Here is a 57,671-nt window from a genome sequence, read left to right as displayed (position 1 = left end):
CTCCATAATAACGTTTTTGTCATCATTAGGATCTTTCGGTATAAGTAAAATGTGTAAACGCTCTGATAAGTTTTCTGCCTGCTCTTCTAACTCAGAAATCTCTTCCTTTACCATGTCACGCATGTCGGCATCTAACTTATCTTCTAACATTGCTTTCGCATCATCTAACTGCTCTTTCACTTGCTTGTATTCGCGGTATGCTTCTACCGTTTCGTGCATATCCGATTGTTCTTTCGAATACTCACGAAGCTTTTTCGTATCATTAATTACTTCCGGATCACTCAAAAGTTCCGTTAATTTATCGTATCGTGCTTCCACAGATTGTAAACGATCAAACACGTGCACTCACCTCTATTATAAAAATATACAGAAAAATACCTGCATAATACCTTTGACTAAAAATACTACAACATTCTAATTATAGTATAGGCAACACTCTACGTCAAAAGCAAATAATTGGTGACTTAGGCTGATTACATTTTCACTTGCGCCGATAAAACCTAATTTCCGCTGATAAACAACACTTTCGCCGATTGAGTCACAGATGTCGCCGATAGGATCGCTGTTTTCGCCGATAAACATTGATTTTTCGCCGATACTTTGCCCATTTTCGCCGATAAAACATAAATTTTCGCTGATAATCCAAATTAGCCTTTCAAAAAGTATATAAAATAATAAAAACCCCTTCTATTTTGCTCCATGAAGGGGTTAAACTACTCTATTCTCTATTCTCAATCGTCAAAATAACATGATAACGCGGAATAGCCCTAGCAAAATCACGCTTCAATTTTTGCTCTACCTTTTTCTTTTCCTCTTTGCTCAACTTTTTATTCGCGTATGCTGTTGTGCGGATCGTATTACCAGTTATATACACAGGTCCAGGCTCTAAATCACTATGAACTTCAATAATCTCTTGCACTTTATCTTGGTCATCCCCATAATCTGGACGATTCTCCGTTAAATCAATAAAATTGGGATTTTGATTCGTATTAAATCGCTCCGACTCTAAATTGCGCTCATAAAACCTACCACCCTCGCCCGACATGAGTCGCTGGCCATTCAAATCTTCCGCCTGATTGATTCTATTTTCCTGCACACACCCAGTTAATACGAAAAAAGAGCATACAGCCACAAACAGAATTGTACGATACATTTCGTACCACCTCCTGTTCATAGCGTATCCTCTTTTTTCAGAAAAAAAGCTCGTAAAATTTAGGAAAAATACTAACGCTCTTTTCGGTTAGCATCCACTATCGGTCCTAACCTTCCCCTGCCCTATTTGGTAGAGATTATTTAGACGTAGCCACCTGGCCAACTCTTGCTGTTACAGCATTTGGAACTTTGTGATGATGTCGGCAACGTGGCTCGTATGATTCAGATGCCCCTACTAAAATAATTGGATCATCGTAGTTGGCTGGCTCGCCATTGATTAAACGCTGCGTGCGGCTGGCGGGTGATCCGCAGACGGCACAAACAGCCTGAAGCTTTGTCACCAATTCGGCTACTGCCAAAAGTTCCGGCATTTTTCCAAAAGGTTCGCCTCGGAAATCTTGGTCTAACCCTGCAACAATGACTCTATAACCTTTGTCGGCTAGTTGTTGTACAACTTCTACGATGTTTTCGTCGAAGAACTGTACTTCGTCAATCCCGATTACTTCTGTATCCGGTGCAGCACTTTCGAGGATTGCTTGTGAAGATCGAACTGGTGTAGCTAATATGGAAGTGCCGTTATGTGATACGACTGCTTCGTCGCTGTAACGGTTATCGATTTCTGGTTTGAATACTTGTAAAGGTTGTTTTGCAAATTGAGCACGGCGCATGCGGCGAATTAATTCTTCGGATTTTCCTGAAAACATACTTCCGCAAATTACTTCGACCCAGCCGGCTTGCTTCATAACGTACATGTACGGCCTCTCCCCTCTTTAATTAGTGGCTAGTGGTTAGTGATTAGTGGTTAGGACGGGAAAGCCCATTAACCTAACCACTAATCACTAACCACTAGTATCTCTTGTAAAAGAAAAAAACAGGCAAGTTTTGAAATAACCTTGCCTGTTTCTGTTTTATTACTTAAGGCCGTATTTTTTGTTGAAACGCTCAACACGTCCGTCAGCTGCAGCATGCTTCTGACGTCCAGTGTAGAATGGGTGAGAATCAGAAGAGATCTCAACTTTAATTAACGGGTAAGTAGTACCGTCTTCCCACTCAACAGTCTCATTAGTTCTCATAGTAGAACCAGTGATGAACTGGAAGTTAGTGTTGATGTCCATAAATACAACTTTACGGTATTCTGGATGAATTCCTGCTTTCATTATTGTCATCTCCTTTATGCCCTGATTCTTTCGAAACAGAGTTAATATCACAAAATGATACCAAGGGAACTTGACCACCTTCGACATCATTTATTCTTTAAAAACACACTGATGAAATTATATCAAGGTTATCTCGGTTTTGCAAGATAAGAAAAAATAGTTTAGGCCTTTATTTCGTTGGGAATTTCTCCCTAGCTTATCTTCTCGTCTTTTGTTCTTCGTCTAGCATATCGAAAAATTCTTTATTTGATTTTGTTTGGCGCAATCTGCGTAGCAGTTTTTCGGCGAAGTCAGGCGAATCTGACATCGTTTTACGAATTGCCCATAATTTGTCTAGGTGTTCTTTTGGTATTAATAACTCTTCTTTACGAGTACCAGAGCGACGAATATCAATCGCTGGGAAGATACGACGCTCTGCAAGAGAACGATCAAGGTGTAATTCCATGTTACCAGTACCTTTGAATTCCTCATAAATAACGTCATCCATACGCGAGCCTGTATCAATTAATGCAGTTGCTAAAATTGTTAAGCTTCCGCCTTCTTCAATATTACGGGCTGCTCCGAAGAAACGTTTAGGTCGGTGGAACGCAGCCGGATCGATACCACCAGATAAAGTACGTCCGCTCGGTGGAATAACTAAGTTATACGCACGAGCTAAACGAGTGATACTATCCATTAAAATGATAACATCACGTTTATGTTCAACTAGACGCATTGCGCGTTCTAATACTAGCTCGGCCACTTTAATATGGTTTTCAGGTACTTCATCAAATGTAGAACTTACCACATCACCTGCAACAGAACGTTCGATATCTGTTACTTCCTCTGGACGCTCATCAATTAAAAGTATGATTAGTTCTGCTTCTGGATGATTGGTCGTAATGCTATTGGCAATTTCTTTAATAAGCATTGTTTTACCAGCTTTAGGTGGCGCAACAACAAGTCCACGTTGACCAAAACCAACTGGCGCAATTAAATCCATGATTCTTGTAGAAAGACTTTTTGTCGTTGTTTCCATCAAAATTTTACGGTCTGGATACAAAGGTGTTAAACCAGGAAAGTGAACGCGTTCTTTTGCTGTTTCTGGATCTTCCCCGTTTACAGCTTCCACGTGCAATAGGCCGTAGTAACGCTCATTTTCTTTTGGAGGACGAACTTTACCTGATACTTTATCACCGTTTCTTAAATCAAATCGACGAATTTGCGATGCTGAAATGTAGATGTCTTCCGAGCTTGGAGAGTAGTTGATAGGTCTAAGGAAACCGAAACCTTCTGATTGGATGATTTCTAGTACACCTTCCATAAATAATAGCCCATCTTGTTCTGCTTGTGCTTTTAAGATAGCAAAGATTAGCTCTTTTTTTGTTAATTTGCTATAGTAGGAAATTTTTAGTTGTTTTGCTAGTTCGTAAAGTTCTTTTAGCTTTAAATTTTCAAGTTTTGCAATTGTTAAATCCATGGATCTATACACCACTCAATCTTTTATTTTGGCTGTGTTAAAGTTCGCTGTTGATTTCCGTGCAAGGCTTCGCTTTCCGCGGGCGGTAAAAAGGAAGGTTATTTTCACTATCGTGAAAAAACCTACTCCTCGGCGCAAGCGCCTGTGGGGTCTCCCGCTCCCCGCTTTTCCCGCAGGAGTCTCAGCCTTGCACGGAAATCGACAGCTAATAGTATTTATTTATCAACAATAAACTTTAACATAGCTTTTATTTTAAAAATCATGTCATTGTTTCTTCATTTAGCTTTCACACTACGGTATAAAACCGTTGATGTTCGCTACAGTTGCTCGCTTTTTGCGGGCGGTAAAAAGGAAGGTTATGTGAAAAAACCTACTCCTCGACGCATTCACGTCTGTGGGGTCTCCCGTCTCCTGCTCTTCCCGCAGGAGTCTCCCAACTGTAGCGAACATCAACTCTATTTTGGCATTATAAATGTTGTCCAAGTTTCATACTTCAATTAACTGTTATATAAACTAATACATCATTTGAAAGGACCTCGATTAAGCTCAACAAGTATGTAGGAAGGCTGTCGTGTTGAAGAAGTTTGAAGAAACTTTAGACAAAGATTATTTTTTGGCATACGAAAAATAAAATTTTCATATTGCAAAAAATAATAGGATGAAGCTTGTACAATTGTTGTTTGTGCCAGGTTATTTTTGTAACGGAAGGCATTTGTAGTTAGTAGAAGAGTTTAGATGAATATTCTTTATTAAAAGCAAAGTATTCTTTATTTTACCCACAATTCACTCGTTTAAGCAATAGTTTTTTGTTGACTTTCCCTAGCGAGAAATGACAAATTGCGTAAGGGAAAATGAATTTTTCACTTTATACTATAGATTTCGAAGGCTAGTAGCAGTTTTGGACGGCTAAGAGGTTATTCTATAGATACTATATCATCTTTCAACTAGAATTGCAAACATATGTTCTATTTAGCTTCACCTTTATTTTTATACCCATTATGAAGGAAGATTAAACATCGAAAAAGCCGTAAGCAATTGCTTACGGCTTCATTACTAGATTTGGCTTTTTCTTAATGTTATGTTGTCCATCAATGAAACGAACTGTTCCGCTTTTCGCACGCATAACGACAGAGTGAGTCGTTGCATTTGTACCTTTAAATTGAACACCGCGTAATAGCTCTCCGTCTGTTACACCAGTTGCTGCGAAGATTGCGTCGTCCCCGCGTACAAGGTCTTCCATGCGAAGAACTGCATTTACGTCTTCGATGCCCATTTTTCGGCAACGCTCTAATTCTTCTTCATTTTGTGGTAAAAGGCGTCCTTGAATTTCTCCGCCTAAACACTTTAATGCTACTGCTGCGATAACTCCTTCAGGCGCTCCCCCTGAACCGAATAGTATATCAACGCCAGTCGTATCGAATGCAGTATTGATCGCTGCTGCAACATCGCCATCGTCGATAAGCTTAATTCGTGCTCCAGCTTCGCGAAGTTCAGAAATGATTTTTTCATGACGTGGGCGGTTTAATATAACTGCTACTACGTCTTCGATGTCTTTATTTTTCGCTTCTGCTACTGCTTTTAAGTTGTCTAGTACTGATGCATTTAAGTCAATTTTCCCTACTGCTTCTGGGCCAACTGCAATTTTGTCCATATACATATCAGGAGCATGTAAAAGGTTGCCGTTGTCTGCAACAGCTAAAACTGCTAGCGCGTTCCAACCACCTGAAGCAACGATACTTGTCCCTTCTAGTGGGTCAACTGCTACGTCAAGGCGCGGTCCAAAACCAGTTCCTAGTTTCTCTCCAATATAAAGCATTGGTGCTTCATCCATTTCTCCTTCACCAATAACTACTGTCCCTTTCATAGGGATTGTATCAAAAACGTCACGCATTGCTGAAGTTGCAGCGTCATCCGCTTTTTCCTTGTCTCCTCTACCCATCCAACGTGCAGAAGATAATGCCGCCGCCTCTGTTACACGAATTAGTTCCATTGATAAACTTCTTTCCATTTTGCCTTCCCCCAGTACCTATGTAATATGTTTAAATTAATGTGATATACTATTGATACATATAGTATAACATAGTCAGTCGGATCATGGGGATTTTTTTGATTTATGTAAATCAATTTCATCATTTATGTTCGTTAATGAAAAACGAATATTTTAGTGTAATACAAATTAATATGTTCGTTTAATAAGGTGTTTAAAAACGAATAGGTTTACTATTCGTTTTTCGTTTAGTAATTGTACATTATGAAACTCACTCATGTAAAAAAGAACCCAACTTGGTTGAGTTCTTTACGTAATTTATGAATTTTGCATTTGTTCTATTTCTTCTTCTGATAGGTCTTCTCGCCATAAAGTAGCGCCTAGTCCTTTTAGCTTTTCTTCTAAATGGCTATAGCCACGGTCAATATGTTCTAAGCCTGTAACTTCTGTAATACCGTCTGCCATTAATCCAGCAATAACAAGTGAAGCACCAGCGCGCAGATCACTTGCTTTCACTTTTGCTCCTTGAAGTTGGACAGGTCCGTTTACGATCGCTGATCTGCCTTCCACTTTGATCTGAGCATTCATGCGGCGTAGTTCGTCTACGTGCTTGAAGCGTGCGGAATAAATGGTATCTGTGACGATGCTTGTCCCAGTTGCTTTTGTAAGCAGGGCAGTCATCGGCTGTTGTAAGTCTGTTGGGAAGCCTGGGTGAACTAATGTTTTCACGTCAATTGCTTTTAGTACGTCTCCAGGAACGACTAACAATTGGTCTTGATGGTTATTCACATCAATTCGTACGCCCATTTCTCGTAGTTTTGCAATGACAGGCTCTAAGTGAGTTGGAATAACGTTGTCGATAATCATTTCTTTACCAACTGCTGCGGCCATAATCATGTATGTACCCGCTTCAATTCGGTCAGGGATGATTGTATGACGACATCCGTGTAGCTTGTCGACTCCATCAATACGAATGACGTCTGTTCCAGCACCTTTAATTTTCGCACCCATGCTTGTTAATAAGGTTGCTACATCAATAATCTCTGGCTCTTTTGCGGCATTTTCAATAATGGTTCTGCCTTTTGCTCGAACCGCTGCTAGCATGATATTGATTGTTGCACCAACGCTTACTACGTCTAAGTAGATGCGGGCTCCTCTTAGTTCGTCGGCACGCAGGTAGATGGCACCTTGCTCGTTTGTCACTTGAGCACCTAGCGCTTCAAATCCTTTAATATGTTGGTCAATCGGTCTTGGGCCAAGATGGCATCCACCAGGAAGGCCTACTACCGCTTTTTTAAATCTTCCGAGCATTGCACCCATTAGATAGTAGGAAGCACGAAGTTTTTTTACTTTTCCATTCGGTAAAGGCATGGCTATCATATTTTCAGGATTCACTGTCATGGAGCCATCTTCAGTTAGTGTGACAGTTCCTCCGATTTCTTCTAAAAGGCTGCCTAAAATATTTACGTCTGATATTTGTGGTAAACCATCGATCATAACAGGTGATTCTGCTAAAATTGTTGCAGGAATGAGGGCAACTGCACTATTTTTTGCACCGCTTACTCGAACCGTCCCGCTTAATTTTGTGCCACCAATAATTTTTAATTTTTCCATATTAAATCTCCCTTCTAGGGTGAGCTTATATTATAGCTAATGAATTTATGATGAATTGTTTGCTTTTTCGTTTCGTGCACAAAGTATGTATTCATTATTATACACATTTTTTGGCAATTATAAAATAATCAATAGTTCGTGCTTGTTTAGGAAAACACGCTACTTGAGTCCGTTTCACAATGTATGGCTACTGGATGAAAAACGAATTAAAACATATAGATTAATTTTATAAATAATTATCGTACAAACATTATGCAAAGTGATATGACAAAAATTCGTTTTTCAATAAACGAAACGTAAATGAGTGAGTTTCATAATGTACAATTACTTGATTCAAATATTAAATTAGTCCACTTATTAGTTTACACGATTTTGAGAAAATATAAATGGTAGATGGCCAACTTTTACGAAATTGTAAAATTCAGTGCCTAATTACTATTATTTTCTAGTGCTAATGGAATAATAGTTTGTTTGGTCTTAGTTGGGTTTGGGGATGAACTCTAAGTAAGATGGATATACCGAAAAAGAAGTCGCTGATAAAAGGGGTCATGCGCCGATAATGGCACCGAATCGCTGATTGGGATTAGTCAATCGCCGATTAGATTTACAATTTCGCCGATATAACCTGGATTATCGCCGGTAAAAGTCCCATTTTCGCCGATAAAACCTAAAAAATCCCCGATAAATACAAAATCCAGTCATCCTATCTATCCATTTTTCACGCCAATTACTTCTCGGGGACTCTTCTACGACCGTTTTTTCTTCATTCTGAACGGAATTCGGTGTTAAAAAACTAAAAAAGGAGAAAACGGTTTGCAAAATAGCAAGCCATTTTCTCCTTAAGTTCTCAACCTATTAATTTTTACGGTTATTCCAGTCTTCTAGGAACTTTTCGATGCCTTGGTCTGTTAGTGGGTGGTTGAAAAGTTGCATTAGGACTTTGTATGGAATCGTTGCGATGTGCGCGCCGTTTAGTGCTGCATCTGTTACGTGTTGTGGGTGACGGATAGATGCTGCGATAATTTCTGTTGGTAGGTCATGGATAGTAAATATGTCCGCAATAGTGGAGATTAAGTCCATGCCGTTATGACCAATGTCGTCTAGTCTTCCTAAGAATGGAGAAACGTATGTCGCACCAGCTCTTGCTGCTAGTAAAGCTTGGTTTGCACTGAAAACAAGCGTTACGTTTGTTTTAATATTTAGTTCGGAAAATGCCGCTACAGCTGTTAAGCCGGCTGGTGTCATTGGAACTTTGATTGTGATGTTTGGCGCAATTTTTGCTAGTTCTATTCCTTCTTCGATCATTCCTTCTGCATCAAGTGCGATTACTTCTGCGCTGACGGAACCTTTTACGATTTCTGTAATTTCGCGAAGACGGTCTTCAAATGTTACGCCTTGTTCTTTTACGACTAAGCTTGGATTTGTTGTAACGCCTGAAAGTAGGCCTAGTTTATGTGCTGCTTTTATTTCTTCTAAGTTGGCAGTATCAATGAAAAATTTCATTTTTAAAAACACTCCTTTATGTATCCGTTTACATTAATAGTTTGCACTACGGGTATTTGTTATTTTACCATACACTTTTTGATTTCCCTAAAGAAAAAAAGCAAAACTACTTTTGTTGAAGGAAAGTAGTTTTGCTTTTTCGTTGCGTTGTTGTTTGAGTTTGTTTGTTGAAATGAAATGTTTCAAAATGATGACAGGTGCCAGGCACCTGTCATATTTTGGATTCCTTAAGCTTTGTTTGCAGAGCCGAATTCGCGCATTTTACCTTTTACTGTTTCTTTGATTGCGTCGCGAGCTGGGCCTAAGTATTTACGTGGATCATATTCTTCCGTTTTTGTTGCAAGCACTTCACGCACTGCTTTTGCAGATGCGATTTGGTTTTCTGTGTTTACGTTGATTTTTGCTGTGCCGAAAGAAATCGATTTTTGGATATCATGAGTTGGGATACCAGTTCCGCCGTGAAGTACTAGAGGTACACCAGCGCGGTTGTTGATTTCTTCCATCTCTTTGAATCCTAAGTTTGGCTCACCTTTGTAGGGACCGTGAACAGATCCTAACGCTGGAGCTAGGCAGTCGATACCTGTGCGTTTAACTAATTCTTCACACTCGTTAGGGTCAGCGTAGATTACGCCTTCTGCGATTACATCGTCTTCTTGTCCACCAACTACACCAAGTTCTGCTTCAACAGAAACTCCGTGGAAGTGTGCAAGTTCTACTACTTTTTTAGTTGTTTCGATGTTTTCTTCGAATGGGTGGTGAGAAGCGTCGATCATAACAGATGTGAAACCTGCATGAATTGCTTTTGCACAAGATTCGAAGCTTGAACCGTGGTCTAAGTGAATCGCAACTGGAACTGTTACGTTGTACTCTTCCATTAATGCTTTAACCATTGCTACAACTGTTTTGAATCCACCCATGTAACGAGCAGCACCTTCAGAAACTCCTAGAATTACTGGAGAGTTCTCTTCTTGTGCAGCTTGTAAAATCGCTTGCGTGAACTCTAAGTTGTTTAAATTAAATTGACCTACTGCATAGCCTTCTGCATTAGCTTTTTTTAGCATTTCTGTCATTGAAACTAAAGGCATGGTAAATCCTCCTTTGCAATTTTGCCTGCATGTTGTAAAACTTCAGGCAGGTGTTTTTCGCTTCCTATCCTAAAATATAAGCTTCATTCTATGTTGACCAATTCAAAATGTCGCTATGTATGAGCGAGCTAATATTTGTCGGAATAGTTATCCATTACTTAGCATACCAAACTTCAAAACGAATGAGCAACAAAGAAAATCAGTAATTTAAAGTGTAAGCGGTAACAGTTGGAATGTTTAAATTTTCAGACACAATTGGGGTTTAATAGGATGGGAAGAAGGGTAAATAATGGTAGGGTGTGGGATGTAGCCTACATATGGCCGGGTGGCTAATTTTCTCAAAAGAAAAAACAACCAGACGTAGAACTAGATGCTGGTTAGTAGGATCTAGCACTAAATATGGTTGCTTTTTGGGACATGCCTTAAACGGATTGAGGCATATATTTGCGGACAGCTTCACGAATTTCATCGATATCGAATGGTTTGGCGAAATGCGTGATTGCGCCTAGATCCTTTGATTCTTGGATCATATCGAGTTCGCCGTATGCGGTCATGATAATTACTTGAATGTCTTTGTTAATCGCTTTTAGTCGTTTTAAAATTTCAATGCCATCCATGCCAGGAATTTTCATGTCTAGTAAAACTAAATCAGGTGAATGCTTTTCGACAATGTCTAATGCTTGGTAACCATTTGCTGCTTGGAATGTTTGATAACCTTCTTTACTGAATACTTCGTTTAGCAAGATTCGGATTCCGAATTGGTCATCAACGATTAGTAATTTCCTTTGACTCACCATTAACACACCTCAAATTCTTCGAGTATTTAAGTAACGAAGTTTTCTATGTTGCTGAATTCACTACTCTACATGGGCATTTTAGCTTATACGGACGTCTCATTTTCACACATGTCTCGTCGCATTACAAGATATAGCGCCATCTACCTCTATATTCTACCAATTGGTACTCATTTCCTTCTTATTTTCATTAATATTACATTATTTATTATTTTTTATTAATTTCATAAGCGTTTCGTTTATTGAAAAACGAACCTTTTGGATAATATTAATTTATAGTTCGTATTCGTTTTGTAGTCATATATTATGAAAGGCACTCTCTTACGTGAAATTTGCTATTTTATGACCATTTGATATATTTTGGAGTGAAGTGTTTATTCGGAAATGGAGTGTACTTTTTATGTTGAAGATATTTATGACACAGCTTTCTGGCGTGTTTAAAAAAATTGCCAGTGACGAAGAGTTTGGCCTTGAAGATGGTGCGCGTGTGTTAGCCCAGGCAGTTGTCGGGGATGGGCATGTATATGTTGCTGGGTTTGCAGAGATGAAAGCGGTAGTAGCGGAGGCTGTTTACGGTGCGGAACCGTTGATTGGGGCTAGAGAGTTGGAGGATGTTACTGCTTTAAAGGATGTTGATCGTGTATTGATTGTTAGTAGGTCTAGTACGGATGTGGCGGCTGTGGAGTTGGCTAAACAGTTGCAGGCTCGTGGGATTGGAGCGGTTGGGATATCGACGGTTCCGAAGCGTGTGGATGGTGAGTCGTTGACAGATTTGGTGGACAACCATATAGATTTGCAGTTGTATCAAGGGCTTATTCCGGATGAGGATGGCTCGAGGTTTGGTTATCCGAGTAGCTTAGTGGCGCTTTTTGCTTATCATGGGCTAGCGTTTACGGTCCGGGAGATAGTGCGGGAGTTGGAAGAGGAGTAATTTGTTTGTTTAAATGAAGCAAACTTGCCGTTTTAGGGTAGGTTTGCTTTTTTGTGTTGTATTTTGGGGGAGATGAAGCTGTTTAATAGATTTTAGGGGATGAAGTGTAGGTTTTTTTATATGGAGGTTGGTGTTAAATGGTTTATCGGCGATATTTTGGGTTTTATCGGCGAATTTGCATAGTTTATCGGCGAAAATTCGACTTTTATAGGCGAATTTTCCATTTTATCGGCGGAATTTACACTTTATCGGCTTTTATACACTATAGTTAAGAGGCATTGTCAACCGCACATGTGCGGTTTTTTGTTATTTTTTTATAAAAAATTGCTTTTTAGATAAAGAATTTACCTTTTATTGTCACTTCTACTAATACGCCTTCTTTCATCCGTATTCCATAACTAATATTTGAAGATTACACAACTGCACATGTGCGGTTTTTTGTTATTTTTTTTCAAAATATACAAAAAAAAAACCAATCACCTTTTAAGATGACTGGTTTTCCTTCGCTTTATAATCTTACGCTAACACTTCCGCTTTCTTCAATGAAGCTTGAACGAACTCGCGGAAAAGTGGTTGAGAACGGTTTGGTCTTGATGTGAACTCTGGGTGGAATTGAGATGCTAAGAACCATGGGTGGTCTTTTAACTCAATGATTTCCACTAAACGGCCGTCTGGGCTTGTACCAGAGAAGATGAAACCGTGCTCTTCCATTTGTTGACGGTATTGGTTGTTGAACTCATAACGATGACGGTGACGCTCATAGATTACTTCGTCTTTGTATGCATCGCGAGCTATAGAGCCTTCTGTTAACTTACATGGGTATAATCCTAGACGTAATGTTCCACCTAAATCTTCAATGTCTTTTTGCTCAGGTAGTAAATCGATTACTGGATTTGTAGTTTCTGGATTTAATTCAGATGAATGAGCATCTTTTAATCCTAATACGTTACGCGCATACTCAACAGATGCTAGTTGCATTCCTAAGCAAATACCGAAGAATGGCACTTTATTTTCACGAGCATAGCGAATTGCTTCGATTTTCCCTTCTACTCCACGATCTCCGAAACCACCTGGAACTAAAATTCCATCTGCCTCGCTTAATAATTCTTCTACGTTATCTCCATTCACTTCTTCTGCATTAACCCACTGAATTTTTATATCAGAGTCAAAATCGTAACCTGCATGACGCAGTGCTTCCGCTACAGAAATGTATGCATCTTGTAACTCTACATATTTACCAACAAGGGCAATTTTCGTCACTTTCGATAAGCTACGAACCTTATCCACTAACGCGTTCCACTCGGACATGTTTGCTTCCCCACAAGGAAGGTTTAAATGTTCGCAAACGATTTGGTCCATTTTTTGCTCTTGGTAGGATAAAGGAACGGCGTATAACGTATCTGCATCGATAGACTCGATTACTGCGCGCTCGTCGATATCGCAGAATAAAGCAATTTTGTCTTTCATATCTTGAGAAATTGCATGCTCTGAACGAAGAACGATAATGTTCGGTTGAATACCTAAGCTACGAAGTTCTTTTACGCTATGTTGTGTTGGCTTTGTTTTTAACTCACCAGCAGCGTTTAAGTAAGGAACTAACGTACAGTGAATGTACATAACGCTGTCACGGCCGATGTCGCTTTTAATTTGGCGAATTGCTTCTAAGAATGGTAATGATTCGATGTCCCCAACTGTTCCACCAATTTCCGTAATAACAACATCTGCACCCGTTTCGCGACCAGCACGGAATACACGCTCTTTAATTTCGTTCGTGATGTGTGGGATAACTTGAACTGTTCCGCCTAAATAATCGCCACGACGTTCTTTTTTCAGTACAGTGGAATAAATTTTCCCAGTTGTTACGTTGCTGTACTTGTTTAAGTTAATGTCAATGAAACGTTCGTAGTGACCTAAGTCTAAATCGGTTTCTGCGCCGTCATCTGTTACGAAAACTTCACCATGTTGGTACGGGCTCATCGTACCTGGGTCTACGTTAATGTAAGGATCGAATTTTTGGATTGTTACACTTAACCCTCTATTTTTTAATAAACGGCCTAAAGATGCTGCTGTGATTCCTTTTCCTAGTGAAGATACTACTCCACCTGTTACAAAAATATACTTTGTCATGATGCTCCCCCTCTAATGGATAATTTTTTCGTGCACATACTGTTTCGTGTATGTAAAATAGTTTTTATATAATTTTTGGAGAGGCTATTCAACATGTTTAGCATTCGTTAAAAATGCTGTTGAAATACTATTGTTTTATTAACGCCAAACTCATTTAATAAAAGTCTTTGTTAAACACCGCTGTTGATTTCCGTGCAAGCTTCCGCTTTCCGCGGGCGGGCCGGGAGCCTCCTCGGCGCAAGCGCCTGTGGGGTCTCCCGTTTCCCGCTTCTCCCGCAGGAGTCTATAGCTTGCACTACAATAAACAGCTAATTAGTATTTAAAAACAGTAAATACCTTTTAACAAATCTTTATAAAAAAACAAAAACGCTCCGCCTACTTAAGTGTAGGGGAGCGTATATTTTATACGTTTAAAGTTAGTCCTTTTTTAAGGAGCCCAAAAAAGATTCTACCTAGCTATAGCAAAAAAGTCAAGGAGGTTTTTGAAAACTCTCCAATTAAACTTCTTCTTCCTCATCTAATTCTAGTTCTTCTTCGTCCTCTTCATCAAGGTCAAACTCTTCATCTTCTAAAATCTCAAGTTCATCCTCATCTTCATCGTCATCTAAATCCTCATCTAAATCCGGAGTGTCCACGATTATCTCTTCTTCGTCCTCTTCATAATCGTCAAGGTCGTCGAACTCTAATTCTTCTTCATCCAACTCATCGTACTCTTCCAGATCTAAATCGTCACCATCAGACTTCTTCGCTTTCTTCTTCTTCACCTTCACCTGAGGAGTTGTTTCTTCCTCAATTTGGTCATACGGATACCAAGCACGTAGACCCCATTGGTTTTCCCCAACACAAAGGAATCGACCATCAATATTCAAATCCGTGTAAAACTGGGAAAGATTTGTGCGAAGATCCTTATCCGTAAAACCAGTAAGTTCCTTCATTTCATTTAATAAATCTTGAAATGGCACCGCTTGCTTTACATCACGATCTTTAAGAAGCATAAATGCGATTTCAATTAATGACATTTCTTTTATATCTTCCACCGTTAATTGGTCTAATGTCATGTTTGCACACCCTTTCTATATGTAAAAGAAAATAATTGGTAAAAAGTATATCTCGATGTACTAGTTTCGACAGCTCCTATTGCAAATCCTTGTTGTTTCGCAATAAAATAGGCAGTCGCCTAGCCCTACAAAATCCATACCATTCATTATAAACAAATTCCAATTGTTTAATCCAGTATTAAATCAAGTTTCTAGAAAAAATTGTTTCTCCGGTCCTTTCCCCGTGCCTGCCCCATAATACTATAACAATAGCACACTAGCCAACCATCCTCGTTCAGGGCTAGGAAATATAGCTAGAAAGAAAGCGTTTGTGACAAAAAGCCAATGAAGTTTAACTTGCCTTAAAATTTACTTAAAGTTGAACTTCATAAGGCCGCTGAAGTTCATTTGGCTAATAAATATTATCGTGGTTGAACCTCATAAAGCCGCTGAAGTTCATCTGGCTAATAAAATTTATCGTAGTTGAACTTCATAACCACTATCGAGTTCATTTTCCTTCTCAAGCTTTTTCATTTTGATCTTGATAGCTTCTATCAAGTTCATTTTCCTTCTCAATTTTTTTCATTTTGAACTTAATAACCTCAATCAAGTTCATTTTCTTCTCAAATTTTTCTCATTTTGAACTTGATAACCACTATCAAGTTCATTTTCCTTCTCAACTTTTATCACTTTGAACTTGATAACCTCAATCAAGTTCATTTTCCTTCTCAAGCTTTTTCATTTTAAACTTGATAACCACTATCAAGTTCATTTACCTTCTCAATTTTTTCTCATTTTGAACTTTATACACATTTTTAATATGAAAAACGGCTTGTACAGATTGCCGTATAACAATCGACATCTGTACAAGCCTATTCATTTCATTTACATATTCCTTCTATACTGTCCGCCTACTTCGTAAAGTGCTCCTGTGATTTGTCCAAGGCTTGCGACTTTTACTGTTTCCATTAACTCTTCGAAAATATTTCCGCCGCTAATTGCTGTGTGCTTTAGACGCTTTAACGCTTCTTCTACTTCATCAGCATTGCGAGCTTGGAATTCATTTAAGTTACGGATTTGCGTTTCTTTTTCTTCATCTGTCGAGCGAGCAAGCTCAATGTCGTTTAACTCGTCTTCTGATGGTGGGTTAGGATTTTTATATGTGTTTACACCGATTATTGGTAGTTCACCAGTATGTTTTTTCATTTCGTAGTACATCGACTCGTCTTGAATCTTACCGCGTTGGTATTGCGTTTCCATGGAACCTAACACGCCTCCACGGTCGTTCAAGCGTTCGAACTCTTGTAATACCATTTCTTCTACTAAGTCTGTTAGCTCTTCGACAATGAACGAACCTTGTAGAGGATTTTCATTTTTCGTTAAGCCGTGTTCTTTTGTAATAATCATTTGGATCGCCATTGCGCGACGCACACTCTCTTCTGTTGGCGTTGTAATCGCTTCGTCGTATGCATTTGTATGAAGCGAGTTACAGTTATCTTGCAGCGCCATTAATGCTTGAAGTGTTGTACGAATGTCGTTAAAGTCGATTTCTTGTGCGTGCAAGGAACGACCTGACGTTTGGATATGATACTTGAGCTTTTGGCTACGCTCATTTGCCCCGTATTTATTTTTCATAACAGTTGCCCAAATACGACGTGCCACACGGCCGATTACTGTGTATTCAGGGTCTAGACCGTTGCTAAAGAAGAACGATAAGTTCGGTGCAAAGTCATCAATGTTCATGCCGCGGCTTAAGTAATATTCTACATACGTGAATCCGTTTGATAATGTAAACGCAAGTTGTGTAATTGGGTTTGCCCCAGCTTCTGCGATATGATAGCCGGAAATAGAAACAGAGTAATAGTTACGCACTTTATTTTCAATGAAATATTGTTGAATATCTCCCATCATGCGCAGGGCAAACTCTGTTGAGAAAATACACGTATTTTGGCCTTGGTCTTCTTTTAAAATATCAGCTTGAACGGTACCGCGAACTGTTTGTAATGTGTACATGCGAATCTCTGTATACTCTTCCACTGAAAGCATGCGGCCAAGCTCTTCTTCTTTTTTCTTCACTTGTTGGTCTACTGCTGTATTCATGAACATCGCTAAAATAATTGGGGCTGGACCATTAATCGTCATCGATACAGATGTGCTCGGTGCGCAAAGGTCAAAGCCATCGTATAGCTTTTTCATGTCGTCTAGCGTACAGATGCTTACACCGCTATTTCCTACTTTTCCATAAATGTCCGGGCGGTGTGCAGGGTCTTCTCCGTAAAGAGTTACCGAATCAAATGCCGTACTTAAACGTTTGGCATCGTCATCCTTGCTTAAATAGTGGAAGCGACGGTTTGTGCGCTCAGGCGTTCCTTCCCCAGCGAATTGACGTTTCGGATCTTCGCCTTCGCGTTTGAATGGAAATACGCCCGCTGTATACGGGAATTCACCTGGGACGTTCTCTTTATATACCCAACGTAAAATTTCTCCGTAGTCTACAAACTTCGGTAACACAACTTTTGGAATGTTTAAGCCAGATAAGCTCTTTGTAGTAAGCTTCGTAATGATTTCTTTATCGCGAATCTTTGTTACAAATTGTTCACCAGAATATTTCTCTCTTTTCTCATCCCAAGTAGCTAAAATTTCCTTTGATTCTTTTGTTAGTTTTTCTTCGTATTCACTGCGAATCGATTGTAGAGCAGACACTATTTCTTGTTGAGCTGCTGCCGCTTCCATTGCTCCGTCTAATTGGAACAGTTTACGTGCAATTTCTAACTGCTCCCCTGCGGTTTTATGGTAGTTGCGAACAGTGTCCGAGATTTCACGTAAATAGTAACGGCGATCGTTCGGAATGATGATGTTTTGCTTTTCCACCTCTTTGGAAACTGGCAAACTTGATGTGTAGCTAGAGCCTGTTTTTTCATTGATTTTATTTAAAAGTGCCGCAAATAACGTGTTTGTGCCTAAATCGTTGAACTGGCTAGCGATGGTGCCGAAAACTGGCATTTCGTCTAACTCTTGCTCAAATGCTAAGTGGCTACGTTGGTATTGTTTCTGCACTTGGCGCTTCGCATCTTCAGACCCTTTACGCTCAAATTTGTTAATGACGATTAAATCCGCGTAATCGATCATATCAATTTTTTCTAGCTGAGAAGGCGCACCGAATTCGCTCGTCATCACATACATGGAGATATCGCAAATTTCTGTAATGCCGGCATCTCCTTGGCCGATTCCGCTCGTCTCGACGATTACAAGATCAAATCCAGCTGCTTTTACGACAGCGATAGCGTCTTGAATAGCTAAAGATAGCTCAGAACGAGAACCTCGAGTTGCTAAGGAACGCATGAAAACGCGCGGGTTGAAGATTGCGTTCATGCGAATACGGTCCCCAAGTAGTGCTCCACCTGTTTTTTGTTTGGTTGGGTCAACAGATAGAATGGCTACTTTATTTTCTGGCACTTCGTTTAAGTAGCGGCGGATAAGTTCGTCTGTTAACGAGCTTTTTCCTGCTCCACCTGTACCTGTTATACCTAGTACTGGTACGTTTTGTTGCATTTCTTTTACTTTAGTAAGAACTGCTTGTGCTGTTGCTGCTACTTCTGTGTTTGCTGCGATTTGTGTTTCCGCAAGAGAAATAAGGCGGGCAACAGCTTGATGGTTGTCGACGGATAGGTTTTCAACTTCGTCCGTTACTTTTCCAGCTGGTAGGAAGTCGCATTCTTTGATCATCATGTTGATCATGCCTTGTAAGCCGTGCTCTCTGCCGTCTTCCGGTGAGAAAATGCGGGCAATGCCGTACTCGTGTAGTTCTTTTATTTCTTGGGGAATGATTACCCCGCCGCCTCCACCGTAAATACGGATGTGAGATGCGCCTTTTTCTTTTAATAGGTCATACATGTATTTGAAATATTCTACGTGACCGCCTTGGTACGATGAAATCGCGATTCCTTGAACGTCCTCTTGGATTGCCGCGTTGACGATTTCTTCTACGGAACGGTTATGGCCTAGGTGGATGACCTCTGCCCCGCTTCCTTGTAAAATACGTCGCATAATGTTAATGGATGCATCGTGTCCATCGAAAAGACTTGATGCCGTCACAAAACGGATATGGTGTTTCGGTTGGTACAGTTCCATCTTACTTTTCCTCCCCTTTTGTAAGTCCGTGTAGTAGTAAGTGTAGTTGTATGTCTACGTATTGTTGCAATGTAAATTGTCGTTGCAACACCCAGCGTCGGAAGCCCCACATTTGTCCTTGGACGAAAATGTTGTGAGCAAGTAGTTCAATTTCTTTTTCCGACATGGATGTGCCGTTTTCTTTTACATAATTCCGAACGACTTCTTCAAACATCTTTACCATTTCAATTTCTTTGTTTAGTACATATGGCAAGGCGTCTTTCGAAAGCGATTTTGCCTCTTGGTACATGACGAGTACCTCGTCTTGCATTTCGTCCATTACGAAAAAATAGTACGTTATCGCAGATTTTAAGCTTTCGAGACTACCTTTTTTCGTTTGGAGTTCTTGTTGGAGACGTTCGCCAACTTGGTCATAGATTCGGTCACATACTAGATAGAGAACATCTTCTTTTGTACGAATGTATTCGTACAATGTGCCAATGCTAAATCCCGCTTCTTTGGCGATTTCTCTTGTTGTCGTGCGGTGGAAGCCTTTTTGTTTAAAAAGACTTACCGCACCTTTTATCATTTGATCTCGGCGTTTTTCAATGAGCTTTTCATCTTTAACGGATGCGTGCACTTGCCGTTTTTTCATCACTTTTCTGCCGCCTTATTTTGTCAGCATTCTGGAGATTACTAGACGTTGAATTTCTTGTGTTCCTTCGTAGATTTGTGTGATTTTCGCATCACGCATGTATCGCTCTACTGGATAGTCTTTCGTATAGCCGTATCCGCCGAATACTTGCACCGCTTCTGTTGTTACTTTCATCGCCGTGTCACCTGCTATTAGCTTCGACATCGCCGATTCCTTACCGTATGAAAGTCCTTCTGACTCTCTCCACGCCGCTTGGTATGTTAATAGTCTAGAAGCTTCGATCATCGTTGCCATGTCTGCTAGTTTAAAACTTACGCCTTGTTGCGCTGCGATTGGTTTGCCGAATTGGACACGCTCTTTTGCATATGCGATGGAAGCGTCAAGTGCCCCTTGTGCAATTCCGACAGCTTGTGCAGCAATACCATTTCGGCCACCGTCAAGTGTTGTCATTGCTACTTTAAATCCTTCTCCAACTTCCCCTAGTAAGTTTTCAACAGGGACTTTGCAATCTTCGAACATGATTTCTGTTGTAGGTGATGAACGAATTCCTAGCTTTTGTTCTTTTTTCCCTACGCTAAACCCTGGGAAGTCACTTTCAATGATGAATGCACTTGTACCTTTATGTTTATTAGATGGGTCCGTCACTGCAAATACAACATAGATGTCTGCAATTCCGCCGTTTGTGATAAAAATTTTGGAGCCATTCAGCACGTAATGGTCACCTTCTAGGCGCGCTGTCGTTCTCATTCCACCAGCATCTGATCCAGAGCCTGGTTCTGTTAAGCCGTAAGCCCCAATTTTTGTACCTTGTGCAAGTGGCTTTAAGTATTTTTGTTTTTGCTCTTCTGTACCGTACTTGTAGATTGGCCAGCTAGCAAGTGATGTGTGAGCAGAAAGGGTTACGCCTGTTGATGCACATACACGAGAAAGTTCTTCTACTGCGATACAGTAAGCAAGGTAGTCACTGCCGATTCCGCCGTATTCTTCAGGGAACGGGATACCTGTAAGGCCTAGTTCCGCCATTTTGTGGAAGATTTCCATGTCAAAGCGTTCTTCTTCGTCACGCTCTGCAGCTGTTGGTTCTACTTCGTTTTTTGCAAAATCACGTACCATTTTGCGGATCATTTCGTGTTCTTCTGATAATTGAAAGTTCATATGTGTTACCTCCGTTTTTTTAGGTGTTAGGTGTTAGGCGTTAGTTGGTTAGGTTTTGAGTTGGGCTAACCAACTACCTTCTAACTGTTTTTGTTTTTGTTTTTGGTTTTGGTTTTTGATTTTCGGTTTTTGGTTTTTTGGTTTTCCTAACCAACTAACCACTAACCAACTAATCAACTAATCAAATGCTTCCCAATAACGATTCGTTGGATTTCGCTTGTGCCTTCGTAGATTTCGCATACTTTTGCGTCGCGGAAGTAGCGTTCTACTGGGTAGTCTTTCGTGTAGCCGTAGCCTCCGAACACTTGGATTGCTTCTGTTGTTACTTCCATGGCTGTTTTCGATGCGAAAAGTTTGGCAATGGACGCTTCTTTTCCGCAAGACATGCCATTTTGTCTTAAGTTTGCAGCGCGATAGGTTAATAGTTTGGCAGCTTCAACAGCTGTTGCCATGTCTGCTAGTTTGAAGCCAACTCCTTGTTGAGCGGAGATTGGTTTGCCAAATTGAACGCGTTCTTTTGAATAAGCGATAGCTGCTTCTGTTGCTGCTTCGGCGATTCCTAAAGATTGAGCGGCGATACCGATACGACCTACGTCTAAATTGGCCATCGCAATTTTGAAGCCTTCTCCTTCTTGGCCAAGTAGGTTTTCTGCTGGCACTTTTGCGTCTTCAAACGTTAACTGCACTGTTTTGGAACCGTGAAGGCCCATTTTGTGCTCGTCTTTCCCAATGATGAAGCCTGGCGTGTCTTTTTCTACGATGAATGCTGAAACACCTTTGGAGCCTAGCTCTGGATTGGTGGAAGCAAATACGATGTACGTGTCTGCTTCGCCACCGTTTGTGATGAACACTTTGGCTCCGTTTAAGATGTAATGGTCGCCGTTTTTGACTGCGCGTGTTTTCAGGCTTCCTGCGTCAGAACCTGCACTTGGTTCTGTTAGGGCGAATGCCCCTAAAAATTCGCCAGCTGCTAATTTTGTTACGTATTTTTGTTTTTGTTCTTCTGTTCCGAAGTAAAGGATTGGGTTTGTTCCTACTGATGTGTGGACAGATAGGATAACACCAACTGTTGCGCTTACTTTGGAGATTTCGTTGATCGCGATGATGTAGGATGTGAAGTCCATTCCTGCGCCGCCGTATTGTTCTGGGATCGTGATACCCATTAAGCCTAGTTCTGCCATTTTATTTAAAATGTCGCGTGGGAATGCGCCTGCTTCCATTTGTTCGACGAATGGAGCGATTTCCTCTTGGGCGAAGTCGCGGACCATTTTTCTCATCATTTCTTGTTCTTCGGTAAAACGTAAGTTCATGGTGTGTGCTCCTTTCAAGGTTGCTGGGGGCGTTGGCTCTGTCTCATTGGTGATAAGGACGCTGTGGGCGGTTTAGCTTGAGAACCGAAGAGCGAGCATGCCTCCCTGTTTAGATTAGTATTGGTAGAAGCCTTTGCCAGTTTTTCTTCCAAGCCAGCCAGCTTTTACGTATTTTCTTAAAAGTGGACATGGGCGATATTTGTCGTCGCCGAACCCTTCGTGCAATGTTTCCATGATGTAAAGGCATGTGTCGAGGCCGATGAAGTCAGCGAGTTGGAGTGGTCCCATTGGGTGGTTCATTCCGAGCTTCATGACTTCGTCGACTGCTTCTGGTGTTGCGACGCCTTCGTATACCGTGTAGATTGCTTCGTTAATCATGGGCATCAGGACGCGGTTGGCTACGAAGCCTGGGAAGTCGTTTACTTCCACTGGTACTTTTTGTAGTGTTTTTGTTAAGTCTTCGATGGCTGTGTAAACACTGTCGTCTGTTTGCAAGCCACGGATGATTTCTACTAGTTTCATAACAGGCACTGGGTTCATAAAGTGCATGCCGATTACTTTTTCTGGACGGCTTGTGACTGCTGCGATTTCTGTGATTGGCAAGGATGATGTGTTTGTTGCAAGTATTGCGTGTTCTGGTGCGTGTTGGTCGACTGCTTGGAAAATTTTCTTTTTAATGTCCATGTTCTCGACTGCGGCTTCGATGACGATGTCGACGTTCGCTGCGTCTTCTAGGGCTTGTGTCCACGTTAGGCGTGATAGGGTCGCTTCTTTATCGGTTTCAGCCATACGGCCTTTTTCTACTTGTCGGGATAGGTTTTTCGTGATGATTGCTAGGCCTTTGTCTAGGGATTGTTGTTGAATGTCGTTTACGTATACGTGTAGGCCGGCCATTGCGCAAACTTGTGCGATGCCAGAGCCCATTTGTCCTGCTCCGATGACCATTACTTTTTGGATGTTCATATTTGGTTCCTCCTTGAGTTAATTGGTGTTAAGTGAAGTTTCGTCGCTTCGATTCTTGTTTTAAGTTCGCCGATATTAAGGGTAAATCGCTGATAACATGGGATTTTCGCCGATAACGTGACCCCTTCCGCCGATTGAACCGGGATTTTCGCCGATAAGTTGTTGATTTTCGCCGATTAAACTTAAATATTCGCCGGTAAGTTGCCCATTTTCGCCGATTGAACTGTTAGTTCCAACTATTTCTTGAATGTTTTACATGATTTGCACACATTAGCTGCTTATAAAGTAAGAGAACTATTGAGTTACCCTTTCACTTCCACCATAATTGCGTCGCCTTGACCGCCCCCGCTGCAGATGGAGGCAATTCCGATTCCGCCGCCGCGTCGTTTTAGTTCGTGCACTAACGAAATGATGATTCTTGCGCCACTTGCGCCGATTGGATGGCCTAGTGCGACTGCGCCACCGTTTACGTTTACTTTTTCTAGGTCAATTCCTGCAATTTTTGCGGAAGCTAGCGCTACTGCTGCAAATGCTTCGTTTATTTCAAATAAGTCGATGTCTTCTACTTTTTTACCTGTTTTCTTTAAAAGTTCTTGGATGACAAGTCCTGGTGTTTTTGGGAAGTCTTTCGCTTCTACAGCGATGGATGCGTGACCAACGATTGTTGCTAGTACTTCTTTGCCTTCAGCTGTGGCGCGGTCTTCGCTCATTAAGACTAGTGCTGCTGCGCCGTCGTTTACTCCTGGTGCATTTCCCGCTGTGATTGTTCCGTCGTGGTCGAAAACAGGTTTTAGTTTCGCTAAACGCTCTAAGTTCGTGTCTTTACGTGGTGATTCGTCGTCTTTTACGATGATTGGGTCACCTTTACGTTGTGGAATTTCCACTGGTACGATTTCTTGTGCATATAGACCGTTTTCCATTGCTGCTAATGCTTTTTGGTGGCTTTTGAAAGACCACTCATCCTGTGCCTCGCGCGAGATTTCCATTTCTTTTGCGCAAGAGTTGCCGTACGTTCCCATGTGCACGCCTGTGAAGGTACAAGTTAGGCCGTCATAGATCATTAAGTCTTTCACACTGCCGTCGCCCATTTTGTGGCCCCAGCGAGCTTTTGGTAAAAAATAAGGGGCGTTGCTCATGGACTCCATGCCACCCGCGACGATTACTTCTTCTTCACCAGAACGAATTAGGATGTCTGCTAAAGTTACGGCGCGCATGCCGGATGCACACACTTTATTGATAGTTTCTGTTTTTACGTTCCATGGAAGGCCGGCTTTTCTTGCTGCTTGGCGAGAAGGAATTTGGCCTTGACCGCCTTGTAAAACGGTACCGTAAATTACTTCGCCAACTGAATCAGGTGCAACACCTGCTCTGTTTAATGCTTCTTTAATTGCGATTCCGCCTAGGTCGGAAGCTGTTAATGTACTTAAGCTCCCACCAAATCGACCAACCGGTGTACGTACTCCACTAACGATAACTGTTTTTCCCATCATCTATTCCTCCTTCATATAGTTGTGAACGCTTACAAATTATTTCAAGATCGTTACAGGTGCCAGGCACTTGTAATGGTTTTGTAATATTTGACGACTGAACGCTCGCTCAGTTTTGTGGAAATGCGGAAGGTGCACGTAATGTTACGTACACCACTTCCACTTTATTCATCATCTTAATCTAGTATTCTAGTATTTATTAGGAAGCCTCTTCTTCTTTTTTACCTTCACCGAATATTGCTTTGTCTAGAAGTTCTGCTACATCGTACGTGCCAACTTGCTCTTCGACTTCTTTTGCTTTCGTTCCGTCAGATAGCATCGTTAAGCAGTAAGGACAGCCAGAGCTAATCATGGTCGGTTGTACAGCTAATGCTTGTTCTGTGCGGGCTACGTTTACGCGTGTGCCTGCTGTTTCTTCCATCCACATTAAGCCTCCACCAGCTCCACAACACATTCCTTTTTCGCGGTTACGTTCCATTTCAACAAGCTTCACGCCTGGGATAGCTTTTAAAATTTCACGAGGTGGCTCGTATACTTCATTGTATCTTCCTAAATAACAGGAATCGTGGAACGTGATTGTTTCGTTTACTGCGTGCTTCGGTGCGAGCTTACCAGCTTTCACTAAATCAGCTAACACTTCTGTATGGTGGAATACTTCTGCTTCTAAGCCGAAGTCTGGATACTCATTTTTGAAAATGTTGTATGCATGCGGGTCGATTGTAACGATCTTCTTCACTTCGTTTTTCTCGAATTCCGCGATGTTGTTCGTTGCTAGCTCTTGGAATAAGAACTCATTTCCTAGGCGGCGTGGAGTGTCACCTGAGTTTTTCTCTTTGTTACCTAAAATAGCGAATTTCACGCCTGCTTCGTTTAGTAATTTTGCAAAGCTGATGGCGATTTTTTGTGAGCGATTATCGAATGATCCCATCGCTCCAACCCAGAATAAGTATTCGAAGTCTTCGCCTGCTTTTTTCATTTCTTTTACCGTAGGAATGGATACTTCTGGAGCAGCGTCGCGCCAGTTTTCACGCTCTTTACGGTTTAAGCCCCATGGATTTCCTTGACGCTCAATGTTTGTCATCGCGCGTTGTGCTTCTGGGTCCATTTTTCCTTCTGTTAACACTAAGTAACGACGAAGATCGATAATTTTGTCTACATGTTCGTTCATAACTGGACATTGGTCTTCACAGTTACGGCACGTTGTACATGCCCAAATTTCTTCTTCTGTAATAACATCGCCGATTAGGCTTGGGCTGTAGTCAAGTGTTGCTACACTTTCTTTTGCACCTTGACCTGCAGCAGCTAATGCTAACTGGTTTGCTTTTGTGTTGTTAAATGCGTATGTTGGCACCCATGGTTGTTTGGAAGTAACAGCTGCGCCAGTTTCTGTTAGATGGTCGCGAAGCTTTACAATTAAATCCATTGGCGATAACATTTTGCCTGTACCTGTAGCAGGACACATATTTGTACAACGACCACACTCTACACATGCGTAGAAGTCGATCATCTGGTGTTGTGTGAAGTCTTGAATTTTCCCAACTCCGAAAGATTCTTGTGTTTCGTCTTCGAAGTCAATTTTCGATAATTTCCCAGGATTGTCTAAACGGTGGAAAAATACGTTTGCTGGCCCTGCGATTAAGTGTGCGTGCTTGGATTGTGGTACGTAAACTAAGAAAACGAGTAATAGTAATAAGTGAATCCACCAACCGATGTAGAAAAGGGCGATGGCTGCTGTTGTGTTTATCCAACCAAACAGATAAGCAAACGCAGAGGCAACTGGCTCGCTCCATGTTAAGTCGTGATTGTGCCAAAGGATACCCATTCCGTTTGAGAAAAGAACGGAAAGCATGAGTCCACCGATGAACAGTAGCACTAAACCTGATTTGAAACCGCGCTTAAGGCGTACAAGTTTTTCAATGTAACGTCGATGGAACGCCCAAACTACTGCTACTAAAATCATTAATGTCACGATTTCTTGGAAAAACGTGAATGCCGGGTAGAGTGGACCTAATGGTAGGTGAGCGTTTGGTGCTAGCCCTTTAATGATTAGATCTATTGCTCCTAGCTGTACGAGAATAAACCCGTAGAAAAACATAACATGTATGATTCCGCTTTTTTTGTCTTTTAAAAGTTTCTTTTGTCCAAAAACGTTTACCCATACGTTGTTTAGACGTTCTTTGATTTTGTTATCAAACTCCACTTTCTTTCCGAGCTTGATGTAAGTGATTCTTGTGCGAATTAAGTATACAAACAAGGATGCTGCGTAAGCGGTTACAATAATGAATAAAATCCAGTTTGCAATTAGTAAGTAATTTGACAAGTCCCCTCTGCTCCTTTCGTGTAGCTGTTGTTTTAGTGGTTAGTGATTAGTGATTAGCTGTTTTCGACTGATTATTTTCCTTTATGTTCAAAAAGAAGGTAATTTTCTGAACTTTATCTCTATTCTCATATTATATAATGAATGAGCATTCAGTCAACACATATAGTCAAATTCTTTTTAACGAACAACAATTGTTTCAATCATGTTACGGGTGCCAGGCACTTTTAACATTGCTGTAATATTTAGAGGGTAAGTATTGATTAGTGATTCGAGGAGAAAAGCCGCCTGGTAGTCTATTTTGTATTTATCTAATTGCTAATACATATTTAAAATGGTTAAAGTTTTAATCTGCCCCTGTATCAGTTGTTTTTCCTAATAACTAATCACTAACCACTAATAACTAATCTCTTTTTGGTCAAACTATGAGGAATAGAAATGGAGGTAGCGTTTATGTTCACAATGTTTTTTGGGGTTATTATTGTAATAGGCTTGATCGTGCTTGCTTATTTAATTATTGACTTTAACCTCGGACGTAAAAGGCATTTGGAAACGGTAGCGAAAATAGAATTTCCAAAGCGTTATAGCGATCTGCAACTTTTTACGGATGGTGGCAAGCTTTTCAAAGAGATGTTTAACGACTTACGTTCGGCAAAAGAACATATCCACGCTCTCTTCTATATAGTTCAAGATGACCATATTAGCAAAGAGTTTTTTGACATTTTAAAAGAAAAAGCAAAACAAGGAGTGGAAGTTCGACTTTTACTGGACTGGGTTGGATCGAAAAATGTAAAAAAGCAAGAAATTGAAAAACTAAAACAGAGCGGTGTGGAGTTTTATTATTGTCATATACCGAAAGCCCCGTTCTTTTTTTACACTTTTAACGAGCGAAACCATCGGAAAATAACGGTGGTTGACGGAAACATTGGGTTTGTTGGAGGTTTTAATGTTGGAAAAGAGTATTTAGGACAAGACCCGAAATACGGTGTTTGGCGCGATTATCACTTAAAAATGACAGGAGAAGGTGTGCAAGATTTACAAAAGCAATTTTTAGAAGATTGGCTTGATGATTCAAAAATTGACTTATTAGAAAACACAAAGTACTTTCCTGCATCTGAAAAAGGTAAGACTAGGCATCAAATCGTACCTACGAACGGAGCTTTTTTAACCTCAACGTTCAAACAACTATTAAAATGCGCCCAAAATGAGGTAGTTATTTGCACACCATATTTCGTACCAAGTGATGAACTAATGGAGGAATTGCTGCAAACTCTAGGGCGTGGAGTGAAAGTGAAAATTGTTGTACCCCAAAAAGAAGATCATCCGTTACTAAGGGATGCGGCCTTTAACTACTTTCCTACCTTAATGGAGGCTGGTGCCGAAGTTTACAGATTTTTCTATGGCTTTTTCCATGCGAAGGTCATCATTGTGGACAGTGAGCTATGTGATATTGGAACAGCTAACTTTGATAAACGTAGCCTGCATATTAATCATGAAATCAACTGTATTATTTTTGATAAAGAGTTTGTTCGCCATGTAAGAGAGAAGGTGGACTCAGATTTAGCCACTGCAGAACGATTAACGGAGGAATTTTTACACCAGCGCGGATTATTGGAAAAGAGCAAGCAGCAAGTCGCAAAAGTTTTATCCCCACTTTTATAGCACATTGTTTCTTGCAGGCAAAAAGTGTGGTATGTGAAAATGAACTGGATTTTAACATGGATTTAGGAGATTTTATATGAAAATTCGATTTGGTTTTGTTTCTCAATCTTGGGCATTGTGGGAGGCTTCCCCGTCTAAAACGTTGACATTTACACGATATAAAACGATGAAAAAAGATGATGGCCTTGATAAGTTAAAAGAAGTGACAAGGATCAATTTAGAGAATACGTTACGCATCATTTACTATTGCATCGCGCATGAAATTCAAGTTTTTCGCTTTTCATCATCCCTTGTTCCACTTGCAACACATCCAGAAGTGAAGTGGGATTATCGTTCGACTTTTAAAGATGAATTTAAGGAAATCGGCGACTTAGTGAAAAAATACAATATGCGTACTAGTTTTCATCCAAACCAGTTTACCCTTTTCACGAGCGATAAACCGCACATTACGGAGAATGCCGTGAGCGATTTGGTGTATCATTACGAAATGCTGGAGGCAATGGGTCTTCATAAAAGTGGGACAATGAATATTCATGTTGGTGGGGCTTATGGTAATAAACAAGCAGCTTTAGAACGGTTTTTTGAAAATATTAAGATGATCCCACGAGACGTTTTTGAGCGCATGACGCTAGAGAACGATGATAAAACGTACACAACAGAAGAAACGCTTTCGGTTTGTGAAAAAATTGGCGTGCCTCTCGCTTTTGATTATCATCATGAATTTGCCAACCCGAGTACTGTTTCGTGGGAGGAATTGTTACCGCGTGTATATCGGACTTGGGATAATGTTGGGATTCGACCTAAAGTCCACATTTCATCCCCAATTGATGATAAAAAAATTCGCCATCATTCTGATTATGTGGATTTAGAGTTTGTTAAGCCGTTTTTAAAAGTAGCTGTCGACATTGGAGAAGATATTGACTTTATGATCGAAGCGAAGCGAAAAGACTTATCCGCTCTTCAGCTAGCAGAAGACATCGGTAAAATGCGCGGCTTCAAACGCATCTCCGGCGGGAGTGTTGAATGGTAAAATAAATGTTTCAGGGGTATTACGGGTGCCTGGCACTCGTAATACCCCTGTAATATTGTTGTAATGATTGTTACACGCCCCCGCCTTGTTGCATGAATTGCATGACGAAGGAGTGTAGTTTATATCCTAAGTAGATACCAATAATGCCTACTACTCCGGCAAACGCTGGTGGGGCTGGAATTGGTAGGCGGAATAGCGCAAATAAAAAACCTACAATGAGACCTGTAAAAATCGCAAGTAAACTTTCTTTCATGATGCAAACTCCCTTCAGGTTGTACGTTGTATGTTGGTAGTATTTCCACAATGTAGGAGCGTACTCAAAAATAATTGAATTTCCCTTACTTCCGTTTCTTATTAGCCTCTGTTGATTACCGTGCAAGGCTTGACTTTCCACAGGCATGTTTAGCCCTAACTTAAAATAGATCTAGTCTTTATTATTGGTTTGCTTCCCATTTCAGGGAATACTCGTGCTTGACTAACTCTCCCATAGACGGTTTCCTTCTAATCCGAGGGCTTACCGGGCTTGACTCTCTCTCCCATGGACGGTTTACCTCTTTTCCGGGGGCTAATCGGCCTTGACTCTCTCTCCCATGGACGGTTTACCTCTTTTCCGGGGGCTTACCGGGCTTGGCTCTCTCCCACATGGACGGTTTACCTCTTTTCCGGGAGCTAATCGGCCTTGACTCTCTCTCCCATGGACGGTTTACCTCTTTTCCGAGAGCTAATCGGCCTTGACTCTCTCTCCCATGGACGGTTTACCTCTTTTCCGGGGGCTTACCGGGCTTGGCTCTCTCTCCCATGGACGGTTCACCTCAAATCCGAGGGCTTATCGGCCTTGACTCGCTCTCCCATGGACGGTTCATCTCAAATCCGAGGGCTTATCGGCCTTGACTCGCTCTCCCATGGACGGTTCACCTCAAATCCGAGGGCTTATCGGCCTTGACTCGCTCTCCCATGGACGGTTTCCTTCTAATCCGGGGGCTAATCGGTCTTTGTAAACCTATCAAGAAAACTTAGGTACAGCTTTCCTCAATAAAAAAACCGCGAACATCGCCATCATGGCCACGTTCGCGGTTTTTTTCTAACAACTTACATCTTCTCCGGAGAAGAAACTCCAATAAGTTTTAAAGCGTCTTGAATAGTAATCTGTGTTGCTTTCATTAACGCAAGACGTGCTTTCGTACGATCTACGTTTTCAGAATCTAATACTTTTTCTGCATTGTAGAAGCTATGCAGTGTGGAAGCTAATTCAAAAATATAGTTTGTCATTCTATGTGGAATACGCTTTATCGCAGCTTCTGAAACAACTTGTGGGTATTCCCCAAGCTTTTTCAATAAATCGATCTCTTTTTCAGACTGAATATGCTCAAGAGCAAACGGACCAACTAATTCAATACCTTGCTCTTCCCCTTGACGTAACATACTGCAAATACGCGCATGTGCGTATTGTGCATAGAACACAGGGTTTTCATTTGATTGTGAAACTGCTAAGTCCATATCAAAGTCTAAATGCGTGTCCGCGCTACGCATAGCGAAGAAATAACGCACTGCATCTAATCCAACTTCTTCCATCAAATCACGCATCGTAACAGCTTTACCTGTACGTTTGCTCATCTTCATCTTTTCACCGTTTTGGAACAAGTGAACAAGTTGAATGATTTCTACTTCTAATGCTTCTTTTCCGTAACCTAACGCTTCAATTGCTGCTTTCATACGCGGAATATATCCGTGGTGGTCCGCACCCCAAATGTTAATCAACTTATCATGGCCACGTAAAAGCTTGTCCTGGTGATAAGCGATATCTGGCGTTAAATACGTGTAAGAGCCATCATTTTTAATTAATACACGGTCTTTGTCATCTCCGAATGTAGTGGAACGGAACCATGTTGCCCCACCGTCTTCAAAAATATGACCTTGCTCGCGTAACGTATTTAAGGCTTCGTCAATTTTCCCATTATGGTATAAAGAAGTTTCTGAGTACCATAAGTCGAATCTTACACGGAACTCTTCTAAATCTCTTTGAAGCTTTTTCATTTCAAAAGTTAAGCCATACTGGCGGAAAAATGCTAAACGCTCTTCTTCTGTTTCACTCACAAATTTGTCGCCATACTCACTAGCAAGTTCTGCCCCAATATCGATAATATCTTGACCGTGATAGCCGTCCTCTGGCATTTCTTTTTCCATACCTAACGCTTGGAAATAACGAGCTTCCACCGATAATGCTAAGTTATTAATTTGGTTACCAGCGTCATTTATGTAATACTCGCGAGTTACATTATATCCAGCTTTTTCTAACACGTTACATAAAGAGTCTCCAACAGCCGCACCGCGGGCATGTCCTAAATGCAAGTTACCAGTAGGGTTAGCTGAAACGAACTCGACGTTTACTTTTTCGCCGCCACCTACATTTGTTTTTCCGTAATCAGATCCTTGTTCTAAAATTGTTGGGATAAGGTCTGTTAAGTAAGAGTTGTTCATGTAGAAGTTGATGAATCCAGGCCCTGCGATTTCCATTTTTTCAATGGACGCTTTTGATTGGTCAAAGTTTTCCACTAATTGTTCGGCAATCATGCGTGGTGCTTTTTTGGCTACACGAGCTAATTGCATTGCCATGTTTGTTGCGTAATCTCCGTTTGCTTTATCTTTCGGTATTTCCAGTACAACATCCGGTATTTGCTCTTCTGTTGCTAAGCCCGCTTTTATTACAGCATCTTTAATTTCATTTTTTAATCGTTCTTGCACTTGTTCTACGATATTCATTTAGATTTAGCCTCCTCGTATTGAATTGAGATTGTATATTGTCCTGCTTGTTGGTTTTGCATCGATAGATCGTATTTTAATTGAATGGAACCTCGATGTTTTTTCTCATCTTTCATGATGAAAATTTTCTTCGTATCTATGTCTAAATGGAAAATTCCAAGATCGCTTTCATAGACGCCAGCTGTTTGTTCGCCAAGCTTGTAGCTTTGACGCATTTTGACTGCTCCAGAGCGACCAACCCAAATTTCGTCGTCTGTTAGTTTATATATGACGTTGACGTTGCCGATGTCTTTTTGTTTTTCAGAAAAAACAAGGAACGTTTGGTTATCTTTTATGTAGTATTGACCTTTTGTTTTAAATGAAACACGTTCTTTTTGTCCTTCGTGAACGATTTCGGATTGAAAGGAAATTTTTATAGGGACTTTCACGTCTTCCTGTTTACCTGTCATTTCATTTCACTTCCTTCATCCTAAGTAGATTTATAACCTTCATATTATAAAACAATTTGTTTGTAAAATACAATAGGGGCTAGGCTGATTGTGAATAGATTCACAGTCTGCCTGCCCCTTTTTATTTAGCATAATCACACTATTACTAATCGTTGATGTTCGCGGAAGGTATTCGCTTTCCGCGGGCGGTCGCGGGAGCCTCCTCGGCGCTTTTGGCGCCTGTGGGGTCTCCCTTGACGCGCTTTCCCGCAGGAGTCTCATACCTTCCGCGAACATCAACTTCATGAGTAGTTATATTAAAAAGCTAATACTAATTTTTCTGATTCAGTAGGAACTTGAATATTCCCTATTAAAGTTAAAAAATTTATTTTACCCAGCCTAAAATCATTTCGCGGATTAGTTTGCTGGCTGTGTTGGCTGTTTGTTCGGATGCGTCGTAGATTGGTGCTACTTCTACTAGGTCTCCGCCGACAACGTTAACGTCAGAGTTTGCGATTGCATGGATGGATGCAAGTAGTTCGCGAGATGTGATACCTCCGCAATCTACTGTTCCAGTACCAGGTGCGTGTGCAGGGTCTAAAACGTCAATGTCGATTGTTACGTATACAGGACGTCCTGCAAGTTTTGGTAGAATTTCTTTTAATGGCTCTAGCACTTCGAATTTAGAAATGTGCATGCCTACGCGTTTTGCCCATTCAAATTCTTCCTTCATACCTGAACGAATTCCGAATGAGTAAACATTTTCTGGACCAATTAAGTTTGCTACTTTTTTAATTGGTGTAGAGTGAGAAAGTGGCTCCCCTTCGTAATGGTCGCGTAAGTCTGTATGTGCATCCATGTGAATGATTACAAGGTCAGGGTACTTTTTGTACATAGCTTTCATAACAGGCCAAGATACTAAGTGCTCCCCACCCATTCCGATTGGAACTTTTCCTTCGGCTAAAAGCTTGTCCACAAAATCTTCAATCATGTCTAAGCTTTTTTGTGGGTTACCGAATGGTAGTGGGATGTCTCCTGCATCAAAGTATTTTACTTCGTGTAGTTCACGGTCTAAGTAGGCACTGTACTCTTCTAAACCAATGGAAACTTCACGAATTCTAGTTGGGCCGAAGCGAGAACCTGGGCGGTAGCTAACTGTCCAGTCCATCGGCATTCCGTATAATACAGCTTTACTTTCTTCAAAGTTTGGGTGACTTGCGATAAAAACATTTCCTGAATATGCTTCGTCGAAACGCATGTGGATGTCCTCCTTTAGTTTAGTGGGGGACTGACCCCCGTTACGTTAATGCATGAAAAAGTGATGGGTTATTCCCCACCACTTTTCCAAAATACCAATTTTTATTATTTGATTAAATCGCCAACAAATTTAGGTAGTACGAATGCTGCTTTGTGTAGTTCTTTTGTGTAGTATTTTGTTTCCATCTCGTGGAAGCGCTCTTCTGTTACTTCTAGTGGATCGTGCTTTTTAGATCCGATTGTGAACGTCCACATTCCACTTGGATATGTTGGGATGTTCGCAATATAAAGGCGTGTGATTGGGAAAATTTCACGAACGTCGCGTTGAACGTTTGAGATTAGTTCCGGTGTAAACCATGGGTTGTCCGTTTGTGCAACGAATACGCCATCTTCTTTTAATGCTTTTGAAATCCCTGCATAGAAACCTTTTGAAAATAAGTTTACTGCTGGTCCTACTGGCTCTGTCGAGTCAACCATGATTACGTCATACTCATTTTCAGACTTTGCAATGTGCATGAAGCCGTCGCCTACTTGAACGTCAACACGAGGATCATCTAGCATACCAGCGATTTCTGGTAAGTAAATTTTAGAGTACTCGATTACTTTTCCATCGATATCTACTAATGTCGCTTTTTTCACGCTTGGGTGTTTTAATACTTCACGAATTACTCCACCATCTCCGCCACCTACAACTAATACGTTTTCAGGGTTTGGATGTGTGAATAAAGGTACGTGAGCAACCATTTCGTGGTATACGAACTCATCTTTTTGAGTTGTCATTACCATGCCATCTAAAAGAAGCATGTTGCCGAATTCTTCTGTTTCTACCATGTCTAGCTTTTGAAATTCTGTTTGCTCTGTATGTAATGTTTTATTAATTTTAGCCGTAATACCGAAGCTTTTCGTTTGTTTTTCTGTAAACCATAATTCCATTTGTAAAACTTCCCTTCTACTTTAAATATTTATCCATAAGCACGCTACGAGTTTATCGTTCCCTAACAACAATTCTTACAAACAAACTTTTACTTTTTTATTACATTCATGTTAAAAGTGCCTGGCACCTGTAACGTGTTTGTATCATTCGAAAGTTGGTCAACAAAAAAAGTATAGATGAATCTAGCAAAATTTCAAGGAAAATATTTAATTTTTCTATAAAAATGTTTAAAATGCTTCCATCTTTTTCATACTAGATATAATAGTGTGCCTTTTGGGGGTATTTTTAATGGAACTGATGACGAATAAACGATTCCAAAGTTGGATGAAATATATACGAGCTTTACTTTTTATAAGCGGAATACTAGCATTCTCCTTTTTTCTAGTTATTGGGGGAATTTATTATTATGCAAAATCGAAAGAGGCACCGCCGTTATGGGTGACACAGTCATCGATTTTTTATGCTGCGGACCAATCTATCATCGGGGAAGCTTACAACGGTGAAAAACGGTATTGGGTGACGCTCGAGGAAATATCTCCACATCTTATTGATGCGACTATCGCTGTAGAGGATCGCCGCTTCTTCACGCATCACGGCTTTGATTATCGCCGAATTGTTGGAGCGATTATAGCAGACATAAAAGCTCGTGCCAAAGTGCAAGGAGCTAGCACCATTACACAACAGTATGCCCGTAATCTTTTTCTAGAGCATAAAAAAACATTTTCACGTAAATTACAAGAAGCGCTTTATACGATACGAATGGAAATCCACTATTCGAAAGAAGAAATTTTAGAAGGTTATTTAAATACGATTTACTACGGTCACGGTGCTTACGGAATTGAATCCGCTGCACATTACTATTTCGGTAAGTCTGCCATTGATTTAACTATAGAAGAAGCAAGTATGCTTGCAGGTATTCCGAAGGGGCCTGGCATTTTTTCTCCATACATCAATGAACAGCGCGCGTTAGAGCGACAACAAATAGTGTTGCATTCTATGGTGGCAAATGGAAATATTACCACTGATGATATAGAGATTGTTTTAGAAAAACCACTCCAATATGGCGAGCGTAAACATTTACCGAAAGAGTATATGGCGCCATATTTTCAAGATGCGGTTCGTGCCGTTTTGCGCAACGAACTTCAATTGCAAGAGGAGCTTTTAAAAGGCGGATTGCATATTTACACAACATTAGACCCAACATTACAGGCAATCGCGGAAGAAGAAATTGCGGAAGGATTGAAAAATGACCCTGAACTACAAGTAGGTTTTGTGGCGATGGACCCGAATACCGGAAGAGTGAAAGCACTGGTTGGCGGTCGGAACTATGATGAAAGTCCATTTAATCGGGCAACACAAGCGGAACGTCAACCTGGCTCAACGTTTAAACCATTTTTATATTACAAGGCACTAGAAAACGGATTTACTCCATCTACCCCTTTTCGAAGTGAAAAAACGACATTTACGTTTGATGAAGGTAGAGCAACTTATATCCCTAAAAACTTTAATAACTTATATCCGAATAGTGAGCTAACGATGTTACAGGCGTTGCCGCTTTCGGATAACGTGTATGCGGTGAAAACGCATTTATACCTCGGTGAGGATCAAGTGGCCGATATGGCTCGTCTGCTCGGGATTACTAGTTCCATCAACCCAGTTCCAGCCCTAGCACTTGGCACTTCGCCTGTTAAAGTGATAGATATGGGAACTGCGTACAGCGTTTTTGCCAATGGTGGAAGAAGTGTGAAGCCAGTCTTTATCGAAAAAGTGGTCACGTTTAAAGGAGAAGTTCTGTTTGAACGGGAAAAGAAACGCGAGCAAATTTTAGACAAGGATAAGACGTTCGTACTTAATCATATGATGACAGGTATGTTTGACCAGAGATTAAACGGTTATACGAGTGTTACGGGTAATAAATTGGTTGGCACGGTGACGCGTCCGTATGCAGGTAAATCTGGGACGACGGAGACGGATAGTTGGATGATTGGGTACACGCCACAGCTTGTGAGTGTTGCTTGGACTGGCTTTGATGATAATAAGTCGATTTATCAGAAGGAGCAGTTTGTTAAATATATTTGGGCTAATTTTATGGAGAGGTCTTTGGCGAACAGGTCGGTTGAAGCGTTCCGTCCGACTGAGGATGTGGTTGGGGTGTATGTGAATCCTGAGAGTGGGTTCTTGGCAACGGAAAACTGTCCAGTATCGCGCCTAACGTATTATGAGGCGGGTACAGAACCCATTGAGTATTGTCATTTGCATGAAGTGGAAGAGGTGGAGGATGAGGTTGCTTCCCCTGTGGACGATGCTGATACTGCGCAGCGTTGGTGGAAAAAGTTGTTGCCATGGCGTCGTTGATTTTTCGGATAGATTACGTTTTTATTATAATCCATTCAAAATAAGCCGTTGAAGCTGTTTCAACGGCTATTTTTTATACCAATCTGGTAGATCAATGCTACGTATATGTTGATGTTCCAGCAATTTTACATCCCCGCTTCCACCAATCTCATAGTGCAACCGATCCTCCCCAACTGGAATATGCGCACCTACAACTGGATTAACTAACAGTGTTACTTCAAAAACAAACGAGCGATATCCACCTATCCGTTCTACTTTCTCAACTACCGTTTGATAAGGATAAACGGCTACAAACGATAAACCTGCTTCTTTTTTGTAAAACTCCCCAATCGTTTCATGCACTTGTGGAGTTAATAACGATAAAAAGATATCTTGGTAAAGTTCTTCACGAGATTGCTCTGTCGGAATATACGGTGTTTCGGCAAATGTATGGATCGGCGTCGCAAAAACCAACAAGCAAATTAGTATGTATCTCTTCAATAAGAACACCACCTTCTTCTCCTAGTGTGAAGCAAAGCAATCAGCTCCATTAGTGGCAAAAAAAGTTAAAACCCCCGAGAAAGATTTCTCGAGGGTTTTAAGTGTCCTAGTTCTCCATGTGTTCTTAACACATGTAAGAATAGTTTACTTTTTTTATGAAAATAACTCAAGTATGTTCGTTACACGTTCAAAGAAATGTCACATCTTTATTTCTGAAAAACCCTTGACAAATTAGCTTAATCCTTGCTTTAACTCGTCGCTAGACAGATCCCACATTTGTTTATTATGGGATTCTAAATATTTTCTCAGAATAGCTTTTCCTTTTTCGTCCATATGGTCGACCATAATTTTCCGTTTCATCGATTTGTCCATTTTGTTTACATGCTCTGGAAGCGATTTGTAGCCGCGACGAATTTCACGGTCCACGGTCATTTCACAAGCTGTTACCCCCGCGTAGTATGGCCCTTCTTGCTTGCGATCGATTGTTACCCATACAAGCCAGTAAAGTTTTCCATTAGGAACATCCTCTTTGTTTGGCAAAAATTTAATGCCACGTTCTACGGTACTCCTAGCATGCATAGCTCCTACGTCCACGACTGCGTCCTCACCTTCCACATCGACAATAACTGGTGAGACATTCTCTAAACTCAAAGCACCAACGCCATAGCCACCATGGCCATCTGTTGGGTCATTTTTTATTATATTAAAACCAATTGGCTTTTTCTTTTTTTCTTGATCCATTGTAATTCCTCCTTTTAGGGGTTAGTGGTTAGTTGTTAGGTGCCAATCACTATTTATATGTATTTTTGCAAGTTGATTTGCTATTCTATATATTTTATCACTAATAGTATACAATACTTTATATACTTGATTGCAATAGGAGGATTTATTATGCCATATGTTACGGTAAAAATGTTAGAAGGTCGTACGGAAGAGCAGAAGAAAGCATTAGTGGAGAAAGTAACTACTGCTGTGAGCGAAACGACCGGTGCTCCAGAAGACAAAATTGTGGTATTCATTGAAGAGATGACAAAAGGCCACTATGCAGTAGGCGGAAAACGTTTGAGTGACTCTTAGGCGTTAGTTGGTTAGGCGTTAGCTGTTTGGTTTTAGGAGTTAAGGTTATACCTAACAGCTAACACCTAACTACTAATAGCTAAAAAAAGCCAAGCCCAACATCAGGCTTAGCTAGAAATCTCTATTATCTTAATTGGGTGATAGTTGTTAGCTAGAGCGTTATAACTAACCTGCAATTTCTTTTCGTAACGCTTCAATATATGTGTAAGCTTCTTCGACTTCTTCCTCTGTGTAGCGTTGTTTACTTTTCAACGTGAAAATTTTTTCTTTAACTTCTTCTTTTGATAAGTTTTCAAAAAACAACACCGTCGAAACTAATTCTAAAAATCGAGAGCTTTGTTCGTTCATGTTTAGCATGCAGCTTTGTAAGTGTGGCATCGTTAACTCATCGTAATGAGCTAAAAATTCTTGTCCACTTTCCGTCAATGAATATCGGTATTGAGAGTAGCCACCTTTATTTTCTTTCAACTCGCTTAAGAAACCTAAGTTACATAGTTCTTCTACACGTAATGTTATTTCTTCTGAATATGGTCCGTAAAAGTGAAAATTGTATTTTTCGTAAAATGGGTAATTTAACTTTTTAGCAATGTACACCATTTTTTGTAATTTTTTTCTGCCGATAATTTCCCCTGCAGAAGCAAATACTTTCATTAATTTCGCGTGATCCGTTAACAAACCCGTTCATCTCCTAACCTGTAGATGCTGCTTATAGTCCTAGTATCTCTAGTATCTTTTTCTTTGTCGTCTTTTTCGAAGATAAGTCTTCTAGTAAGTCTTGTGGGAAGTATAGTTTATGATCGGTTCTGCGTTTTCCAGAGATGGCATCGACAATTTCCGACTCTCTTGATAACTCCCTCACTTCGCCGCTCGGCATTAGTAAGTGAATTGGTAGTCTTTCTCCTTCTTCCCCCGGACGGTAAAAGTCGTACGGTAAGTCAGAAGAGGAATCTACAACTAAGTAATATTCGGGATCTAATCCTGCTCTTTTGAATAGACTAGTTAACTCCATTAAGTCTTTCATCTGCTTTGTTGGATTAAATTCGACAAATTTGAACAAATTCCTGTTCATAAACCTTCGACATAAATCGCGTAAAATCTCGTCATCTTCCTCTTGCCACATTTGGAAGTAGTACATAACAACAGCTTCGTCTAATTTTAAATAGTCTTTTAATGTGATCTCTTCTTCAAAAATAGAGTAAAAATGTAGCGGCTCCTGTTTAAATGTATAAAATTCTTCGTGCAGTTGCTTCGCACGATGTAAGATTTTCGTTAAAATAACTTCCGCACTACGAGAAACTGGGTGGAAATATACTTGCCAGTACATTTGATAACGGCTCATAATGTAGTCTTCTACTGCATGCATCCCACTCGACTTAATGACAACTTGCTCTTCACGTGGGCGCATAACACGCAAAATACGTTCCATGTCAAAATGACCGTAACTAACCCCTGTAAAGTAAGCGTCACGTTGTAAATAATCCATGCGATCAGCGTCGATTTGGCTAGAGATTAGGCTAACCACCATTTTGTTTTTGTATGTTTTAGCGATTACTTCTGCTACGTGCTTTGGAAAGTCTTTATGCACTTTTTGTAAAACGGCGTTCACTTCCGTAGCGCCTAAAATAATCGCTTGTGTAAATTCTTCGTGGTCTAAGTGGAACACTTTTTCAAATGCATGGGAAAATGGTCCATGGCCTAAATCATGAAGTAATGCCGCACATAAACAAAGTAATCTTTCTTCGTTATTCCACTCTGAACGCCCTTCGAAACTGTCATCAATAATACGGCGGACAATTTCGTATACACCTAGGGAGTGATTTAATCTGCTATGTTCTGCGCCATGAAATGTTAAGTATGTTGTTCCAAGTTGGCGAATGCGACGCAAACGTTGGAATTCAGCTGTTCCAACTAAATCCCATATGACGCGGTCACGAACGTGTACGTAGCGATGAACTGGGTCTTTGAATACTTTTTCTTCTGTTAATTTTTCCGTTGCATAACTCATGTACTTCCCTCTTTTTAAGCTTCCATGTTGGCCAAGCCGTTCTTTTGTTTTTATGTTTCGCACCAGGTTGAATAGTAATTCTATTGAGTCCGTTTCATAATGTATGAATACTATACGAAAAACGAATGATAGCATCAAACTCTGTATCTATACAGTTTAAAAAACGAACATATTATTATGAATTAACTAAGATATTCGTTTTTCACTAAACGAACCGTAATTAAATTAATTCTATTATATAGTTTTTCTTTTAAAGAGAAAACGGGGCTATTTGTTTAAAATCTAGTCATTTTCTACATTTTACTAGTTTCTATTTCTGTTTTATTTATTTTTCTCTTTTTCTCTAAAAAAATGTATAAAATACGAGTGATGTGTAAAAGTAGGAGTGCGTGATAGAAGAGAAATAAAAAGTCACCTTTGTATAGTACAGAGGCGACTTTTTTTATTTTTTCAGCTTTTTATTAACTTTCTCGATTAATTCATCTTCCGTTGGTGCAGATACAGGACGGTTATTTACGAATGCAAATGACTTCTTTCTTCCTGGTCCACAGTAAGACTGACAACCTATATCAATGGTAGCTTCCTCATCAACTTTTTTAAGTTTCGGAACCAATGTTTTTATATTTGTAGCCTGGCAATCGTCGCATATACGAAATTCATTCGCCATGGTCTAAACAATCCCTTCTTCGATTATCTATATGAGTACTTAATATGTGTAAAAACTATTATTTGCTATAGGGTATTTTACATGGAAAAAAGGGACAATGCAAGTTCGTTTCATGTGAGGAATTATAGAAATGTCAATATATTTATTTAGCTAGACAGCCTCTTTTTACTAGAATCTAGTATTTTTTCTATGAATATGTATAAATATTTTTTTCTATGTCAAAAATAGGAACAGAACAGGCAAACGCCTTTAACTTAAATATAAATGGAAAACAATAGACAAAGAGGGAGTTGTGTAAGATGAAAGAACGTCAAGATGCTTGGTCAGAAGAGAATGATTTGATGTTAGCAGAAACAGTTTTACGCCATGTACGCGAAGGTAGTACACAATTAAATGCATTTGAAGAAGTTGGGGACAAACTAAATCGCACTTCTGCTGCTTGTGGCTTCCGCTGGAACGCAGTTGTTCGTCATGACTATGAGAAAGCGTTGCAACTTGCTAAAAAACAACGTAAGCAACGTCAACGCGCATTAGGCCAACCAACAAAGAAACTATTATATACGCCACCAGAAACTTCAATAGAGGATACGATTCCTTTTGTGTTAGAGCAAGATTCTAAACCTAGTTTTGCGACGAAAAGTGAAATGGTAGAATTCGGGCAAGAACAAGAGCTAGTAAGCAATACTCGTACAGAAAAAACAGCAACTTCTGCACAGGTTAATAACTATGTTCCTGCAACAGGAAGTTACTCTACTCAATATCGTGCTACAAATGTAGCTAATCCAACTGGATTAACGATGGAGGCTGTTATTCATTTCTTACAATCCATGAAGCGTTCGAATGTTCAAAACACGGCATTACAAAGTGAAAATGCAAGACTAGCAAAAGAGAACGAGGAATATGCTAGACAAATTTCCGAGTTAGAAAAACGTGTGCAAAAATTACAAGACGAGCAAACAACTATTCAAGAAGATTATGAGACATTAATGAAAATTATGAATCGCGCTCGCAAACTAGTGCTGTTTGACGAAGAGGATCGTACTCCATCTAAGTTTATGATGGATCGTAATGGGAACTTGGAGAAACTGGCGGAGTAAATAGAAGGTGTTAGGTTGATTTGGTAATCTGATATGGTTTGTTGATTTTTTGGAAGTGTATCATAAATTGAATGAACTGTAACATAAATTTCCCGAAGTGTAACAAAAAAAGGTCAAGGTGTAGCATTAAATTATGCAGGTGTAACATAAATCGACTGAATTGTATCATAAATTCCGCTAAGTGTTACATAAAACGGAGGAAGTGTAACATATATCCTTCAAGGTGTAACAAATCAGGGGCGTATACATTTCTATACAGGAAAAATAGAAAAGAGGGGTCCACTTGGCCCCTCTTTTGCTATTCTTTATTCAATAACTTCTCATTTCGTTCCGATACTCGCGCGAAATTTTGTTCGTAAACGTCTAACTCGTCTTCCTTTAAGCCACTTTGATAGATTTTATCGCTATGGTCTTTAAGGGCAAGCAATAGTCGCAACATCACATCTTGAACCGTTAGTTCGGCCTCCAGTAGTTCCGATAAGCTTGCCATGACAGTTGGGTCAATTGCTGGGAATGTAAACTTGCTTTCTACACCTTGTATACCTCTTTCGTACAAACCTTTTACAATTTCGGCACGCATGGCTCCGCTTTTATTTACACATAAGTAGATCTGTACGGCAACGCCACCTTTAATGCGACGTTGCGAGATGCCGGCAAATTTTTTCCCGTAAATGCTCAAGTCATAACTTCCTGGACAATAGGATCCGGCGATTTCGCGTGCTTCTATTTCAGCACGGAAGTCACGGAACATGTAGCGAATTAACGCCCACATTGTGTCATAGCCGCTGTTTATGTCAATGGATTTTTCTTTTTCAGGCAAAACGAGGGAGATGTTTAGTACGCCACTATCTAAAACGACGGCGAGTCCGCCTGAGTTGCGAACAATGGCTTCATACCCTAACTTCTGCAAAAATTGTAGGCCATCCTCTAGGTGTGGTAGTCGCGTATCTTGAATGCCGAGTACTACCGTTTGTTCATGCACCCACGTGCGGCAAACGGCCTCGCTTTTGCCTTCTCCAACAAACGTACAAAGTGTGTCGTCCATTGCAAACGACTGCAACGCCTTGAAGCGTGGGCCTAGGGAGGATTGATCTATAATTCGCCATGTTGGTTGTTGTAGTAATTTCATGTTGTTCATTTCTATCATAAAGAATCTTCCTTTTTATCCTTTAATAATGATAATCGTGCGGTCGTCATGGAAATCGTCGCTGCGAGCTTTTGTTATTTTTTCTAAAATTTCATTAGCCATTTCTTCTGCTGTTTTCGTGCGGTCGACTGATTCTATTGCTTTTTTCATCGCCATAATGATGTCTTCCTCTGGGATGCTTTTATCTTCAATTAATCCATCTGTATATAGAAGAATTAAGTCTCCTTTTTCTAATTGTAGCTGTTGTTCGTGAAATTCGCTATCTTCAAAGAAGCCTATTGCTGGGCCTTTTGTGTTTATTTCTGAAAACGTATTTGTTTTTGCATGATAATGAATAGCTGGTTCATGTCCCGCTGATGCATATCGGACTACACCTGTTTTTGTATCAATATGCAGTGTCATTAACGTTAGGAAATTTTCCGATTTACTATACTTAGTAAACACTTTGTTTAAATTACGTAACAATATTTTCGGCGAATCGGCTTGTAAGTTCACATTTTCAATCGCACCTATTAGCAATGATGTTTGAATGGCTGCCGGAATTCCTTTTCCTACAATGTCTGCAATGGTTACTAAGTACACATCGTCTCCTTGTAAAATATTGTGAAAATCACCATTTAACCTTTTAAACGGGATCGAAACAACTCCGATTTTTTCACAATACGGTGTTTCTAGGTAAAAATCTTGTTGGATGCTTGCGGCTGTTTCAATTTCATAGTCAACAATCGCCTTTTCCTTCGATAATTCTTCATTTTCAATCGCTTCCCGTAAATCTCGTAACGTATAAACATAGCCATCTATTTTTTTATGGTCTATTAATGGGAATCTATCAAACTCAACAGGTATCTTCTTCTCGCTAAGCGTGACAATTTCTTCATACTCAAAATAATTGGACGATTTTGATTCAAACTGAGAGATGTCTAATCCTTCTGTCTCTTGAACTTCCAGAAGCTGCTTCGCATATTCGTTCATATAGGATATTTTTCCTTTGGCATCTGTTTCCACAATACCAAGTTCGATCATGTTAAACATCATTCGATTGCGCTCGTGTAACTGGTGGATTTTTTGAAAAGGCGCTCTGACACTTAACAAATATAAAATAATAAAAAACATTGCATAGCCAATGATTTTATAAATATGGCCAGCCATATTTAAATAGGCATCTATCGCTTCATAGCGCATAAAAAAGATAGAAGATAAGATTAAAGAGAAAGATCCAATAACATATAAATTACGCAGCATGATGTGTTTAAATTTATCTTTATAAATAAATAGAACATACATAATAACAACAGCGTGTAAAACTGCCCCTACGGCTTCTAAACTTATTTTAAATGTAGTTGGCGCTCCATCCATTATTAATGTAGGTAAAGAAGGATGATGAGCAAAGACGATGTAGGTAGTAAGTAAGGAAAAGACTGTGAAAAATAAATAGCTCGTTGAAAGTTTTACTTTTTTCATGAGTGTTGGAAATATAATGACGAATGTCAGGACGATACTTTCTGTTAAGCGTGCCATTATCCAAAACCATGCGGATGTCAAAGGCGAGCTTTCGATAAATAGAGTTGGCATTCCTACAAATGTTAGGGCATGGAATGTATCAAATGTTCCGACCGCTAAAAAAGCCCCTGCTAGCAGTACAGAAAATTTGACCGTCCCTCCCTCTTTATGCGTTACCCATGCGTGTATGGCGATGCTAAACGATACAAAGATGGAAATCATTTCGACAATCAAGTGCATAGAAGCATGACTTGGTTGGAAAGGGTTGTACATGAGTGAAAAGAAGGATGGAAACATAAATAAAAGAACCGTTGAAAAGGCTAGGGCTAATAGTATGTAATAAAGTTTTATATCTGTATTCGGAACTATTCGTTTCATAAGATCCTCACTATTATTTCTTAATTTTTATTTGATAGTTGAGTCCGTTTCATAATGTATGACTATACGAAAAACGAATGATAGCATCGAATTCTGTGTTTATACACTTTAATAAACGAACATATGATTTTGTATTTCACTGAAATATTCGTTTTTCATTAAACGAACCGTAATGATGAAATTGATTGAGTTATTTATTAGTATAGCAAGAAGCCCTAATTACGACAATTATGGGGAATATTCTTTTAAGACTAAGCAAAAAGAAAGACACGTGAGGCTCACGTGTCTTCTAGTTTATTTATACTGTATATGAAAAATTACTTGATCTTATTTTACCGTTTGACCAGCTGTGATTAGTGCCAGCTTATATACATCTTCTACACTGCAACCACGCGAAAGGTCATTAACAGGTTTGTTTAGTCCTTGTAAAATTGGGCCAACTGCCTCAAAGTTACCTAAACGTTGGGCAATTTTATAGCCGATGTTACCTGCTTCTAAACTAGGGAAAACAAATACGTTTGCATCACCTTTAATTTCTGACAGTGGAGCTTTTTTCTCCGCAACAGATGGAACGAACGCCGCGTCAAACTGGAACTCACCGTCAATCGTTAAGTTTGGTTCACGTTCTTTTGCAATTCTAACAGCTTCCACAACGCGCTCTGTTTCAGGAGATTTTGCTGAACCTTTTGTGGAGAAGCTTAACATCGCAACACGTGGCTCCATGTTGAACATTTTTGCTGTTTCTGCACTTTCAATGGCAATTTCCGCTAAGTCATTGCTGTCTGGAGAAATGTTGATCGCACAATCTGCAAATACATACTTTTCTTCGCCACGAACCATGATGAATACGCCGCTCGTCTTGCGAACGCCTTCTTTTGTTTTAATAATTTGTAATGCCGGGCGAACGGTGTCCGCTGTCGAGTGGGCTGCCCCACTAACTAACCCTTGTGCTTTGTTCATGTGAACTAACATGGTTCCGAAGTAGTTCGGGCTAAGTAATATTTTGCGCGCATCTTCTTCTGTTGCTTTTCCTTTTCGACGCTCTATGAATGAAGCTACAACTTCGTCCATTTGCTCATATGTACTTGGGTCTAATACGTCTACTCCGTCTAACGTTAAGCCTAAATTTTTTGCTAGTGTGTTTACTTCTTCTACGTTACCGATGACAATTGGCTTGACCATATTTTCGACTGCAAGTCTTGCTACAGCTGTTAAAATACGCTCGTCGTTTCCTTCTGGGAAGACGATACCGATGTTTTTCCCTACTACTTTTTCTTTTAAGGTTGTAAATAAATCGCTCATTATAGACACTCCATTCGTTTGGCTGTTTTCGTAAATTTTTGTATGGTACATGAAATATTGCCCGTTTCTTTCCGCTACGGGCATCTGCTTTCCGCCGGGAGGGCATAGGAAGGTTATTTTCACTATCGTGAAAAAACCTACTCCTCGGCTTCGCCTGTGGGGTCTCAGCCTTCCCTCTTCTTCCCGCAGGAGTCAGATGCCCTCCGCTTCAATCCACTCAAGGTTTTAAATTACATGCAAACCGACTATCTTCCCGACAACAACCTTATTATTTCTACCATTAAGCATACTGCATCAAAACGGAAAATCAACTAAATAGACGTTATGTTATCGCTTACAGGAAAAAGTCTTTATTTTTAAAAAGTTCTGTGGAACTAAGAGATAGTTTTTTACTTCCTAAGTTTGTACAAAAACTTTTACAGGCCAATAATACAGTTGATTTCAGTTGAAGGTGTGAGACTCCTGCGGGAAAGCGCGTCAAGGGAGACCCCGCAGGCGCTGGGCGCCGAGGAGGCTCCCGCGACCTAGAAAAGTGATGGCGGCTCGTTCAGCTCCGAAATGCATAAGACAGGGGCAGCTTGAGGGCGCAATTTGCCCTCGTGATGTCCATGGCTTATGACTCGAGGAGCTAGCCGCAAGACCTAGACACGCCCGCGGAAAGCGAACACCTTCAACTGAAATCAACGTTTAGCAATCCTAACTTTTTTCATAGTATTTATTGTTTCTGTTCACAACGACTCTATGCAAAAAACATGACACAATTTGTGAAGTTTGATAAAAAGAAAGTAAGGAGAAACTATGTTATAGTATGGTTAGGAGCAGTACATAATTGGGAGGATGGCTTGTTTTTTTGTGGCAAGTGGTTTCCTGTAAAAGTTTATTCAAGGAGTGATAGATGTGAGTGAAGCAGCACAAACTTTAGATGGTTGGTATTGTTTACATGATTTTCGCAAAGTAGATTGGGCAGCCTGGAAGATGTTATCTAGCGAAGAGCGCCAATCGGCAATCAATGAATTTTTAGGTTTCGTCGAAAAATGGAAAGTAACAGAGAAGCAAGAAAACGGTAGCCATGCTCTATATTCTATCGTTGGACAAAAAGCTGATTTCATGATGATGTTACTTCGCCCAACTTTAGAAGAATTAAATGAGTTAGAAAATGAGTTTAACAAGACGACATTTGCAGAGTATATGATTCCTGTAAATTCTTACGTTTCTATCGTCGAGTTAAGTAACTACTTACCTGAAGGCGAAGATCCTTACGAAAATCCGCAAATTTTAGCGCGATTATATCCAATCTTACCGAAAGCGAAGCATGTTTGTTTCTATCCGATGGACAAGCGTCGTAACGGTGAAGATAACTGGTACATGTTACCAATGGAAGACCGCCGTCGCATGATGCGTAGCCACGGTATGATTGGTCGTCAATATGCTGGTAAGGTGAAGCAAGTGATCACTGGTTCTGTTGGGTTTGACGATTATGAGTGGGGCGTAACTTTGTTTGCAGATGATGCGTTACAATTCAAAAAGCTAGTTTATGAAATGCGTTTTGATGAAGTAAGTGCACGTTTCGGTGAATTTGGTGCATTCTTCGTTGGAAATTTACTTGAAGAAGAAAAAATTTATTCTTTCTTACATGTTTAATATGTTTTATGTTGCCGTTCTGCCTTTGGGTAGGGCGGTTTTTTTGTTTGTTGGTAGTTTTTGCGTTTTATCAGCGAAAATGGCGAGTTAATCAGCGAAAATTGACATTCAATCAGCGAAATCGAAACATTTATCGGCGAAAATCGTTAATCTATCAGCGATACTCCCCTTCCAATCGGCGAATTGAATATCCAATCAGCGAAACATGCTCTTAATCGGCGAACCTTTACAGAAAAAGAAAACCCTCCACACCCTCCCAAAAATTAAATTTCAATCATATTCTCCCCACCCCCTTCATACAATCAAGTAGTGTGAATTAATATTATTTTTCCGCACCATTTTCCATGGCCAATGGAATACAGGTAGATTTAAACTTCACTGTTTCTTTTCCCCAACAGAAGCAGATTGTCCAGAAGTATATCGTACGTTTTAGGTTGGGTTAATTCTAAATAAATAGATAAGTGTCACCTTAGACTTTTAGAGGAGGTCATGTTTCATGAAAGGTCAGTATCAACAACAAGCAGGGCAATTTGCGGGATATGGAATGGATCCATACGCGCAATATTATCAGCAACAAGCGGGTTTCCCGTATGCAATGGGGCAACAAATGGGGCAAGTAGCTGGTGCTCAATCAGGGATACCTTCATTCCCTCAACAACCAGTTCAACAGCAACCAATTGCAGGAATGCTACCGTTAGAGCAATCGTACATCGAAAACATTTTACGTTTAAACCGTGGAAAGTTAGCTACTGTGTACATGACGTTTGAAAACAATCGCGAGTGGAATGCGAAAATTTTCAAAGGTATAATTGAGGCAGCAGGTCGTGATCACATTATTTTAAGTGATCCGCAAACAGGCAAACGTTACTTATTGTTAATGGTTTACTTAGATTACATTACGTTTGATGAAGAGTTAGAGTATGATTATCCGTTTGGTGCGGGAGCGCAGTTGGCTTCTTTTTCACCTAGATAATTTTAATAAAAAACGTTGAGCGATGTCGCTTGGCGTTTTTTTATGATAGTAATCTGTATAATTGAGGGAAGAGCATTTTTGTGGAGGTTTTTTGAACTACAATATAAATTTTATTGTCATGACGAAGTGGATGCTATCACGAGGTGCGAGACTCCTGCGGGAGAAGCGGGAAGCGGGAGACCCCACAGGCGCCGTGCGCCGAGGAGGCTCCCGGCGCCACGAAAAGTTTGAAGCGGCTCGTTTAGCTCCGACAAGCATAAGACAGGGGCGAATTGAGGGTGTGCTTTTTGCCCTCAAGACGACCATGGCTTATGACTCGAGGAGCTAGCCGCTGAAACTAGACCCGCCCGCGGGAAGCGAGTACCTCGTGATAGCATCAACAATTAGTACCGTATGTAAATGTTACGCCTTTACTGCCGCTACAATAATTAGCGCCCATGCTACTAAAAACGCAACGCCGCCGATTGGGGTGATGGCTCCGAGTACTTTTATTCCTGTAAGTGTCATCACATACAAGCTACCTGAGAATAATAAAATCCCGACAAACATAATCCACCCGGCGCTAGTAAGCATAGCCATATTACCCCATCTGTCGATTAAAAAAGCGATAACAAACAAGCCACCAGCGTGGAACATTTGGTACGTTACCCCCGTTTTCCATACTTCTAACATCCGCTCCGACACTTTTCCTTCTAAACCGTGAGCGCCAAACGCCCCAAGTGCAACTGCAAGAAAACCATTTAAAGCTGCTAATATAATAAAAATATTCATTCTATTATCCACCTTTCTCTTCCCTATATTATAATAATAGCTATAATAATCGCAATGATGGCGGGTGAGATTCGTGAATTACTCTATGTATCCAATCGGGGATAGTGCCCTACAAATTAAACTTCCGAATGCAAACGCTCTTTTGTTGCATCAATTTTCTACTTCCATTCATCAAAATCGTTGTCTCGGTGTTCATGATATCGTACCCGGTTTAGAAACAATTACTATCTTTTATCAGTTCCCACAAACAAACTATTATGAACTCGAAGCTAAACTAATAACTATACTGCAAAACATAAAATTAACAACAAGCGAGTCACCAATTCGAACTTTATACATTCCTACCCTTTATGACGGACCTGATTTGCTAGAAGTTGCTCATTTTCACAAAACAACACCAGAGAATATTATAGAGTGGCATTCCACCCCCACGTATGAAGTATCAATGCTCGGTTTTTTGCCCGGCTTTCCTTATTTAAGCGGCTTGCCGGCCTGTTTACATACTCCGCGAAAAAAAGAACCACGCCTACAAGTCGAGGCTGGTTCTATCGGGATAGGTGGCTCGAGTACAGGCATCTATCCGATCGCTTCGCCCGGAGGTTGGAATTTAATCGGTAGAACTTCTGTATCCATTTTTTCTCTAGAAGAAGAGCAACCTTTTCTTTTTCAACAAGGAGATAAAGTGAAGTTTGTGTCCGTTTCAGAACTAGTGAAATCGAATCGAGAGGACGTCATTTTTTATGAGAAAAATTGATTTGAACTGTGATTTAGGAGAAAGCTTTGGCCCTTACACGATAGGGAACGACGAGCTCATCCTACCTTTTGTATCTTCCGTAAATATTGCATGCGGCTTTCATGCAGGAGATCCTGCTACTTTGGAAAAAACGGTCCAACGCGCCAAGATACATAGCACAAAAGTTGGGGCACACCCTGGGTTTCAGGATCGATTGCATTTTGGCCGCCGCGCCTTGCCTGTTACAGAAAAAGAAGCATACCAACTGGTGTTATACCAACTTGGCGCACTGGCCGCTTTTTGTAAAGTAAATGAAGTTGAACTTCATCACGTAAAGCCTCATGGTGCCCTTTATAATATGGCAGCCAAAGACCGAATGCTGGCACAAGCTATTGCAACTGCTGTAGTTGATTTTAATCCTTCCCTTATTCTATATGGACTAAGCAATAGTGCATTAATCGAAGCGGGGCAAGAAGTTGGCTTACAGACCGCCTCGGAAGCTTTCGCCGACCGAACTTACTTAGCCGATGGTACGTTATCTCCTCGTCATATGAACGGCTCTGTTATACAGGAGAAAGAAAAAGCATTAGCACAAGTTCGCCAAATGCTAATGGATGGCACCGTAACAGCTATTACAGGTGAAGTAATTCCATTAAAGGTGGATACGATATGTTTGCACGGTGATAATGAACATGCTTTACTGTTTTCCGAAAGCTTGCACGCTATGTTAAATGCGGAAGGTATCAGCATAGAGCCTATTCAGAAGGTGGAAAAATGAAACCGATTTTTCAAGTGTTGAAAACTGGACTTGTCACTAGCTTTCAAGATAAAGGAAGGATTGGCTACCAAGCTTTTGGAGTAGTTACATCGGGTGCGATGGACATGTTTTCTTTTGAGATAGCGAATAGCCTTGTTGGCAATCAACCGAATGAAGCGTGTATCGAGATGGCGATAGTTGGACCGTCGCTTACGGTCGTTAGCGAAGAAGAAGTGTCAATTGCGGTTACTGGGACGAATTTAGGTTTTTCTATTAACGGGAAAATAGCTCCGATGTGGAAAGCAATAAAAGTAAGCAAGGGAGATAAACTGTCATTTCCGGGGAGTAGAGATGGGATGTTTGCGTATATTGCGTTACGTGGGGGCTTTGCTGTTCCATCTCTTTTAGGCAGCAAATCTTATTATGGAAAGGCAAAGTTAGGAACGGCTATCCTCCAAGGAGATTTCCTTTTCGGACAAAATCCGTCTACATGCCGGACTCGTGGACTCCTCTTCTCTTCCATTCCTAATTTCTCTAAACAAGTGACAGCACGAGTCATTCTTGGCCCACATGATGGTGATTTTACGGAAGAAAGTTTACGTCAGTTTTTTTCTCAACCTTATAAAGTGTTGCAATGCGATAGAATGGGATCTAGGTTAGAAGGAGCCACTCCGTTACGTGTACATGATGGCGCTGATGTCCTTTCGGATGCGATACCACTTGGTGGGATACAAGTTCCACAGGGGGGACAGCCGATTGTGTTGTTAGCTGACAGGCAAACGACGGGTGGCTATCGTCGGATTGGCACCGTCATAAAAGCCGACTTACTTAAGTTGGTTCAAGTCCCTGTAGGCGGGACGGTTTTTTTTCAAAAAGTGACATTAGAGGAAGCATATAAGGCATTACTGCATCAGCAAGCTTATATAAATGTAATAAACCACTCTTCACATAATTGAAGAGTGGTGTTTGTTTATCTGGAATGCAAATATATTTTTAATGCTTGCTTTAGTTCGTGTTCTTTGTGATCAGATTGAATGTTGTAATGATCTCCATCTAGGTGGCTAATGAAGTTGTTGTACCCTTGGGCGTGAAGAAAATCATTAATGCTTGATATATCTTCAGAAGCGGTAAGTAATGGCTTTTGACCAACATAGTCGCCGTTTACGTACACTTCGTATCGGTCGTGCGTTAGTTTTGTTTCGTTGTTATTGTTGTTTAAAAATCCTAAGCCGACAAAAACGTTTCCTGTTCCCTGCATTTATAACACCTCCATGAATGCTAGGTGTTTATATTGTTGCACGGGTTGGATTTTTTATGTTGGAAACATACGGAATTAGAAGTCAAATAATGAATCTCCGTTTGCATCAGGCTCGTTTCGTTTTACGGAAGGAACGGGCGTTACCGGTTGCACGTTTGTTGCAAAGTTCACAGGTGGCGTTGGCATTGGTGTTGGTTTGTAAACCGGTTGTTGGTCGGAGCTGCTTTTCGTCTGCAACGCCAGCTCGCTTAATGCTTTTATCGCAGTAAGATGTTCACGTTTTTCTTGCGCGCTATTCGTTTGTAGTGCTTTTTCTGTTTCTGCTTGAATTTGTTGTAGTACTTTATTTAATGGGATGTCCATGTGTAACGCTCCTTTCCATAGTGGTTAGTGGTTAGTGGCTAGTGGCTAGTGGATGCATTTAACCTAACAACTAACCACTAGTAGCTAACCACTAATAATATGGCGAAATCATGATGTATACTAGCACGCCTGTTAAGCTGACGTATAGCCATAGTGGCATGGTCCAGCGGGCGATTTTGCGGTGTTTCTCCGTTTGCGTCGTTATGCCTGTCCCAAACGAGTATAGTGCTAGCGGAACGATAACGACAGCAAGTACGATATGTGTTAAAAGAATGAAAAAGTAAATGGATCGAATGATGCCTTCTCCACCAAATGGAGTGGATTCTGTTAAGGCATGATACGTTACGTACGTGATTAAGAATAGAAATGTTGTTGTAAACGCAGCAAAAATAAAGCGTTTATGAAGGGTGACATTCTTTTTTAATATCGCAATAAGTGCTGCAAGTAAAAATAAGAATGTAAAGCTGTTAAAAATAGCGTTCATGAGTGGTAAAAAAGTTAAGTCAACGTGCGCTAATCCTTCGTATTGTGGCATGAAAAATAGTATAACAACTACTAAGTTTACGACGATAGATAAGCCGATGACGATTGGCCAGATGGATTTGTTTTTCATGGATGTTATCTCCTTTACTAATGCTTTATATATTGTACACTAAAACGTTTTGCATTTCTTAAATATAGCCGGGTGGCTTGTCTTTTTTTGGTGTGAATTTTAGGCAGGGGCTTCCGGAAGAACGAAAAACAGCGAGCGACGGTAGTTGGGCTGTTTTGAATCCGAAGGCCCGACATCCTTTCGGAAACCTTTTATCCCAAGTGACGTAAAAGTGTTCACATTTCAGACAGTTTATACGTTTTGTTTGCTGTTGCACTTTTTTCCCCTTCCTTTCAATCGAATATATTTTAACATAAAAAAAGCTTGTAGAGTGGTTACTGATGCTCTACAAGCTTTAGTTTTATTTTTCTATTGTTTAAATGTTTGTTTGTAATTCGTTTGCTGTTTGTTTTAGTTGTTCTATTGTATGTTGAAGCGAGTTGGATACTTCGACTTGGTGGTTAGCTGCTTGAACGACATCTTCCATTTCCGCGGAAAGGTTAGACGATGAGTGAACAAGGTCTGTTACGGAATGGACGATGTCAGTTACTCCAACATTTATTTCTTCCATCGCTATTGTTATGTGTGTTCCTTGTTCTAAAAGCATTTTACTACTTGTAGAAAGTTCTTTAAATATGGCAGCTGATTTTTTATTTGTTTCATTTGTTTGCTTCATGCTTGTTTGGAAGTGTTGCAGTTCTTGAAGCACTTCGGTTGTGCTTGTTTGAATTCTGCTTGTTATTTCGTTAATTTGGCTTGCAAACATATCGGTGTTACCAGAAAGCTTTCTAATTTCCTGGGCAACTACTGCAAATCCTTTTCCAGCTTCTCCTGCACGTGCTGCTTCGATGGAGGCGTTTAGTGCAAGTAAGTTCGTTTGTGTTGTGATTTCGTTAATGCTTTTTAAGAAAGATTGCGCTTCATCGATTCCGTTTTTGATGGATTCAAATTTTGCAACCATTGCTTCTGTTTCTGATGTTTTGGATTCCATTTCGGTATACATTTTTTGTAGTGCATGTGAGCCTTGTTGGGATAGCTTGTCCATTTCTCCAATGTTGTTTTTCATTTCATCTACTATGCTGTAAATTTCTTCTGTGCTTGCGGATGCTTCTTCTGTGACAGCAGAGATGGATGAAGTAGCTTCATGTTGTTGCTCCACACGTTCTGTTGCGTTTGTAGACTTTTCTTTTATCATGGAGGACTTTTGTAAGTTTTGCTCGGAAGCATAGACGAGATCCTGCATGACATGTTGTAGCTTTTCGGTTGCGTTAATGTTTCCGGTCATGAGTTTTTCGATGTTTTGTCCCATTTCCATAAGGGCATTGTTGACCGTACCAAACTCGTCTTTTATGATAGCTTGTGTTGAATCGTATTGGAAGTTACCAGTTTGGTATGCCTCTACACGATGGAGTAACGTGTTAATGCCTTTATGGAATGATTTGGTGAAAAATATAATGGCGCCAATTGGTAAAAGGATAAGGATAATAAGTGCAACTAATGTAAGTATATCGTTTGTTTGGAGACGAGACGCCAGTGTTGCTCTTTCTTGTTCGGTATAGTTTGTAATGTATTCCGTAATGCCTTCGTTGGCACGTTCAAGTCTTGTTCTTGTGATGGTAAGTTGCTCGGAAACTTGTATTCGCATGCGGTCCATGTTAGATGCATTGGATACGTTGCTAACGACTGTGTATTGGTTAGATAACGATTCTTGGGCAACGTGAAAATATTGTTGCCATGCTGCTAGCTGTTCGTGCTGTTCAAAATAAGGTGTGAATTCTTCAAGGAGTTCTTCACTCGTTTGGATATTTTGGGCTAGCAGTTCTACGTGTCTTTCGGAATAGCCTGCTGTGATAATGTGGTACATGTTTGTTAACGTTGTTTGGTACGATTGAATGAGTTGGTAATAGGTTTCGTTCATTTCGGATAGGTTGTCTATTTCTTTTACGCTTGATTGGGCTTGGTTACTTAAAACCCAAATGAATGCGGAAGCGGCTGTGCCGACTATTGTTAAGGTGATGATAAGAGCTAGTAATCGTTTTTTTATGCTCATTCGGGGAGTCTCCTTTTTTAAAAATTAGGGTATTTTATTTTGTCTCGTTTTTGTGGAAACGTTTGCACTAATTTACATTTTAAACTTCTATGCCCTATATATCGGCAACTCTTTGTATTTATGTAGCTTTTTATTAGAAGAAAAAAAGCCTTGTCGTTACAACAAGGCCCCTTTTTACATATTTGATTTCCGTTCTTTTTCCACTAACATCTGTTTTAATTCTGCAATTTCATTGGATATTTTCGCTAACTCTTGTTTGCTTATTTCGATTTTTTCATTGCGTACACTTTCTTCTTTTGCTTCTTGGATGTTATTTAAAATTTCCCCGACGATTAAGTTAAGAACGATAAACGTTCCAACTAAAATAAAGGATACGAAATATACCCACGCAAACGGACTAGATGCAAAGATTGGACGGAAAATACCGCTTGCCCAAGACTCTAGCGTGATGACTTGGAAAAGGGTGATTAACGCTAAATGTAGCGATCCAAAGTATTCTGGTGCGATATCGCGATATAAAATAACGCCAACTACACCAAAAATGTAAAATACTAAGCTTAGTAACATTCCGATTGTGCCTAGTGATGGAATAGTTTTTAAGAATGCCGTTACTAATCGTTGTAGGGAAGGGATAACTGTTATGGCACGAAGCACACGGAATACCCTTAAAATACGAATGGCTGAAATGAAGTAGGAGCCGCTGAATAGTAGTACTCCCGCTACGATGACAAAGTCGAAAATATTCCAGCTACTCTTAAAGAAGTGAAATATTTTTTTCTCGGATAACATTCGCATAATTATTTCTATTGTAAAGAACCATAGGAAGAAGATTTCAAATCCATGGAAGATTCCGTAGTATTCTCTTAGTAGGTCAGGATATGTTTCTAGCCCGATTAATACAGCGTTTAAGAGAATGACGGTTATTACTATACCGGTAAAATATTTATGTGCTACTATTTCTCTAATTTTAGATTTTAACTTGTTCAATTTCTCTCTGAACTCCCTTATTAATAATTTATTGCAGTGATAGGGTACTAAGTGTTGATTTCAGCTGCAGGTACTCGCTTTCCGCGGGCGGTCTCAGGAGCCTCCTCGGCGCTTTTGGCGCCTGCGGGGTCTCCTTTGACACGCTTTCCCGCAGGAGTCTCGCACCTGCAGCTGAAATCAACTGTATAGGGTTAAAAATTGCTTAAGTAAACCTAAATAATTACTCTATAATGACCAGTCGATTGGTTTTTGACCAATTTTGGTTAAAAATTCATTTGTGGTGGAGAATGGTTTGCTGCCGAAGAATCCTTTTCTTGCTGATAATGGGCTTGGATGAACACTTTTATGGATATAGTGATGCTTATTTGTAATTAGCTTTTCTTTTGCAATTGCGTTGTTACCCCATAACCAGAAGACAACTGGTTTTTCTCTATCGTTTAATGCACGAATAATGGCGTCGGTAAACTGCTCCCAGCCTTTTCCTTTATGAGCGTTGGCTTTTCCTTGTTTTACAGTTAAAACTGTATTTAATAATAACACACCTTGTGCTGCCCATTTCATTAAATTTCCATGAGAAGGTGGTTCGATGCCGATGTCGGAATTCAGTTCTTTATAAATATTTTT

50 protein-coding genes and 1 pseudogene (2 of these 51 running past the window's edge) are annotated in these 57,671 nt (G+C 40.3%); 12 read left to right on the top strand and 39 right to left on the bottom strand.

Going from position 1 to position 57,671, the window contains the following annotated elements:
* From prfA to CDZ92_RS16635, 10 genes are all read right to left on the bottom strand, one after another.
* On the bottom strand, positions 1-339 hold the 5' end (the start) of the coding sequence (gene prfA / locus CDZ92_RS16680) for a peptide chain release factor 1 (protein WP_096156341.1). 729 nt of this gene lie to the left of the window's left edge; the window shows 339 of its 1,068 coding nt (coding positions 1-339); the start codon lies at positions 337-339; its stop codon lies beyond the left edge, outside the window.
* A 379-nt stretch (positions 340-718) separates the two neighbouring features.
* Entirely contained in the window at positions 719-1,153 is a 435-nt protein-coding gene (locus CDZ92_RS16675; protein WP_096156340.1) for a hypothetical protein, read from the bottom strand.
* Between the two features lie 136 nt (positions 1,154-1,289).
* Positions 1,290-1,904, bottom strand: coding sequence for a thymidine kinase (locus CDZ92_RS16670; RefSeq protein ID WP_096156339.1), 615 nt, complete (start codon positions 1,902-1,904; stop codon positions 1,290-1,292).
* Positions 1,905-2,063: 159 nt separating this feature from the next.
* Positions 2,064-2,309 (bottom strand): type B 50S ribosomal protein L31, encoded by a 246-nt coding sequence (locus CDZ92_RS16665; protein ID WP_096156338.1) that lies wholly within the window; start codon positions 2,307-2,309, stop codon positions 2,064-2,066.
* Positions 2,310-2,505: 196 nt separating this feature from the next.
* Positions 2,506-3,768, bottom strand: coding sequence for a transcription termination factor Rho (gene rho / locus CDZ92_RS16660; protein ID WP_096156337.1), 1,263 nt, complete (start codon positions 3,766-3,768; stop codon positions 2,506-2,508).
* Between the two features lie 1,039 nt (positions 3,769-4,807).
* Entirely contained in the window at positions 4,808-5,776 is a 969-nt protein-coding gene (gene glpX / locus CDZ92_RS16655) for a class II fructose-bisphosphatase (RefSeq protein WP_096156336.1), read from the bottom strand.
* A gap of 297 nt (positions 5,777-6,073) precedes the next feature.
* Positions 6,074-7,369, bottom strand: a complete 1,296-nt coding sequence (locus tag CDZ92_RS16650) for a UDP-N-acetylglucosamine 1-carboxyvinyltransferase (RefSeq protein WP_096156335.1) — start codon at positions 7,367-7,369, stop codon at positions 6,074-6,076.
* 855 nt (positions 7,370-8,224) lie between these two features.
* Entirely contained in the window at positions 8,225-8,872 is a 648-nt protein-coding gene (fsa, locus tag CDZ92_RS16645) for a fructose-6-phosphate aldolase (RefSeq protein ID WP_096156334.1), read from the bottom strand.
* Positions 8,873-9,099: 227 nt separating this feature from the next.
* A complete protein-coding gene (locus CDZ92_RS16640; RefSeq protein WP_096156333.1) occupies positions 9,100-9,957 on the bottom strand; it encodes a class II fructose-bisphosphate aldolase in 858 nt (285 codons plus the stop codon).
* Positions 9,958-10,379: 422 nt separating this feature from the next.
* A complete protein-coding gene (locus tag CDZ92_RS16635) occupies positions 10,380-10,754 on the bottom strand; it encodes a response regulator (RefSeq protein ID WP_141395239.1) in 375 nt (124 codons plus the stop codon).
* Positions 10,755-11,151: 397 nt separating this feature from the next.
* Between CDZ92_RS16635 and CDZ92_RS16630 the strand changes: the two genes are divergently transcribed.
* Positions 11,152-11,682: a DUF2529 domain-containing protein gene (locus tag CDZ92_RS16630; protein ID WP_096156331.1), complete on the top strand. Its 531-nt coding sequence runs from the start codon at positions 11,152-11,154 to the stop codon at positions 11,680-11,682.
* A gap of 516 nt (positions 11,683-12,198) precedes the next feature.
* On the opposite strand, the gene CDZ92_RS16625 is transcribed toward CDZ92_RS16630, so the two are convergent.
* From CDZ92_RS16625 to CDZ92_RS16585, 9 genes are all read right to left on the bottom strand, one after another.
* Positions 12,199-13,809 carry a CTP synthase gene (locus tag CDZ92_RS16625; RefSeq protein ID WP_096156330.1) on the bottom strand — a complete coding sequence of 537 codons (1,611 nt, stop codon included), beginning with the start codon at positions 13,807-13,809 and terminating at the stop codon, positions 12,199-12,201.
* A 497-nt stretch (positions 13,810-14,306) separates the two neighbouring features.
* A complete protein-coding gene (rpoE, locus tag CDZ92_RS16620) occupies positions 14,307-14,867 on the bottom strand; it encodes a DNA-directed RNA polymerase subunit delta (RefSeq protein ID WP_096156329.1) in 561 nt (186 codons plus the stop codon).
* A gap of 864 nt (positions 14,868-15,731) precedes the next feature.
* Positions 15,732-18,977, bottom strand: a complete 3,246-nt coding sequence (gene icmF / locus CDZ92_RS16615; protein WP_096156328.1) for a fused isobutyryl-CoA mutase/GTPase IcmF — start codon at positions 18,975-18,977, stop codon at positions 15,732-15,734.
* A gap of 1 nt (position 18,978) precedes the next feature.
* Complete coding sequence (locus CDZ92_RS16610; RefSeq protein ID WP_096157043.1) at positions 18,979-19,611, bottom strand: TetR/AcrR family transcriptional regulator; 633 nt, start codon at positions 19,609-19,611, stop codon at positions 18,979-18,981.
* Positions 19,612-19,626: 15 nt separating this feature from the next.
* On the bottom strand, positions 19,627-20,766 hold the full coding sequence (locus CDZ92_RS16605; RefSeq protein ID WP_096156327.1) for an acyl-CoA dehydrogenase: 1,140 nt from the start codon (positions 20,764-20,766) through the stop codon (positions 19,627-19,629).
* Positions 20,767-20,939: 173 nt separating this feature from the next.
* Entirely contained in the window at positions 20,940-22,076 is a 1,137-nt protein-coding gene (locus tag CDZ92_RS16600; RefSeq protein ID WP_096156326.1) for an acyl-CoA dehydrogenase, read from the bottom strand.
* Positions 22,077-22,190: 114 nt separating this feature from the next.
* The gene (locus CDZ92_RS16595; protein WP_096156325.1) at positions 22,191-23,039 is read right to left on the bottom strand and encodes a 3-hydroxybutyryl-CoA dehydrogenase; all 849 of its coding nucleotides are present in this window, start codon (positions 23,037-23,039) and stop codon (positions 22,191-22,193) included.
* Positions 23,040-23,341: 302 nt separating this feature from the next.
* Positions 23,342-24,526 (bottom strand): acetyl-CoA C-acetyltransferase, encoded by a 1,185-nt coding sequence (locus CDZ92_RS16590; RefSeq protein WP_096156324.1) that lies wholly within the window; start codon positions 24,524-24,526, stop codon positions 23,342-23,344.
* A gap of 199 nt (positions 24,527-24,725) precedes the next feature.
* Positions 24,726-26,846, bottom strand: a complete 2,121-nt coding sequence (locus CDZ92_RS16585) for a heterodisulfide reductase-related iron-sulfur binding cluster (RefSeq protein ID WP_176483796.1) — start codon at positions 26,844-26,846, stop codon at positions 24,726-24,728.
* A gap of 450 nt (positions 26,847-27,296) precedes the next feature.
* On the opposite strand from CDZ92_RS16585, the gene cls reads away from it, so the two are divergent.
* Positions 27,297-28,505, top strand: coding sequence for a cardiolipin synthase (gene cls / locus CDZ92_RS16580; RefSeq protein ID WP_227521417.1), 1,209 nt, complete (start codon positions 27,297-27,299; stop codon positions 28,503-28,505).
* 76 nt (positions 28,506-28,581) lie between these two features.
* Positions 28,582-29,535 carry a UV DNA damage repair endonuclease UvsE gene (gene uvsE, locus CDZ92_RS16575; RefSeq protein ID WP_096156323.1) on the top strand — a complete coding sequence of 318 codons (954 nt, stop codon included), beginning with the start codon at positions 28,582-28,584 and terminating at the stop codon, positions 29,533-29,535.
* A gap of 70 nt (positions 29,536-29,605) precedes the next feature.
* Here uvsE and CDZ92_RS16570 read toward each other — a convergent pair whose 3' ends face one another.
* The 5 genes from CDZ92_RS16570 to speE form a co-directional block, all read right to left on the bottom strand.
* Positions 29,606-29,788, bottom strand: coding sequence for a XapX domain-containing protein (locus CDZ92_RS16570; protein ID WP_096156322.1), 183 nt, complete (start codon positions 29,786-29,788; stop codon positions 29,606-29,608).
* 836 nt (positions 29,789-30,624) lie between these two features.
* The gene (argS, locus tag CDZ92_RS16565) at positions 30,625-32,295 is read right to left on the bottom strand and encodes an arginine--tRNA ligase (RefSeq protein WP_096156321.1); all 1,671 of its coding nucleotides are present in this window, start codon (positions 32,293-32,295) and stop codon (positions 30,625-30,627) included.
* Positions 32,292-32,744 (bottom strand): DUF1934 domain-containing protein, encoded by a 453-nt coding sequence (locus CDZ92_RS16560; protein ID WP_096156320.1) that lies wholly within the window; start codon positions 32,742-32,744, stop codon positions 32,292-32,294. Before CDZ92_RS16560 ends, argS begins: the two co-directional genes overlap by 4 nt.
* A gap of 364 nt (positions 32,745-33,108) precedes the next feature.
* Entirely contained in the window at positions 33,109-33,981 is an 873-nt protein-coding gene (gene speB, locus CDZ92_RS16555) for an agmatinase (RefSeq protein ID WP_096156319.1), read from the bottom strand.
* 104 nt (positions 33,982-34,085) lie between these two features.
* Positions 34,086-34,913 carry a spermidine synthase gene (gene speE / locus CDZ92_RS16550; protein ID WP_096156318.1) on the bottom strand — a complete coding sequence of 276 codons (828 nt, stop codon included), beginning with the start codon at positions 34,911-34,913 and terminating at the stop codon, positions 34,086-34,088.
* Between the two features lie 289 nt (positions 34,914-35,202).
* Here speE and CDZ92_RS16545 point away from each other — a divergent pair, with 289 nt between their 5' ends.
* Positions 35,203-37,269: a transglycosylase domain-containing protein gene (locus tag CDZ92_RS16545; protein ID WP_096156317.1), complete on the top strand. Its 2,067-nt coding sequence runs from the start codon at positions 35,203-35,205 to the stop codon at positions 37,267-37,269.
* A 66-nt stretch (positions 37,270-37,335) separates the two neighbouring features.
* Here CDZ92_RS16545 and CDZ92_RS16540 read toward each other — a convergent pair whose 3' ends face one another.
* Positions 37,336-37,749: a DUF3888 domain-containing protein gene (locus tag CDZ92_RS16540; protein WP_157842648.1), complete on the bottom strand. Its 414-nt coding sequence runs from the start codon at positions 37,747-37,749 to the stop codon at positions 37,336-37,338.
* 231 nt (positions 37,750-37,980) lie between these two features.
* Complete coding sequence (locus CDZ92_RS16535; protein WP_096156315.1) at positions 37,981-38,490, bottom strand: YwhD family protein; 510 nt, start codon at positions 38,488-38,490, stop codon at positions 37,981-37,983.
* A gap of 150 nt (positions 38,491-38,640) precedes the next feature.
* Between CDZ92_RS16535 and CDZ92_RS16530 the strand changes: the two genes are divergently transcribed.
* On the top strand, positions 38,641-38,826 hold the full coding sequence (locus CDZ92_RS16530) for a 2-hydroxymuconate tautomerase (RefSeq protein WP_096156314.1): 186 nt from the start codon (positions 38,641-38,643) through the stop codon (positions 38,824-38,826).
* 165 nt (positions 38,827-38,991) lie between these two features.
* Here the strand turns inward: CDZ92_RS16530 and CDZ92_RS16525 are convergent, their stop codons facing one another.
* From CDZ92_RS16525 to CDZ92_RS16515, 3 genes are all read right to left on the bottom strand, one after another.
* A complete protein-coding gene (locus tag CDZ92_RS16525) occupies positions 38,992-39,501 on the bottom strand; it encodes a YwgA family protein (protein ID WP_096156313.1) in 510 nt (169 codons plus the stop codon).
* A 31-nt stretch (positions 39,502-39,532) separates the two neighbouring features.
* Positions 39,533-40,831 carry an HD domain-containing protein gene (locus tag CDZ92_RS16520; RefSeq protein WP_096156312.1) on the bottom strand — a complete coding sequence of 433 codons (1,299 nt, stop codon included), beginning with the start codon at positions 40,829-40,831 and terminating at the stop codon, positions 39,533-39,535.
* 442 nt (positions 40,832-41,273) lie between these two features.
* Positions 41,274-41,498, bottom strand: coding sequence for a DUF1450 domain-containing protein (locus tag CDZ92_RS16515; protein ID WP_096156311.1), 225 nt, complete (start codon positions 41,496-41,498; stop codon positions 41,274-41,276).
* A gap of 299 nt (positions 41,499-41,797) precedes the next feature.
* On the opposite strand from CDZ92_RS16515, the gene CDZ92_RS16510 reads away from it, so the two are divergent.
* Complete coding sequence (locus tag CDZ92_RS16510; protein WP_096156310.1) at positions 41,798-42,595, top strand: RsfA family transcriptional regulator; 798 nt, start codon at positions 41,798-41,800, stop codon at positions 42,593-42,595.
* Positions 42,596-42,893: 298 nt separating this feature from the next.
* Here the strand turns inward: CDZ92_RS16510 and CDZ92_RS16505 are convergent, their stop codons facing one another.
* The 3 genes from CDZ92_RS16505 to pta form a co-directional block, all read right to left on the bottom strand.
* Positions 42,894-43,733: a lipoate--protein ligase family protein gene (locus CDZ92_RS16505; RefSeq protein ID WP_096157040.1), complete on the bottom strand. Its 840-nt coding sequence runs from the start codon at positions 43,731-43,733 to the stop codon at positions 42,894-42,896.
* Between the two features lie 24 nt (positions 43,734-43,757).
* Entirely contained in the window at positions 43,758-45,620 is a 1,863-nt protein-coding gene (locus CDZ92_RS16500) for a SpoIIE family protein phosphatase (RefSeq protein ID WP_096156309.1), read from the bottom strand.
* 327 nt (positions 45,621-45,947) lie between these two features.
* Positions 45,948-46,922: a phosphate acetyltransferase gene (pta, locus tag CDZ92_RS16495; RefSeq protein WP_096156308.1), complete on the bottom strand. Its 975-nt coding sequence runs from the start codon at positions 46,920-46,922 to the stop codon at positions 45,948-45,950.
* Positions 46,923-47,819: 897 nt separating this feature from the next.
* Between pta and hemQ the strand changes: the two genes are divergently transcribed.
* From hemQ to gerQ, 3 genes and pseudogenes are all read left to right on the top strand, one after another.
* Entirely contained in the window at positions 47,820-48,563 is a 744-nt protein-coding gene (hemQ, locus tag CDZ92_RS16490) for a hydrogen peroxide-dependent heme synthase (protein ID WP_096156307.1), read from the top strand.
* A gap of 340 nt (positions 48,564-48,903) precedes the next feature.
* Positions 48,904-48,996 (top strand): annotated as a pseudogene (locus tag CDZ92_RS20545) (cell wall hydrolase); the annotation flags it as partial.
* Positions 48,997-49,059: 63 nt separating this feature from the next.
* Complete coding sequence (gene gerQ, locus CDZ92_RS16480) at positions 49,060-49,536, top strand: spore coat protein GerQ (RefSeq protein ID WP_227521416.1); 477 nt, start codon at positions 49,060-49,062, stop codon at positions 49,534-49,536.
* Between the two features lie 402 nt (positions 49,537-49,938).
* Here the strand turns inward: gerQ and CDZ92_RS16470 are convergent, their stop codons facing one another.
* Positions 49,939-50,307 carry a DUF423 domain-containing protein gene (locus tag CDZ92_RS16470; protein WP_096156305.1) on the bottom strand — a complete coding sequence of 123 codons (369 nt, stop codon included), beginning with the start codon at positions 50,305-50,307 and terminating at the stop codon, positions 49,939-49,941.
* 73 nt (positions 50,308-50,380) lie between these two features.
* Between CDZ92_RS16470 and pxpB the strand changes: the two genes are divergently transcribed.
* Genes pxpB through CDZ92_RS16455 form a run of 3 tightly spaced genes read left to right on the top strand, consistent with a single transcriptional unit; the run spans position 50,381 to position 52,753 of the window.
* Positions 50,381-51,061, top strand: coding sequence for a 5-oxoprolinase subunit PxpB (pxpB, locus tag CDZ92_RS16465; protein ID WP_096156304.1), 681 nt, complete (start codon positions 50,381-50,383; stop codon positions 51,059-51,061).
* Positions 51,048-51,818 (top strand): LamB/YcsF family protein, encoded by a 771-nt coding sequence (locus tag CDZ92_RS16460; RefSeq protein WP_096156303.1) that lies wholly within the window; start codon positions 51,048-51,050, stop codon positions 51,816-51,818. The genes pxpB and CDZ92_RS16460 overlap by 14 nt, the downstream gene beginning before the upstream one ends.
* Complete coding sequence (locus tag CDZ92_RS16455; RefSeq protein ID WP_096156302.1) at positions 51,815-52,753, top strand: biotin-dependent carboxyltransferase family protein; 939 nt, start codon at positions 51,815-51,817, stop codon at positions 52,751-52,753. Before CDZ92_RS16460 ends, CDZ92_RS16455 begins: the two co-directional genes overlap by 4 nt.
* A 14-nt stretch (positions 52,754-52,767) precedes the next feature.
* Here the strand turns inward: CDZ92_RS16455 and CDZ92_RS16450 are convergent, their stop codons facing one another.
* The 6 genes from CDZ92_RS16450 to CDZ92_RS16420 form a co-directional block, all read right to left on the bottom strand.
* Positions 52,768-53,055: a hypothetical protein gene (locus CDZ92_RS16450; RefSeq protein ID WP_096156301.1), complete on the bottom strand. Its 288-nt coding sequence runs from the start codon at positions 53,053-53,055 to the stop codon at positions 52,768-52,770.
* 75 nt (positions 53,056-53,130) lie between these two features.
* On the bottom strand, positions 53,131-53,418 hold the full coding sequence (locus tag CDZ92_RS16445; protein ID WP_096156300.1) for a YwdI family protein: 288 nt from the start codon (positions 53,416-53,418) through the stop codon (positions 53,131-53,133).
* 91 nt (positions 53,419-53,509) lie between these two features.
* Positions 53,510-54,031 carry a DUF420 domain-containing protein gene (locus CDZ92_RS16440; RefSeq protein ID WP_096156299.1) on the bottom strand — a complete coding sequence of 174 codons (522 nt, stop codon included), beginning with the start codon at positions 54,029-54,031 and terminating at the stop codon, positions 53,510-53,512.
* Positions 54,032-54,386: 355 nt separating this feature from the next.
* On the bottom strand, positions 54,387-54,971 hold the full coding sequence (locus CDZ92_RS20630; RefSeq protein ID WP_441296499.1) for a methyl-accepting chemotaxis protein: 585 nt from the start codon (positions 54,969-54,971) through the stop codon (positions 54,387-54,389).
* A 1,263-nt stretch (positions 54,972-56,234) separates the two neighbouring features.
* Positions 56,235-57,047 carry an ion transporter gene (locus tag CDZ92_RS16425; protein WP_096156296.1) on the bottom strand — a complete coding sequence of 271 codons (813 nt, stop codon included), beginning with the start codon at positions 57,045-57,047 and terminating at the stop codon, positions 56,235-56,237.
* Positions 57,048-57,272: 225 nt separating this feature from the next.
* Positions 57,273-57,671 carry the 3' portion of a uracil-DNA glycosylase gene (locus tag CDZ92_RS16420; RefSeq protein WP_096156295.1) on the bottom strand. The gene runs 267 nt beyond the window's last position, so the window shows 399 of its 666 coding nt (coding positions 268-666); the start codon falls outside the window, past its right edge; its stop codon occupies positions 57,273-57,275.

This window comes from Bacillus sp. FJAT-45066 (genome assembly GCF_002335755.1).
In the GTDB taxonomy this organism is placed as follows: domain Bacteria; phylum Bacillota; class Bacilli; order Bacillales; family Bacillaceae_I; genus Bacillus_CD; species Bacillus_CD alkalisoli.
The sequence above is the reverse complement of the archived record's forward strand: the minus strand, read 5'-3'. Positions and strand labels throughout refer to the sequence as shown.

Excerpts from the sequence above, each read along its gene's own strand:
- CDZ92_RS16650 (WP_096156335.1), bottom strand. The coding sequence starts at position 7,369 with ATGGAAAAATTAAAAATTATTGGTGGCACAAAATTAAGCGGGACGGTT.
- CDZ92_RS16545 (WP_096156317.1), top strand. The coding sequence starts at position 35,203 with ATGGAACTGATGACGAATAAACGATTCCAAAGTTGGATGAAATATATA.
- cls (WP_227521417.1), top strand. The coding sequence starts at position 27,297 with ATGTTCACAATGTTTTTTGGGGTTATTATTGTAATAGGCTTGATCGTG.
- CDZ92_RS16605 (WP_096156327.1), bottom strand. The coding sequence starts at position 20,766 with ATGAACTTTCAATTATCAGAAGAACACGAAATGATCCGCAAAATGGTA.
- CDZ92_RS16625 (WP_096156330.1), bottom strand. The coding sequence starts at position 13,809 with ATGACAAAGTATATTTTTGTAACAGGTGGAGTAGTATCTTCACTAGGA.
- glpX (WP_096156336.1), bottom strand. The coding sequence starts at position 5,776 with ATGGAAAGAAGTTTATCAATGGAACTAATTCGTGTAACAGAGGCGGCG.
- speB (WP_096156319.1), bottom strand. The coding sequence starts at position 33,981 with ATGCGTTTCGACGAAGCATATTCAGGAAATGTTTTTATCGCAAGTCAC.
- rho (WP_096156337.1), bottom strand. The coding sequence starts at position 3,768 with ATGGATTTAACAATTGCAAAACTTGAAAATTTAAAGCTAAAAGAACTT.
- CDZ92_RS16665 (WP_096156338.1), bottom strand. The coding sequence starts at position 2,309 with ATGAAAGCAGGAATTCATCCAGAATACCGTAAAGTTGTATTTATGGAC.
- CDZ92_RS20630 (WP_441296499.1), bottom strand. The coding sequence starts at position 54,971 with ATGGTTGCAAAATTTGAATCCATCAAAAACGGAATCGATGAAGCGCAA.
- CDZ92_RS16670 (WP_096156339.1), bottom strand. The coding sequence starts at position 1,904 with ATGTACGTTATGAAGCAAGCCGGCTGGGTCGAAGTAATTTGCGGAAGT.
- CDZ92_RS16590 (WP_096156324.1), bottom strand. The coding sequence starts at position 24,526 with ATGGGAAAAACAGTTATCGTTAGTGGAGTACGTACACCGGTTGGTCGA.
- CDZ92_RS16500 (WP_096156309.1), bottom strand. The coding sequence starts at position 45,620 with ATGAAACGAATAGTTCCGAATACAGATATAAAACTTTATTACATACTA.
- gerQ (WP_227521416.1), top strand. The coding sequence starts at position 49,060 with ATGAAAGGTCAGTATCAACAACAAGCAGGGCAATTTGCGGGATATGGA.
- CDZ92_RS16455 (WP_096156302.1), top strand. The coding sequence starts at position 51,815 with ATGAAACCGATTTTTCAAGTGTTGAAAACTGGACTTGTCACTAGCTTT.
- fsa (WP_096156334.1), bottom strand. The coding sequence starts at position 8,872 with ATGAAATTTTTCATTGATACTGCCAACTTAGAAGAAATAAAAGCAGCA.
- CDZ92_RS16450 (WP_096156301.1), bottom strand. The coding sequence starts at position 53,055 with ATGCAGGGAACAGGAAACGTTTTTGTCGGCTTAGGATTTTTAAACAAC.
- CDZ92_RS16675 (WP_096156340.1), bottom strand. The coding sequence starts at position 1,153 with ATGTATCGTACAATTCTGTTTGTGGCTGTATGCTCTTTTTTCGTATTA.
- CDZ92_RS16600 (WP_096156326.1), bottom strand. The coding sequence starts at position 22,076 with ATGAACTTACGTTTTACCGAAGAACAAGAAATGATGAGAAAAATGGTC.
- CDZ92_RS16640 (WP_096156333.1), bottom strand. The coding sequence starts at position 9,957 with ATGCCTTTAGTTTCAATGACAGAAATGCTAAAAAAAGCTAATGCAGAA.
- icmF (WP_096156328.1), bottom strand. The coding sequence starts at position 18,977 with ATGGAACTGTACCAACCGAAACACCATATCCGTTTTGTGACGGCATCA.
- CDZ92_RS16595 (WP_096156325.1), bottom strand. The coding sequence starts at position 23,039 with ATGAACATCCAAAAAGTAATGGTCATCGGAGCAGGACAAATGGGCTCT.
- CDZ92_RS16560 (WP_096156320.1), bottom strand. The coding sequence starts at position 32,744 with ATGACAGGTAAACAGGAAGACGTGAAAGTCCCTATAAAAATTTCCTTT.
- pta (WP_096156308.1), bottom strand. The coding sequence starts at position 46,922 with ATGAGCGATTTATTTACAACCTTAAAAGAAAAAGTAGTAGGGAAAAAC.
- CDZ92_RS16630 (WP_096156331.1), top strand. The coding sequence starts at position 11,152 with ATGTTGAAGATATTTATGACACAGCTTTCTGGCGTGTTTAAAAAAATT.
- CDZ92_RS16515 (WP_096156311.1), bottom strand. The coding sequence starts at position 41,498 with ATGGCGAATGAATTTCGTATATGCGACGATTGCCAGGCTACAAATATA.
- CDZ92_RS16535 (WP_096156315.1), bottom strand. The coding sequence starts at position 38,490 with ATGGATCAAGAAAAAAAGAAAAAGCCAATTGGTTTTAATATAATAAAA.
- rpoE (WP_096156329.1), bottom strand. The coding sequence starts at position 14,867 with ATGACATTAGACCAATTAACGGTGGAAGATATAAAAGAAATGTCATTA.
- speE (WP_096156318.1), bottom strand. The coding sequence starts at position 34,913 with ATGGAATTATGGTTTACAGAAAAACAAACGAAAAGCTTCGGTATTACG.
- CDZ92_RS16445 (WP_096156300.1), bottom strand. The coding sequence starts at position 53,418 with ATGGACATCCCATTAAATAAAGTACTACAACAAATTCAAGCAGAAACA.
- CDZ92_RS16610 (WP_096157043.1), bottom strand. The coding sequence starts at position 19,611 with ATGAAAAAACGGCAAGTGCACGCATCCGTTAAAGATGAAAAGCTCATT.
- argS (WP_096156321.1), bottom strand. The coding sequence starts at position 32,295 with ATGAATATCGTAGAACAAGTGCAAGAACGATTAAAAAATGAAATTAAA.
- CDZ92_RS16520 (WP_096156312.1), bottom strand. The coding sequence starts at position 40,831 with ATGAGTTATGCAACGGAAAAATTAACAGAAGAAAAAGTATTCAAAGAC.
- CDZ92_RS16440 (WP_096156299.1), bottom strand. The coding sequence starts at position 54,031 with ATGAAAAACAAATCCATCTGGCCAATCGTCATCGGCTTATCTATCGTC.
- CDZ92_RS16570 (WP_096156322.1), bottom strand. The coding sequence starts at position 29,788 with ATGAAAGAAAGTTTACTTGCGATTTTTACAGGTCTCATTGTAGGTTTT.
- CDZ92_RS16510 (WP_096156310.1), top strand. The coding sequence starts at position 41,798 with ATGAAAGAACGTCAAGATGCTTGGTCAGAAGAGAATGATTTGATGTTA.
- CDZ92_RS16635 (WP_141395239.1), bottom strand. The coding sequence starts at position 10,754 with ATGGTGAGTCAAAGGAAATTACTAATCGTTGATGACCAATTCGGAATC.
- uvsE (WP_096156323.1), top strand. The coding sequence starts at position 28,582 with ATGAAAATTCGATTTGGTTTTGTTTCTCAATCTTGGGCATTGTGGGAG.
- CDZ92_RS16460 (WP_096156303.1), top strand. The coding sequence starts at position 51,048 with ATGAGAAAAATTGATTTGAACTGTGATTTAGGAGAAAGCTTTGGCCCT.
- CDZ92_RS16470 (WP_096156305.1), bottom strand. The coding sequence starts at position 50,307 with ATGAATATTTTTATTATATTAGCAGCTTTAAATGGTTTTCTTGCAGTT.
- CDZ92_RS16505 (WP_096157040.1), bottom strand. The coding sequence starts at position 43,733 with ATGAACAACATGAAATTACTACAACAACCAACATGGCGAATTATAGAT.
- CDZ92_RS16530 (WP_096156314.1), top strand. The coding sequence starts at position 38,641 with ATGCCATATGTTACGGTAAAAATGTTAGAAGGTCGTACGGAAGAGCAG.